Source organism: Glycomyces sp. YM15 (assembly GCF_016918015.1).
Classification (GTDB): Bacteria; Actinomycetota; Actinomycetes; order Mycobacteriales; family Micromonosporaceae; genus Glycomyces.
Map to the genome: position 1 here is coordinate 53,391 of NZ_JAERMK010000010.1, position 57,671 is coordinate 111,061.

Here is a 57,671-nt window from a genome sequence, read left to right on the forward strand (position 1 = left end):
CCTCACCGCGATCGCCGACTTGCAGCCCGGCGACACCGTCTTCGTCTCCGGTGCGGCCGGGGCTGTGGGCACCGCCGTGGGCCAGATCGCGAAGCTCCTCGGCGCGGGCCGCGTCATCGGCTCCGCGGGCAGCCCCGAGAAGGTGCGCCTCCTCACCGAGAAGTACGGGTACGACGCGGCCTTCAACTACAAGGACGCGCCTGTCCGAGAGCAGCTCAAGGCCTTCGCGCCCGACGGTGTGGACGTCTTCTTCGACAACGTCGGCGGCGACCACCTGGAAGCCGCCCTCGACGTCATGAACCGCGACGGCCGCATCGCCGTGTGCGGTGCGATCTCCCTGTACAACAGCACCGAGAAGACCCCCGGCCCGGACAACCTCGCCAAGATCATCCAGCAGAGCCTCACGCTCAAGGGATTCACCCTCGGCGGGTACCTGCACCTGCGCGAGGAGTTCGGCGCGCGCATGACCGAATGGTTCGGCCAGGGGAAGATCGCCTACGACGAGACCATCGTGGACGGTGTCGAGCACGCCGTCGACGCCTTCCTCGACATGATGCGCGGCAAGAACACCGGCAAGATGATCGTCCGGATCTGAGCGGCCGAACGAACGGGCCTTCGGGGAGGCGTCGTTTCGCAGGGATCTGCCCGGGTGGGGGCCAGCGGCTTTAGGTCTGGAGTGGGTTGCGCTTAAGGCGGGCAGCGACGGAGGGGTGGGTGGCGGGGCTGGCGGGGCGACGCGCCTCGGGTCGGATTCGGTTGGGACGCAGTCGATCAAGCCGGGCGTGGGGTGTGGGAACGTGAATGGTTTCGCATCGTGTGGGTGATGACAGTCGGGGGCTGTATGGGGGACAATTGAGGTACGTACAGGGACAGGAAACTGGTACAGGTGTCGGGGTAGGTGTAAGCAGACTACGACAAGCCTCTGGCCGATCCGACAAACCGACTTGTTTCGAGGCGACGACCCCGCAAGCCAGGGTGCTCCTCCTCCACTGGAGGCGTCCGATCTCACCCCCGTGCCATCGCCCGCAGCTGTCCGCGCCCCCGACGGGCCGTGACTGGGTGGACGATCCTAGTTGGGATCACCCCAACCAGCAGGCGATGCCGTACACGACGGCATACGCGATCCGAGCACGACCCGCCAGCGTCAGCGGCTATGCCACACCGAGCATTTAGAGGACTCGATACGGCGACGCCGCAAGCACGTCCATGGCGAGCACCACCCCGTCCTGGCAGCGCCGCGTCCCCAAGCCCGCGCGACTGCAGGACGGACCCGAAGAACGGCAAGCGATCCTCGGGAGGCGAACCCGCCACCGGCATCCACCGGGCAAGCCACCGGCATCCGCCGGGCGGCCGCACCACTTCCTCAGGGACGGCAGGCACCAGCACCTGTCCCTGGCAGGAACGGCGCGCGGCCAAGTGAAAGCCGAAGGGCCGGAACCGGAAGCCGAAGCAAGACCAGCAGGGCCAGCAGGGCCAGCGAGGGAAGCAAGCGGAGCAGCGGGAAGGAGGCGACAGGCACATGGGGACCACGACCATGCACACGGACACGGACACGAGCGCAGCCGAGCCGAGCTCGGCGGCTGACCGCTCCCGTGCCGCCGACCGCCCCGCCTCTGCGGCATCGGGACGGACCCACCCGGCCCGGCCGGAAGCGACCACCGGCCCCGCTTCGGCGACACACCGCCGGAGCCTCGCCTACCCTTCCCTCGCTGCCGGTTTGCACCTCGCTCCAAAGACGACCCCGGCCCCGGACACGCAGCCCGGTCCCAACCCCACCCGGCCCGACCGGAAGCGACCACCAGCCCTGGCCCGCACCACCAGCGCCACCCAGCCGCCGCCGCCACCGGCGTCGTGAGCGACACGAGCGCACCGCCCCAGCAACAGCAGCAGCAGGGGCAGGCTCGATTCCGGCCGGGGCCTCAAGCGCGGTGAGGGCCCCAGTGCGCCGCGAACCGCCGCCGGGGCCCTAACGCGGCCAGGACCCCAAGCCCCACGGGACCCGTATCCGGCCCGAGCCGCTGTCGCGGCGAGGGCCCCAACTCCTGCCAGGATCCCGAGTCCGGCCTCAGCGACGGCAACGCACCCGAATCCCGCCGCTCCAGTCGCTGATCGCATTGACCGCAACCAGCAACCAGCAACCAGCCCGCACGGCGGCATCACGCCCCCGACCCGATCCTCACCGCTCCGTCGCTGACCGCTCTGACCGCTCTGACCGCTCTGACCGCGATAACCGCGACCGACAGCCAGCCCGCACGGTGGCACCACATCCTGGATCTGATCTTCACCGTTCCGTCGCTGACCGCCTGAACCCGCAGCAGCACGGCCGCGTTGGTCAGGAGTCTCACCCCCAGCTCGGCTCGGTCCCGGTAACACGCCCCCCGCACCGCCCGCCTTTCACCGCGGACCGCCTGAACCCCAACCGAATCCGCGCGCTGGCCGGGCGGCGCGCCTGTGAACGGCAATGAACAGCGCTGGCCCTAGGAGCGTTCGCAGGCGTCGGCCGCGGCGGTCAGGAACCGCAGCGCCGACGCCGCGCCGTCCGCGCCGCGCGTTCGCAGGTGACCGGGATGCCAGCCGACCACCCAGTTCGCCCGCACCATCCATGAACGGTCAAGCGGTCCTTCACCATGCAGCGCCGCGAGCACCGCACCGGCCGAGACCGGATCGGCCGCCAGGACCGCTCGCCGCGATCCTGACGGGGTCGGCACCGGCAGGCACCCGGCATCGGGCTTGAACCACGCCGGAGACTCGCCCGCGACCAGCAGATCCGGGACCGCGCGCACCAGCCGCACCGCCGTGAACCGGTAAGGGGTGTTGCGGCGCTTGCGCTTGCTCCAGACCGGGTCCTCGAACCCGATCACGTGCCTGCCCTGGAAGGCACCCGCGAACGTGTCGGCCACCGGCTGCACGAACGGCACGCCCAGCATCTCGAGCTCGTCGAGCCACCCCGACACGCCGGCGTCCTCCGGGCGCTCCGCATGGAAGCCGAGCCCGAGCGAAGCGGCGAACGCCGCGGCCCGTCGCCGCCGCGCGCCCCGCGAAGCCTCGCCGAAGAGCAGCTCTACCAGGCCCTGGGCCAAAACCTCCATGCGCGGCTCCTACGCCAGCTCGTTGTACTTCGCCTCGAACTCAGCCGCCGCGACCTCGTCAGAGGAGCAGTACGCCGCCTTGCAGTCCCGCAGCAGCTGCCCGTGCCCGTTGAGGGACTCCGAGAGCTGCCCGGTCGACGAGACCGCCTCCTCGCAGGAGCCCTGGTACGACGAGGCGAAGAACAGCCCGGTCAGGCCCCAGGTCATGTCCTCCGAGGCGGCTCCGGACGCGACCGAGTTGATCGACTCGCCGTTGCCCGAGAGCCCTTCGAGCTGCGACGCGAGGGCGTCCAACTCGTCCAGATCCACGGTGAGCCCCACCGGGCTGCCCGCCGAGATCGAGGCCGTCTGCCCACCCGATCCGCCCGACAACTGCTGATAGCCCGTGGTGGCCGCCCCCAGGCCGCCGGTGATGGCGCCGGTGACCAACCCCTTCATCAGCACGGCCTTCCACAGCGGCTTGCCCGCGGGCAGGAAGAACTTCTGCAGCAGCGGCGCTATCTTCGCGAAGATCTTGCCCGCCTTCGCGAACTTGTCGATCGCCCGCTGGATCGCCGACATGGCCTTCACCATGCCGCTGAGCAGGAACTCCGCGAACGCCGCACCGAACGTGAACGAACTGGCCGCCAAAGCCACGAGCCCCCGCATGATGAGCCACGACACCAGCTCGGCGAGGATCGACTTGATCACGTCGTAGATCGTCTGCGCGACCACCTCGGCCCAGGCCAGGAGCTGCTTGATGCCGCCCGCCTCGTGCCCCATCGCGCCGATCGCGGCGGAGAGGCCGTACAGCTGGTTGTAGGCCGCGTCCGCCGCCGAACCGGACCAGTTCGGGATGCACGAGTCGACGGCCGTGCCGACCTCCTCGCCCAACGCGCCGAGCGCCTCCTGGACCTGGCCCCAGACCTCCTGCTGCTCCGCCATCTGGCCGGGGTCGCCCGAGACCATCTCGAGGAGGTCGTTCAGCGGCGTCACCAGCTCCAGGAGCATCGTCAAGCCCGCGTTCGCGAGCGCGTAGACGGGGTCCTTGATGAACATGAGGCCGCCCGCTGCGAGCATCCCGAGGTCGGCGGCGATGCCACCGGCCGCGTCCGCGAGGGACGTGTCGCCGTCGACGGCGTCGTTGATCTCCTGCGCGATCCCGTAGACCGGCTTGGCCAGAGGGATGTCGTTCGCGATGCGCTCTCCCGCGCCGGGACTCTCGACCGGGGCGTAGTGCGTGATGTCGGAACCGTACTGCTGCGCGTTGCTGGAATCGGACATGATGTCAGCCTTCTGCTCGCGTACCGCCGGGCGGGTTCCGGGGGATTCGAACAGGCCCCGTACGGTACTGCTCACGCGACTATAAGCAGCGAATGCCACTCAGCTGAAGAAGCCCATGCAGGCCACGACCAGTGTCGAGCCGCAGACGACGAGCCCGAGGCGGTAGTTGCGCTCGAGGCGCTTCTCCTCGTCGCCGATGCGAGGGCGGGCCGCGACCCCGATCGTCAACCAGCCCAACCCGAACGCGCCGAGCGGGCACCCGATGAGGACCGCCGCGAGCAGCACCGCGCCCAACGCGTCCTCCGCGCGCAGGTTGCGGAGCACGAACAGCTGGACCATGACGCAGACGAGCGCGAACAGACCGTAGATCAGCCCGTTGCGCTCGTCCGCCCTCCAGCGCGGCAGCAGCGGCGCCCGGTGCGCGAGGAAGCGGGCTTCCTCCAGCTCCGTCGCCGCCACCTGCAAGTCCGCTTCGGCCGCAGCGAGATCGGCGGCCGGGTCGCCGTGCAGCGGCGGCGGGGACGGGAGGCGCTGCGGCGGTGCGATGCGTGCGGCTCGCGCCAGGTCGTCGACGGCGGTGCGCTGCGCGGCGGCCTGCTCGGCGAGGCGGCCGGTGCGCTGGCCCAAGGATTCGGTCGCGGTGGCGGTGCGGGCGGCGGCCTCGTCGGCGGTGCGGCGGGCCTCGTCGAGGCGGCGCAGCTGCGCGAGGTAGTCGTCGAAGGCGCTCACGGGCGGGTCCTCTCGATCGGGGCGCTGCCGCCGCTGCGCTGCGGGCCGGGGGCCGTTTCGCGCTCTTCCATGCGGGAGAAGGGGACCACGAGCTTCCCGCCGCCGGTGTCGGCGTGGCGGTCGATGAGCAGCGCCCTGCCCGCCCGCGGGTTCCAGTGCTGGAACTGCGGCCCGAAGTGGCCCATGATCTCGCCGCCGGGGAGGTTGAGGACGAGCGCGCAGGCGACGTCTTCCCGGCCCGCGGTGCCGCCGATGTCGTCGGTGAAGCGGCGGAAGTTCCGCCACCAGCCGAGCAGGTGCACGTCCCGGGCGGGCCCGGTGCGCAGGAGTGCCCGCAGCGCCTGCTGCGCCTTCATGTCGAGGGCCGCGGCGTCGAGGCCCCACGCGGCGACCACGGTCCCGTCGGGGATCTCGGCGAGTGACGAGGCGAAGGCCTCGGGCGCGATCTGGTCAGTGGCCGCACGCAGGTCGGCGTTGCCGGTGAAGTCGACGGTGAGGACGCGGGTGCCGTTGCCCGCCAGGCACTCCACGGCCGCTTCGAGCGCTTCGCCGCCCACGGGTTCGGAGCCGAGCACGGCCAGGTGCCGCCCAGGGCGGCGGTCGAGGTCGATCCCGGCGGCGTCGAGGCGCAGCGAGACCTCGCGGCCGAGGAGCGCGCGTCCCGGTCGTCGTTCGCCCGGAAGGGTGTCGGCGAGGTGCACGGGCCGGTAGCCGTAGAACACGCGCGGCGCGCCGACTCCTGCGTGGGCCTCGTTGAGCTGCTGGCGCAGCCGGTGCATCACGTGCGCGTCGGTGTCGGGGAAGCGCGCGACCCGGTCGGCGCCGGCGGTGCCGCCCTCGGTGTTGACCACGACCTGCCCGAGCGAGATCCGCGACGCCGCATCGTTGTTCGGTGCCAGGACGGTGCGCGCGCCCGGCAGGGCGATGCGCATCGGGAACTGCCCGAAGATCGAGTCCTGCTTCGCCCACAGCGCCTCGATGCCGGAGATCGTCTGCGAGGCGAGCACCAGGTGCACCCCGTACGAGCGGCCCTTGCGGGCCAGGTTCTCCAGCAGCGCGACGGCTTCGGACGCCACCCGGTCGTTCCCGGCGAGGAGCACCTGGAACTCGTCGGCGACGCACACGATCCGCGGATACGACTCGTGCGCGCGCAGCCCCGCGAACGAGGCCACCCCGTGGCGCTTCATCACCGTGGAACGGCGCGTCATCTCCTCGCTCAGCGTCTTGAGCACGGCGAGGCCGTATTCGCGGTCGGACTCGACGCCCACGGCGCGCGCGTGCGGGATGAAGGTCTGATCGCGCTCGGTGGGGATGACCTCGGTGAACGAGACGCCTTCCTTGAAGTCGAGCAGGAACAGCGCCAGATCCGAAGGGGCGTAACGGGAAGCGAGCCCGTACAGGACGTCGAGGAGGAACACGGTCTTGCCGCCGCCAGTCCGCCCGCCCACGAGCCAGTGCGGCGTCGCGTCGTCGAACCGCAGCCGCACCTCCCCGGCAGCGTCCCGTCCGATGAGGACCTCAAGGCCCCTCGCCGGGTCGGCCGATTCGGGCAGGGCCGGAATGAGATCGGCGAACGTGAGGGTCGCGGCGGCCTTGGCGCGCTCCGCTAGCCGCTGCGCCTCGCCGGCCACGAACGACGGGTCGGGGGTCTCGGGCCAGTCGACCGGTGCGGCCAGATGCTCTCCGCGCCCGAACGGCGCCGCGGGCGGGTTCGTGATCGCCACGCGCCCGGCTTCGACGGCGTGCATGACGGCGGCCTGCGGCAGCTCGGGCAGGCCGCAGCCGAGGACGGTGACGCCGTGCGCCAGTCCCGACCGCGCCAAGGCGTCGATGCGCTCGATCAAGGTTCGCGGCGCTTCGCTCAGGGAGGCCACGACGAGCAGCATTCGGTCGGTACGGCGGCCCGCGATGTGTTCGGCCACTTGGGATTCGGCCAGGGCGACGGCATCGGCCGCGGCGCGCGCGTCCGTGGCGACCGCTTCGATCACGCCCGCGTCGGCGAGCGGGCGCAGCGGCGCGAACGAGGCCCCGAGCGTCGCGGTGTCGATCCCGACCACCCGCAGCCCGCCGGGCTCGCGGGTGCCCACGGCGTGGAGGATCGCGGTCCGCACCAGGTTCGCGACGCCCTCGACGCGGGCGTCGACCGAGGTCGCGAGGTGCCCGCGCTCGCCGAACGGCACGATGAGCGGCACGGTGCGTCCCTCGTGGAGGACGATGCGCCCGGCGTGGAGCAGGCCGGGGTCGGCGCGCAGTTGCCGCGCGGAGGCGGCGGCCGCGTCGGCGATCTGGCGTTCGGCGGCGAGGAGCTCGGGGTCCACAGGGGTCTGGAAGGCGGCGTCGCCGAGGCGCTGCGCCACCTGGGCGAGGCGGGCGGCGGCGGCGTCGCAGCCTGCGGCCGCGTTCGCCAGTGCGGCTTGGAAACCGGGCACCGGACCTCCTTGCACGATGTGAGGATGCACCGCCGACGAGCCGAAGGCGGTCGGCTGTTCGACCGGTCACACCATATCGCGGAGCGGCATGTCGAGCTTGCCGCAGTCGCCCCCGCGGGACCAGTCTCGGCGAAGCCTGCGCGCCGTCGGTTGGCAGATCGTCCGCTTTGCGCAACCTTCCCCGAAGCGGGCGCGTGCATTACCCTAGAAGCAGGCCCGATCTCGCTGACCCGGAGAGACCGCCCGAACGCCGACGCCCGCCCGACCGCGCGAAGCTCACGTGCGAGCGGCAGGCCTCCATACCGCACCGAAGACGCCCGCACCCGCGCCCGCGGGCCGCCCCTCGGATTCGCCAAGAAGGACCCGTGCCCCATGAGTGAGTTTCTGGATATCGCCCTATCCTTTCCACCGGTCGTCTTCTCGTTCGGCCTCGTCCTCGTGGTCGTCTACTGGCTCACCGTCATCATCGGCGCGATGGACGTCGACGTCGTGGACGTCGGCAGCGAGACCGAGTTCGACGCCGGGGGCGGCTTCTGGTCGGCCTTCGGGTTCGGCGCGGTCCCGTTCACCGTCGTGCTCTCGCTCTGGATCACCTTGGGCTGGATCGTGACCGTGCTCGGCACCACCTGGGTGCGCAGCGCGGACATGTTCATCCCCGCGACCCTCACCGGCACGGCCGTGCTCGTCGCCGGGATCGGCGTCGGGATGCTCGGCGCGAAACTGCTCACGAGGCCGCTCGCGAAGCTCTTCGAGGACGCGCCCGCGACAGGGCACGCCGATCTGGTGGGCAAGGTCTGCGTGGTCCGCACCGGCACCGTCTCGCTCGACGCCGGCCAGGCCGAGATCACCGACGACGAGGGCAGTGTGCTCCTCATCAACGTGCGCCGCTCCCCGCACGAACCCGAGGGCATCGACCCGGAGCTGTACTCGCGCCACTCGAAGGTCGTGGTCTTCGACTACGACGAGGTCGAGAAGGTGTTCCTGGTCGTTCCGGTGGCCCTGCCGCCGGACGTCGTCATCGAGGCCTGAGCCCGGATCACAGTAGACCGCGCCGCAATGCCGGGTTCCGCCTGGAATGCGGTCTCCCGGTTTCGTGCCTCGACCACCCTCGCGTACCCACAACCTGGCGCGCCTTGGTTAGGGTGTGGTCACGCCCGCCGCGGCGGCGCCCGCCACTCGCGCCGCCCGCAAGTCCCCGTTCCCCCGAAGCCTCGTTAGGAACCAACGCATGGACGCCAACTCGGCGACGCTGGCCACGTTCGTGGTCGTCGCGCTCATCGTCATCGGCTTTCTGGTCATGATCATCCGGCTGTACCGGAAGGTCGCCCCCGGTCAGGCCCTCGTCGTGACGAAGCTGCGCACCCGCAAAGTCTCCTTCACCTCCGCGCTGGTGCTGCCGATCATCCACCGCGCCGAGTACATGGACATCTCGGTCAAGACCATCGAGATCAACCGCGCGGGCAAGGACGGCCTGATCTGCCAGGACAACATCCGCGCCGACATCTCCATCACGTTCTTCGTGCGCGTCAACGCCACGGTCGAGGACGTCCTCAACGTCTCCGGCGCGATCGGCACCAAGCGCGCCTCCGACCAGGAGACGATGCAGGAGCTGTTCAACGCCAAGTTCGCCGAGGCCCTCAAGACCGTCGGCAAGCAGCTCGACTTCACCGACCTCTACACGAACCGCGACGAGTTCCGCGACCGCATCATCCACCTCATCGGCACCGACCTCAACGGCTACTCGCTCGAGGACGCGGCCATCGACTACCTCGAGCAGACCCCCCTGGACCAGCTCGACCCCAAGAACATCCTCGACGCGCAGGGCATCCGCAAGATCACCCAGCTCACCGCGATCGAAGCGGTCACCACCAACGAGCACCGCCGCACCGAGGAGAAGGAGATCAAGCGCCAGGACGTCGAGGCCAAGGAGGCCGTGCTCGAACTCGAGCGCCGCCAGACCGAGGCCGAGATCCGCCAGCAGCGCGAGATCGAGACCCTGCGGGCCCGCGAGTCCGCCGAAGTGCAGAAGGTCCAGGCCGAGGAGCGCCTCAAGAGCGAGACCGCGCGCATCAGGACCGAAGAGGCCACGGGCATCCAGCACGAGAACCGCCTCCGCGAGATCGCCGTCGCCGAGAAGAACCGCGAGCGCGTGATCGCCGTCGAGACCGAGCGCATCGAGAAGGACCGCATCCTCGAGGTCGTCGGCCGCGAACGCGAGGAAGAGCTGGCCCGCATCGCGGCCCAGAAGGAGCTCGAGGCGCAGAAGCGCGACATCGCCGACGTCGTCCGCGAGCGCATCGCCGTCGAGAAGACCGTCGCCGAGCAGGAAGAGGGCATCAAGCGCCTGCGCGCCACCGAAGAGGCCGAGCGCGAACGCCAGCGCGTCATCATCCTCGCCGAGGCCGAGGCCCAGGAGAGCCTGGTCAAGGACATCAAGCGCGCCGAAGCCGGCGAGGCCGCGTCCAAGCACCTCGCCCGCCAGCGCCTCACCGAGGCCGAGGCCGCCCAGCAGGCCGCCGAGCTCGAGGCCCGCGCCAAGATCCGCCAGGCCGAAGGGGACCAGGCCATCGCGGCCGCCCCGGGTCTGGCCGCCGTCCAGGTCCGCGAGGCCGAAGCCGACGCGATCGAGAAGGGCGGGCTCGCCGAGGCGAAGGCCGCCGAGGCCAAGGGCAAGGCCGAGGCCGAAGCCCAGGCCGCCATCGGCAAGGCCCAGGCGAGCGCCACCTCCGCGAAGGGCCTGGCGGAAGCCGAGGCCCAGGCCGCGCAGGGCACCGCCGAGGCGAACGCCCTGCGCGAGAAGCTCCTCGCCGAGTCGGTGGGTCTCACCGAGAAGGCCGCCGCGATGGACGCCCTCTCGGACGCCAGCCGCGGGCACGAGGAGTACCGCCTGCGCCTGGAGATGGAGAAGGAGCTGCGCGGCATGGAGATCGACGCCCGCCGTTCGATCGCCGAGCAGCAGGCCGGCGTCATCGCCGCGGGCCTCACCAGCGCCGACATCTCGATCGTCGGCGGCGACACCCAGTTCTTCGACCGGGTCGTCGGCGCGATCGGCTACGGCAAGGCCGTCGACGGCTTCGTCGCCAACTCCGATGTGGCGCAGTCCGTCGCGGCTTCGTGGGGCAACGGCTCCACGTCGTTCGCGGAGGACCTCAAGGGCGTCCTGAGCGGCGTCGGCAGCGAGGACGTCAAGAACCTCACGGTCTCGGCCGCGCTCGTCAAGCTCATGCAGGGCGGCGGCGACCACGACATGCTGTCGGGCCTCCTCGGCAAGGCCAAGGAACTCGGCGTCGCCGAGAAGCCCGCGCTGGAGATCGCCAAATAGTCGAACGGGGCGCGGGCCGCCAGGCCCGCGCCCCCATGACCAGCTGAAACAGCCGACTGTCGGACCCGTGTGGGACAGTCGTCCCATTTCTTCGGTTGGTCGGAGGTGGATGCGGGTGGGAAGGGGCACGCCCTATGCCCGCCCGCAGCGCACCCGAAAGCCCACAAACGAACGCCACCAGGGGAATCCATGGCCGAAGAGCAGTCCGCCACTGAAGCGCCCGCCGCTGCCACCCTCGACGCCGGCACTTACGAGGTCCTCTCGTCGCGCCTCGCCGACTTCGCCGACGAGCTCGCGGGCCGGGCCGAAGCGCTCAACACCGCCCGCACCGACGCCTTCGGCTCCACCGGGCTCACCCTCCTGGGCACCACCCGCATCCGCACGGTCAACAACTGCGTGCCCCGCGACATCGCCCGCGTCGGCGACCGCCTCCTCTTCGGCTACAACGTCCACATGGGACTCAAGTCGCAGACCGGCGTCGGCGACGTCTTCACCCTCCACGACTTCAAACGTGAAGGCGGCGAATTCTCCTTCACCGAGGTCACCGAGCCAGGGCACCTCCTCGACCAGCCCAAGTTCACCGCCGACTTCACCGAGATGTACCGGTACTACCGGTCCACCGAACTCCTCCAGATGCGCGAGGTCGACGGCCGCCTCCTCGCCGTCTTCAAGATCGGCGAGCAGCTCACCGACCAGCGGGTCCTGCGCTGGCAGCTTGCCGCCGGCAAGGAACCGGCCTATATGGACGCCCGCGGCGACGCGGACGCCGTCTGGCCCGGCCCCTACGACTTCGAGTGGACCCCCACCGGCCGCGAGCACCACGTCACCGGCCGCCACCCGCACGTCTCGATCGAGGACGAGATCTTCGTCGAGTGCCTGAACGGCGACCTCACCGTCAAGATCGAGGACAACACCGAGTCCGGCGAGGGCATCTACAGCGAGCCCGTCGCCGAACCCCTCCAGTCCCTCGCCGACGCCGACATCGCCTACGCCCGCATCGGCCCCCTCATCCTGCTGAAGATCCTCCCCTACAAGGAGACCGTCACCCGGTACCTGATCTTCAACTCCCGCACCGGCACCATCGTGCGCGCCGACGCGATCGGCCAGGCCTGCCGCCGCCTCCCCGAGGACCACGGCCTCATCTTCCCGGGCGGCTACTACCTCAACGAGGGCAAGCTCAAGACCTTCGACCACGACGTCACGGACCTCCGCTTCAAGCGCGTGATCCGCTCGCCCAACGGCGAAGACGTCCTCTTTGTCTTCTACCACGAGGCCGAGGGGCGCTCACTCCTCTTGCCGTACAACGTCATCCGCAAGGAAGTGGCCGCGCCGATGAGCGTCCACGGCTACGCGGTGTTCGACGACGGCACCCTCGCGGCCTTCCGCTTCACCGGCGAAGAGGCCACCCGCGTCCACACGCTGCAGATCTGGGCGACGCCGTTCTGCAGCGAGGCGCACGCCGCCGCGGCGGAGTCCGGCGACACCCCCGTGCACCGCATCGGCAACGCCGAGGCCGTGCGCGCCGTCTCCGACGCGCTCTCCGTGGCCCGCATGGTCCGCGAGATGCAGCCCGCCCAGGCGGTCTTCGAAGCGCTCATCGCCGCCGCCACCCGCTGCCTCGACGACTACCCGTGGCTCGGCGACGACGGCCTCCACGACCTCGACGAGAGCCTCGCGAAGGTCCGCGACACGGCCGAGTCCGTGCTCGACGAGTACGCCACGGTCGCCGAGCTCACCGCCGAAGCCAAGAAGGCCCTCGAACTCGCCCAGACGGACACGGTCAAGCTCCTGCGCCGCGCCCGCGGCGAGGCCCCCAAGTCCGCCGGGGACTGGGTCGCGCTCCTCGCCGAGCTGCGCGGCGCCGGCGGCCACCTCGTCACCCTCCGCGAGACCCGCTACATCGACCTCGCGGGCCTCGACAAGCTCGCCGCCGAGGTCACCGAGACGCTCGACGGCACCGGCAGGCGCGCCGTGGCGTTCCTCGAACGGGAGGACGCGTTCACCGCGTACTTCGAGCAGGTGGCCGACCTCGAACGCAAGGCCGAGGGCATCGGCTCCGTCGCCGAATCGGACCCGCTCCTGGCCGACCTCGACGAGCGCCAGCGGGGCCTCGAGACCCTCACCGAGGTCGTCGCGACCCTGGAGATCGGCGACGCCGTGGTGCGCACCGCGATCCTCGGGCGCGTCTCCGAAGTGCTCGCCGCAGTCAACCGCGCCCGAGCCACCCTCGCCGCGCGCCGCCGCGAACTCGCCGTGGGCGAGGGGAAAGCGGAGTTCGCTGCCGAGTTCGCACTGCTCGGCCAGTCCGTGACGGCCGCGATCGCCGCCGCCGACACGCCCGCCGCGTGCGACGAGCAGCTGGGCCGCCTCCTGCTCACCGTCGAGAACCTCGAGACCCGCTTCTCGGACTTCGACGAGTTCCTGCAGCAGCTCGCGGACAAGCGCACCGACGTCTACGAGGCGTTCTCCTCCCGCAAGCAGCACCTCCTCGACGAGGCCGCCCGCCGCGCCGAGCAGCTGGCGCAGTCTGCCGACCGCATCCTCGAAGCCGTGGCCCGCCGCACCGCCACACTGTCCTCACTGGATGAGGTCAACACGTACTTCGCGACCGACCCGATGGTCGAGCGCCTCCGCAAGGTCATCACCGAGCTGCGCGGCCTCGACGACACCGTCCGCGCCGAGGAGATCGAGGGCCGCATCAGCGCCGCCCGCGCCGAGGCCGGGCGCGCGCTCAGCGACCGCCTCGACCTCTTCGACGGCGACGCCGTCAAATTCGGCGAGCACCGCATCCCCGTCAACACGCAGCCGCTCGACCTCACCCTCGTGCCCTCCGGAGACGCGCTCGCCTTCTCGCTCACCGGCACCGACTACCGCCACGTCGTCACCGACCCCGGCTTCGCCGACACGAAACCGTACTGGCACCAGTTCCTGCCCTCGGAGAACAACGAGGTCTACCGCGCCGAGCACCTCGCCGCCGCGCTCCTCGCCGAGCACGGCCCCGCGAAGCTCCTCGCCGAAGACCTCCCCGCGTTCACCTCCGCCGCCGCGGCCGAACGCTACGACGAGGGCTACGAGCGCGGGGTCCACGACGCCGACGCCGCCGCGATCCTCGCCGAGGCCCTGCGCCTCTACGCCGCGTCCGGGCTGCTGCGCTACCGCTCCGCCGAACGCGCCGCCGCCCAGCTCTACTGGGGGCACGGCGTCCCCAAGGAGGAGCGGATCGCGATCCGCACCCAGGCCCGCTCGCTCGCGCGCGCCCGCGCCGTCTTCGGCCGCGCCGACGCCCTCGCCGACCTCGGCGCGGACCTCGGCGAAGCCGTCAACCACTACCTCGACAACACGCTCCTCCCGCTCGAGGTCGACCCCGACCTCGCGGGGGAGTACCTGGTCGAGGAGCTCGCCGACCCCAGCGGCGGCTTCGCCGTCTCGCAGCGGGCGCGCTCGCTCCTGGCCGCGTTCGAACGCCAGATCGGCCCCGGTGCCAAGGCGGACTTCGAATCCGATCTGCGCGCACTCGAAGGCGACATGACCTCCAAATGGGAGCTCGCCGCCGTCTGGCTCGAATCGTTCCTGCGCCAGGCCGAACCCGACGGCTTCGACGAGGCCGACCTCCCCGAGGCGCTCGCGGTGATCCTCGCCGAGGTCGACACGTACGACGTCTCGGCCGAACTCTCCAGCCGGGTCACCGGCCTGCTCGGCACCCACCCGCGCATCGACGGCCGCGTCCTGCCGCTGCGCCTCGACGAGTTCCTGGCGCGCACCGGGCGGTTCCGCCGCACCGTGCTCCCCGGCTACCGCGCCTACCAGCGCCGCCGCGGCGACCTCATCGAAGGCCACCGCCGCAGGCTCCGCGTCGAGGAGTTCAAGCCCAAGACGATGGCCGGGTTCGTGCGCAACCAGCTCATCGACGACGTGTACCTGCCGCTGATCGGCTCGAACCTCGCCAAGCAGATCGGCGCGGGCTCGGGCGAGGGCCGCCGCACCGACCAGTCGGGGATGCTCATGCTCATCTCCCCGCCCGGCTACGGCAAGACCACCCTCATGGAGTACGTCGCCGACCGGCTCGGGATGCTCCTGGTCAAGGTCAACGGGCCCGCGCTCGGGCACGAGACGGTCTCCGTCGACCCCGAGGACGCACCGAACGCGACCGCCCGCGCCGAGGTCGAGAAGATCAACTTCGCGCTCGAATGCGGCAACAACGTGCTGCTCTACCTCGACGACATCCAGCACACCAACCCCGAGCTGCTGCAGAAGTTCATCTCGCTGTGCGACGCGCAGCGCAAGATGGAGGGCGTCTGGAACGGCCGGACCCGCACGTACGACCTGCGCGGGAAGCGGTTCGCGGTGTGCATGGCCGGCAACCCGTACACCGAGGCCGGCCAGAAGTTCCGCATCCCGGACATGCTCGCCAACCGCGCCGACGTGTGGAACCTGGGCGACGTCCTCTCCGGACGCGACCAGGTGTTCGCCCAGTCCTACATCGAGAACGCGCTCACCTCGAACAAGGTCACCGCGCCCCTCGCCGGACGCGACCGCGCCGACACCGCGATCCTCATCCGCCTCGCAGGCGGCGACCCGACCGCGGCGCCCGAAGCGCTCAAGCACCCCTACAGCGCGGGCGAGCTCGACCAGCTGCTCTCCGTGCTGCGCAAACTCGTGCGCATCCAGAAGACCGTGCTCGGCAACAACCTCGCGTACATCGCTTCGGCCGCGATGGACGACAGCGCCCGCACCGAGCCGCCGTTCCTCCTGCAGGGCTCCTACCGGAACATGAACCGCCTCGCCGAACGGGTGGTCCCGGTGATGAACGACGACGAACTCGAAGCGGTGATCGACGACCACTACGCCGGCGAGGCGCAGACCCTCGCGTCCGGCGCGGAGGCCAACCTCCTCAAACTCGCCGACCTGCGCGGCCGCCTCACCCCCGAGCGCGCCGCCCGCTGGGAGGCCGTGAAGGAGGCCTACCGCCGCGAGCAGACCCTCGGCGGCGCGAGCGACGATCCAATGTCGAGAGCGGTCGGCGCCATCACCTTGCTCTCCGACCGCGTCAAGGGCATCGAAACGGCCCTGCAGCAAAGGAGCACCTTCGAGCGCGAATAAGTCCTCTCCGCTGGCCCGATGCGAGCTGGGCACCCGGTACGCTCTTGAGCAAAAGCTTAAGGCGCAAAGCCCGTAGTGCCCCTGCAGCCGCAAACCACCGAATAAGGGAGGTCCCCCGTGCCGACGAAGACGGGAGATAAGGTCCGGATCATCGTCTTGGGCACCGGCCCCGACGCCGAAACTGCCCGCGCGATCGCCGAGTCCGACGCTGATGTCGCGCTCGCGAAACAGTTCACCAAGACCGTGACCCACTTGGTCATCGACGACACCGTGAAGACCACCGAAGCCCGCCTGAAGAAGGCCGAGGAGGCCGGCGTGCCGGTCCTCACGGTCGCCGAGTTCCGGGCGCTGCTGGTCGCGGGCCCCGAGGACGAGGTCGAGGAGGTCGTGGAGGCCGAACTCGAAGAGGCCCCCGCCGAGACCCCCGCGGCCGTCGTGGACCCCGAGCCCGCCGCCGAGGCCGAGCCGGAGCCCGAACCGGAACCCGTCGCCGAGGCGGTCGAGCCCGAACCGGTGCGGGTCGAGGAGCCTGAGCCGGTCGTCGAGGCCGAGCCGGAGCCCGAGCCCGTCGCCGAGGCCGAGCCCGAGCCCGAGCCGGCCGAGTCCAAGGCCGACACCGCCGTCGTCGAGCCGGCCGCCGAGCCGGCCGCCGAGGCGATCGACGAGCCGGAGGAAGCCGCGGACGACCCTGAGAAGGCGGTCCCGTCCCAGGCGGAGGCGCCCGCCATCGAGAACGACGAGAAGTCGGCGAAGCCGTCGCTTCTCAACAAGATCAAGTCGATCTTCGGACTCAGCGCCGCCAAGAAGTAGCGCAGGAGACGCTGCGCGGGAAGCCCTGGGACCCACCGGCCCAGGGCTTCCCGCGTATCTCCGGCCGGGACGTCCCCGGTCTCGGCGCACTGCGCCCCGCTGCGGAATCGGCCGGGATCGTCCCCGAAACCCCCGGTGGCGAGCACGCGGGGATTTACGCTGACGGCGAACCGCGTCAAGTCGACCCCTGAAAGTTGAGTCGGATACACTCAACTCCGGGTGCGCACCGCCCGGAACCAGTCAGCGAGAAGGAGTCAGGAGACCGTGGACGTCAACCGTTTGACCACCAAGAGCCGAGAAGTGATCTCCCAGGCCGCGCGCACCGCGGCCGCCGGAGGGAACCCGGCCGTCGAACCCTGGCACCTCCTGGACGCGCTCCTCACCGTCGACGGCTCCACCGCGCCCGGGCTGCTCCAGCTCGTGGGTGTCACCCCCGGCACCGTCTCGGCCGAGACCGAGCGGCGCATCGACGAGCTCCCGTCGGCCTCCGGGCCGTCCGTCTCCGAGCCGTCCATGGCCCGCGAATCCCTGCGCGCCATCAACGCCGCGGACAAGCTCGCCACCGACTACGGCGACGAGTACGTCTCCACCGAGCACCTCATCACCGGCCTGGTCCAGGCCGGCGGTGACGTCGCCGCCTTCCTGGCAGAGCACGGCGCCACCGACAAGAAGCTCATCAGCGCCTTCCCGACCCTGCGCGGCGGCGATCGCAAGATCTCCACCGCCGACCCCGAGCAGGGCTACAAGGCCCTCGAGAAGTACGCCGTCGACCTCACCGAAACCGCCCGTTCGGGCAAAGTGGACCCCGTGATCGGCCGCGACACCGAGATCCGCCGCGTCATCCAGGTCCTCTCCCGCCGCACCAAGAACAACCCGGTCCTCATCGGCGAGCCCGGCGTCGGCAAGACCGCGATCGTCGAAGGCCTCGCCCAGCGCATCGTCGCCGGGGACGTGCCCGAGTCGCTGCGCGACCGCCGCGTCATGCTCCTCGACCTCGCCAGCATGATCGCCGGAGCGCAGTACCGCGGCCAGTTCGAGGAGCGCTTCAAGTCCGTCCTGGAGGAGATCAAATCCTCCGACGGGGAGATCATCCCGTTCATCGACGAGCTGCACACCATGGTTGGCGCCGGCAAGTCCGAAGGCTCCATGGACGCCGGGAACATGCTCAAGCCCGCCCTCGCCCGCGGCGAACTCCACATGATCGGCGCGACCACCCTCAACGAGTACCGCGAGCACATCGAGAAGGACGCCGCCCTCGAACGCCGCTTCCAGCAGGTGTACGTCGGCGAACCGTCCGTCGAGGACACCGTCGCGATCCTCCGGGGCCTCAAGGAGCGCTACGAGGTCCACCACGGCGTGCGCATCACCGACTCCGCGCTCGTCGCCGCCGCGCAGCTCTCGGACCGCTACCTCCAGGACCGGAAACTCCCGGACAAGGCCATCGACCTCGTCGACGAGGCCGCCAGCCGCCTCCGCATCGAGATCGACTCGCGCCCCGAGGAGATCGACACGATCGAGCGCGCCGTCCGCCGCCTGGAGATCGAGGAGACCGCCCTCCAGAACGAGACGGACGACCCCGCCTCCGCCGAGCGGCTCGCGTTCCTCCAGCGCGAACTCGCCGACGAACGCGAGAAGCTCGCGGCCCTCTCCCGCCAATGGGAGTCCGAGAAGAGCCGCATCGGCAAGGTCTCCGAGCTGAAAGAGGAACTCGACGACCTCCGCACCCAGGCCGAACGCGCCGAACGCGAATACGACCTCGAGAAGGCCGCGCAGCTGCGCTACGGCCGCATCCCCGAACTCGAGCAGCAGCTCACCGCCGCGGAAGCGGAACTCGCCAGCGCCGACACGGACCCGGCCCACCAGCCGATGCTGAAGGAGGAGATCGACGCCGACGAGATCGCCGACGTCGTCAGCGCCTGGACCGGCATCCCCGCGGGCCGGCTCCAGGAGAGCGAGACCCACAAGCTCCTCCATGCCGAGGAGGTCCTGGGTGAACGCGTGGTCGGCCAGCTCGACGCGGTCACGGTCGTGTCCGACGCCCTCCGCCGCGCCCGTGCGGGCCTGTCCGACCCGAACCGCCCGACAGGCTCGTTCATCTTCGCGGGACCGACCGGCGTCGGCAAGACCGAGCTTGCAAAAGCTCTGGCGCAGTTCATGTTCGACGACGACCGCGCCATGATCCGCATCGACATGGGCGAGTACACCGAGCAGCATTCGGTGGCCCGTCTGATCGGCGCCCCGCCCGGATACGTGGGCTACGAGGAAGGCGGGCAGCTCACCGAGCCCGTGCGCCGCCGCCCGTATTCCGTCGTCCTCCTGGACGAGGTCGAGAAGGCCCACCCGAGGGTCTTCGACACGCTGCTCCAAGTCCTGGACGACGGCCGCCTCACCGACGGCCAGGGCCGCACCGTGGACTTCCGCAACGTCATCCTCATCATGACCTCGAACCTCGGCTCCCAGGTGCTCATGGATCCGCTGCTCGAGGACGCGGCGAAACGCGACCAGGTCATGGCCGCGATCCGCAGCCACTTCAAGCCCGAGTTCCTCAACCGCCTCGACGACATCGTCATCTTCCACGCGCTCGAGCACGACCACCTCAAGTCGATCGTGGACGTCCAACTGCGGTTCCTGGAGCAGCGCATGGAGACCCGCCGCCTCAAGCTCGCGGTGGACGACTCGGCGAAGTCCTGGCTCGCCGACCGCGGCTTCGACCCGGTCTACGGCGCCCGCCCGCTGCGCCGCCTCATCCAGTCCTCCATCGGAGACCCGCTCTCGCGGGAACTCCTGGAAGGCAAGATCATCGACGGCGACACGGTCAAGGTCGGCGTGAGCGACCAGGGCGACAAGCTCACGGTTGCCAAGGGCTGATCGAGCTCACCGTCAACAAGGTCTGATCGAGTCCGGGCGGGGCGGCGAAGCGCGTCGCTCCGCCCGGCGTTTTCGGCTGCACCGTGCCGCTCGCGCGGCGGACGAGGCTTCCCCTGGGTTTTGTCCGGGCGGCTTCCGGTGTGGAATGGGTTGCGCTCAAACCGGGCAGCGACGGAGGACGGTGTGGGCGGTCGGGGCTCGTGCCCGGACTGAGGGCCGCGGAGGCTGGGGGCCGTTGCGGCGGGCATTGTTGTGGCGGTGACACTCCCGGGCGCGGGGTGCGAAGGCGCGGTTCAGTTGCGGCCCAGTCGATCAGGCTGGGTGTGGGGTGGGGGAACATGAGGAGGTTCTCCACCTGTGGGTGATGACAGTCGGGGGTTGTATGGGGGACAATTGAGGTACGTACAGGGACAGGAAACTGGTACAGGTGTCGGGGTAGGTGTAAGCAGACTACGACAAGCCTCTGGCCGATCCGACAAACCGACTTGTTTCGAGGCGACGACCCCGCAAGCCAGGGTGCTCCTCCACTGGAGGCGTCCGATCTCACCCCCGTGCCATCGCCCGCAGCTGTCCGCGCCCCCGATGGGCCGTGACTGGGTGGACGATCCTAGTTGGGATCACCCCAACCAGAAGGCAATGCCCCACACGGGGGCACTCGCGATTCGAGCACGACCCGCCAGCGTCAGCGGCGAAGCCACACCGAGCGAATAGAGGACTCGGTACGGCGACACCGCAAGCACGTCCATGGCGAGCACCACCTCCGCCCCGGCGCCGGCATGCCCCCCTAAGGGCCCCAGCATTCCAGGGCGGACCCCAGGCAACAGCCACGAACCGCAAGGACCGCAAGGACGGACCGCAAGGACCGGGAGGCCGCACCACTCACCGGGCGATCCGCTCGGGGAGCTGCCGGGCGGTCGCACCATTCCGGTAGGGACGGCGAGCGCCGGCATCCGCCCTCGCGGGACGGTGTGTGCAGGCGGAAGCCGAAGGGCTCGAAGCGGAAGCCGAAGGGCCGGAAGCAGAAGCCGCAGCGCGGTGAGCAGGGTGAGTGGGGCCGGTGAGGGAGGCAAGTCGAGCAGCGGGAAGGAGGCGGCAGGCGCATGAGGACCACGACCATGTACACGAGCACCGGCCTGGCCGGGCCGATGCGGACCGCTGGTTGCGCCCGCGTCGCCGGCCGGTCCGGGATCGGGACCGCCTTGGGAATCGCCTGCCGAGGCAGGCGCTTGGTAAGACGGCGTCTTACTTAGATGAGATCTAAGTCAGAAATATTCATGCCTGTTTGTCTATTTATTGGATGGTTCTGGAGTTCGTTCCAGAGCCGTTCGAAGTCACATGCAGCGGTCTCTGCCGTTTTGGTGATCACGACGAGGAACGTCTGACACTGGATCTCGGTGCGGGCGGCGGCCATGACGAAAGTCCACTCCAATTCCCTTTTGATCCAAGGGCCATCGGGGACGTCCATCGCCGCAGCAAATCGCGGGTGCCCGTTCTCTCGCGGAACATGAGCACTTGGCCGATCCTATGGCTGTCGTCGAACCATGCGTTGGTGTATTCGGGCAGGTCCTTTCCCCCTTCTGTTCAGGACCGCCTTGTTGCGGCCGGGCACTGGTGACGAGTGGCGCGCGTGGATCCTGAAGGGCGCCCGCGCGCTCATCACCGAGCCGGGCGACTGAACTTCCCGCGACGCGCAGCTCCAGACCGTGTCGCGGGCTCCTCGGGGCCGGTCGTTGAGGTGGGGTTGACCGGCCCCGCTCCGATCGTCAGACCTGGCCCGGCACACCCTGCCGCAGCGGCCGGGCTCTGCCGTTTCCTCAGTCCTAGTTGTAGGCGGTCGAGTACAGGCGGGCCTTGTAGAACCAGGCCCCGCTGCGAGTCCGGTTCGTCGACTGCGAGAAGACGACGGTTTCGCTGGCCCAGTTGTGCGAGCCCGAACCGCCCTTGCCGCGGACGTAGAAGTGCTCGCCGGACGAGTGCTTCACGTACGACTTGACACGGGTGGTGTCATGCAGCCTGGTCTTCGTCTGCGTGCCCTTGTTGAACGAGTACACGCCATGGGTGTCGGTGACCAGCATCCGACCGCTGTTGGAGTAGTCGGGCTGGAGGTCGTGGCCCAGGCCGGACAGCGTCACCGACTTGCCGGTGTAAGACAGCCGGGTGCTCCGTTTGGAGCCGGTGACCTTGTAGGCCTTGACGATCTTGTTCCCGCAGGCCCACAGCCACTTGAGCCCCGGGTCCCACAGCACCCCGTGCGCGCCGGGCAGATCGAGCTCCTGCACTCGGGCCAGGGTGCCCGGCTTGCTCACGTCCGAGGGCGCCCAGAGGGTGAGGAAGCCGTCGGAACTCGCCGAGACGTACGCCCCGATGTTGGGGATGCGCTCGAACGCGTGCGGATTGCCGCCAGGGCGAGCTTCCCAGAGCAGGTCGGTCGAGGAGTGGACCTTCTTGCTCTTGACGTCCCAGATGCCGACCGCACCGCCCGAAGCGGCCAGCAGCCCGACAGTGCCGTGCGAGGCGGTGGAGCGGATGCGGACGTCCGAGAGGTCGGCCCAGTAAGGGTTGGCCGCCTTGTAGATCTTCTCGGCGTTGGCGTCGGTGAAGGCCTTGTTCTTGGGGAAGACCATCGCATAGTTCTTCTTCTGCTCGGCCACGATGACCTTGTAGTTCGCGGCCTGGGCCTCCTGCGCGGCCGCCGGGGCGGCGGCGAATCCGGCCGCCGCGGCGGCCGGCAGCAGCAGCCCGGCACCTCGCAGTAGTGCGCGCCTGTCCATGCAGTCCTCCTCGATGCATCGGCTAGGGCTCTTATCGCCCCGCACCGGACCAGTCGGGCCCGGTCGGACCTACAGACGCGCCCGGGTCCCCGAACGGTTGCAGTGAACGGCAGATGCATGCACAACGACCTCAGTAGACCACTGCCTTCACTCCTTCTGCCCCATGCCACTGAGGAATGAAAATCGGCGGTTCCCCGGAATAACCCGGCATTGTTGGTCATAGTGCACTCATGGCCGTTCCCGAATCACTGGGCCTGACACGCCGCACCGTCCTCACCGGAGCGGCCGCCCTCCTTGCCGCCGGAACCGCGGGCCTCACCGCCCCGCGGCCCGCTCGCGCGGAAGGTCTGCCGCAGGTCCGGGCCGCAGCAGCGGGCTGGGCCGGTAGCAATGGCGAGCTCCTCGTGCTCACCGCCGATCCCGCGACCGAGGCCGACTACGCCCTCCGGCTGCTCGCGGCCACTGAGGACCCCGACGCCGGCGCCGAACTCGGATCGTCGCTGCCGCTGCCGCTGCCTGAGGGCTTCCATCCGCATTCGATGGCCGCGCTCGGCGACGTCCTCTGGGTGACCGGTGCCGTCGAGCTCGCGCCCGACCGGGTCCGGCCCGCGCTCGTCCGCGTCCACGAGTCCACTGCCGCCCATGCCGAACTTCCCGTCCCGAAGGCGATCCGATCCGGCATCGCCACCGCCATCACGCCCATCGGCGACCGTGGCCTCGCCGTCGTCCTCGAAGGCTGCCCTGATCCGCATCTCACCGCCATCTCCCGCAGCCACCTCGCCGTCAGCAAGGACCACGGTCGCACCTGGACCGGTCGGCCCCTCGCCTCCGGGCTCGGCGAGGGCTACGGCACCGTCCTGACCGAAAGCGACCACGGCCTCTTCATCGCCGTCGTCGACGGTGACGGCACCCAAACCGTCCACACCACCGCGAAGACCGGCGTCCTCAGGCAAGCCGCCAGGCTCCCCGATGCCGGCCGCCCGATGGCCGCGGTCGCGACGGACGACCATGTCCGCGTCTTCTCCGACCGGGACGGCACCGTCGCCCAGACCCGCTTCACCGCCAAAGGCGACATCCTCGAATCCTCGCCCGATTGCGGCTGCAGCGGCGAGATCCTCGCCGTCCCCGGCCGCCGCGGCACATGGCTGGAGACCGACGGCAGCACCATCCACATCCGAAGCACCGACCAGAGGTGAACCCTGAAGGAGGATCGATGACCTTCCCCAGCAGCAGCATTGCGTTCGCACGCTCGACCTGCGAGTACCCCGACATCACTCGCAACTGGTTCTACGACAGCGGCTGGAAGATGCGCTACCGCACCGGGTACGACCGCAACGGCTTCGGCGTCCACCCCAACGTCACCTCCTTCACCATGCACGAGGAGGCCCACTCCCAAGCCGGCAAGGTCATCCGCGACCTGCACTCCCTCGGCAAGTACCACGGGTACGCCGGCATCTCGCGCCCGTACCAGTGGACCGGTCTCGCAGGAGCGAAGGTCTGCAAGCCCGGCTACCACCGGTACGGCGCCGCCATCGACTTCACCAGGTTCGACTGGGGTTCCGACTGCTTCGTCGACACCGCCGTCCACGGCAGGGCCCGCCGATACCTGCGCCGCCGCTACCTCGCCGTGATCGCCACCTGCCGCAAGCACTTCGGGATCGTCCTGCACCGGCACAACGACCCCGACGGCTCCCACTGGAACCACATCCACGTCGACCGCGGGCGCAAGGCAGTCGCCATGAGCTGGGGCTACACGACCGACACGACCATCATCCAATGGGCCGCACGGGATCTGGCCGGAGTCACGGACCTGGCGATCGACGGCGACTTCGGACCCAAGACCACTGCGGCCTTCAAGACCCTCCGAAGTCGCTTCGGCGCTGAAGACTTCGATCCGACCGCGTCCAACACCAACACCATGCTCTGGCTCAACCTCATCGGCTGGCACGGCATGGCCGACCAGGACGCCGGCACCTACCAGGTCAAGGACATCGAGCGACACGAGGCCGCCGCAAGCGATTGACCGCGACCGGCCCGCACCCGAGCCCAGTAAGGAGCACGTCTTGGACGACCCGCACAGGATCATCACCGCCAGGAAGCACTTCGCCGTCGTCGCGGTGCTCGCACTCGCGGGCGCGACGAGTGCCTGCGACATGGCCGCCATATCGAACGGCGAGGGCGCCGGCACGTTCTACGCCCTCGGCGACGACCACCGGCTCTACCGCTGGGGCCCGGCCGCCGAAAACCAGCCCGACGCCTCCGCCGAGACCGCGGCGGGCATCGAGCCGGTCCTCGACCTCAGCGGCGTCTGGGACGAAGAGGGCGACGTCGGCACCGTCCTCCGCTCGTCCCTCAGCCTCGATCCGGTCGAGCGGCACGCCGCGTGGATCGCCGGAGCGAGCCCCAGCGCGGCGCTCATGTTCGGCGACCTCGGCACCGGCGAGATCACCACCGGCGTCGAATACCCGCTCGATCACGCCTGCATCGACCCCTCCTGGCTCCCCGACGGCTCCGCGGTCCTCGCCCACCGGGCCCCGGTCTGGGGCACCGAGGCCGACGTGGACACGGGTGACGACATCCCGTTCCCGGTCAAGTCCTGGGGCGCCACCGAATGGCACTCGCCCGACGCCGGGCAGCTTCCCACCACCGTGGAACTCGACCCGGAGGGCTGCCGACTGCGCTGGTACACCGCCGAAGACGGCACCGCCCAGGCGCTCTACCACGACCTCGGGCTCAACTACCTCTACCGCATCGACGCGGACGGCCGAGTGCTGGAGACGACCCCGGTCTCGAGCCTCGAAGGCAGCGACCCGGTCACCATCGGCCTCGTCAACGTGGACCCGGCCGGCCGATACGCCTGCTTCGTCGAGGACTACGAGACCAACGGCGCGGTCAAGGGCGGGTTCACCGTCCGCGCCGAATCCGGCACCCGCGTCGTCGACCTCATTTCAGGCGAGGCCGTCGGCCCCGACGAGCCCGGCTGCACGAGCCTCCACGAGGACGGCTTCGTCTCCCGCGACGGCGCCTCCGTCGCGTTCATCGGCTACGACGGCGAGCAGCGTTGGGCCACCGAGCTTCCCGCCACGATCGCCGAGTCGCCGGTCCTCTACTTCTTCCCCGACGAGTCGTGACGCGTGCGGCATAGGATCGCCGACGTGAACCGCGTCCTCGGCATCCGCCGTCACCCGCTCAAATCGGCCGCCGCCGAACACGTCCGCGAAGCCTTCGTCGGCAAACACGGTCTCGACGGCGACCGCACCTGGACCTGCCTCGACGCCGACGGCACGATCGGCAGCGCCAAACAGCCGCGCCTGTGGGGCGGCCTGCTCGCCGTGAGCGCCGCCTTCGACCCGGCGAGCGGCGACGTCCGCATCGCCGCCCCGGGCCGGTCGCCCGCCCCCGCAGGCAGTCCCGAAGCCGACGCCGCCGTCTCGGACGTGCTCGGCCGCCCCGTCCACCTCACCCGCACCGCGCCCCAGCAGCTGAAACGCCACCACTGGTGGCCCGATGAGCCCGGCATGATCCCCGACTGGGCCGCCGACGTCGAACCCGGCGGCGACGACCTCGTGAACGTCCGCTCCAGCGCGGCCGACGGCCGTTTCTTCGACTACGGCGCGCTCCACCTCGTCACCACCGGCGCCCTGGCACGTCTCGGCGCCGAACACGGCAGCACGGTCGACGCGACCCGGTTCCGCCCCAACCTGATCCTCGACCTGCCGGGCGATCCGCGTCCAGGACAGCGGATCACGATCGGCCCCGACCTCGTCGTGCAGGTCTCGGTGCCCACGCCGCGCTGCGTCATCCCGTCCCTCGCCCACGGCGACGCCCCCGCCGACCGCGGGCTCCTCAAGACCCTCGCCGCGCACCACCGCGTCGACGTCCCCGCCTTCGGTCGCGCCACCTGCTTCGGCTTCTACGCCGACATCCTCGCGGTCGGCACCGTCAGCACCGGCGATCGGGCGACGGTCGCCGACTGAGGCGAAGCGGCCCCCGCAGGAGAGCGGGGGCCGCTTCGGTCCTGGCCGCCTAGCAGGCGGGGACGGTCTTCGCGCTCTCGATCCAGTCGTTGAAATCCCATGAGCCGCTGAGGTTGCTCACCCGCTGGCCCGGGTCGATGCACCGGGATTCGCCGGAGTAGTCGTCATTGTCGTAGACGCGGATCTTGTACCTGGTGTTATTGATGAACGAAGTGATCTCGTTGTCGCCGTTCCAGCCGTCGAGCTGGTACTTCTGATTGGTTCCGGTCGGTGCCCAGTTGGCGTACCTGCTGCCCGAGTAGCTCGAGTCCTCCCACATGCAGAATCGACCGCCGGAGCAGGTGCCCGCCTGGATCTCGATCTCGCCGTTCTCCTCTGCGTGCGCCGGAGCGACGCTGAGGACGACGGCCGCCGTCGTCGCGGCGAGCCCGTACGCCGCGCCGCGGAGGGCCCGGCCCAGCATCGTCTTCATCGTGGCGTCTGCCATCTCGTTCTCCCCATCTTGTGCATTCGGCACCGGAAGTGCCTGCGCCGCGTGTCCGCGCGGTCTCGGCGAACCCGTCGAGCTCACCGGCCGCAGCGGTCCGAATGAGGCGAGCCGGGCACTGTAATCGGATGCGCGGCATGGCAAAGGCCACAACATCCCCGGGTTTGCGCAGGCCCTAGTTGTACGCGGTCGTGTAGTACCGGGCCTTGTAGAACTCCGCTCCCGAACGCGTCCGGGCCGCCACGAACGCCCCCACGTTCGGGATGCGTTCCAGTGCATGGGGATTCCCGCCGGGGGCGGCGCTCCACAGGACGTCGTTGAGTTCCTGGTCGAGCTCACTGGTGATGTTCCAGATCCCGACCTTCCCGCCCGACGCCGCGGCCAACCCGATCGCCCCGAACCGCGCCGTGTCCCGGATGCGGCAGTCCGACAGGTTCGACCAGCCGCCCGTGCCGGGGCTCCACGTCTTGTAGGCGTTGGCGTTGCTGAAGGACTTGTTCTTGTCGAACACGAACACCTTGTTGGCGACCTGCTCGGTCACCATGATCTTGAAGTTCGCCTTGTCGGCCGACGCGACGCCGACACCGACCGCCCCGGCCGCGGCCAAGGGCGCCCCGACGGCGACCGCTCGAAGAAGGTTCCGCCTTTTCATCGCTGCTCCTCATGGGGGTGGGAAAGCGTCCGCACCCGGTCCGGGCCGCGAACCACCCAACAGTGTGCGACAAGGGAACCAATCGCGGCGAGTGGCGCATCGGGTACACCGTCGTACCACCTGGCCCGAACTCGGCCGAAACGCTCGCCCTGCAGCTCACTGGCGGCAACCGCCGGATGCACGTGAGCGCCCGCCGAACACGAACGGGCGAGTGGGTTCGGAGCGAGCACACACCTCGACATATCCTGCGGAAGCAGCCGTCAGAAGGTGACCGAGGTGAGGGACGTCGAAGACCGTCTAACGCAGATCGAAGTGGCGTTCGCGCCGTCGGACCCACCGCGCGGCGGGCTCGTCGCGCTCTACCGGCTCGACGGCGGCCCGCTGCCCGAGGCACCCGGCGACCCGGGACGCATCAGCGTCGTCACCGACGCCACCGGGGCGGTCAGTGACGTGCCGGCGGTGAAGCTCCGGCCCGAGCGGGCCTGCGAATACCTGCTCACCACACCCGCCCACACCGGCTCCGCCCGCGCGTGGGCCCTGGCCGCCCGCAAGGCTCTCGAACTCATCGCATCAGGCTGTGTCGCACCGGGCTTGGACGCCGGCGGCGCCGGCGCTTGGCGGATCGCCGGCATCGACGGCGAGGACGCCGAGTGGCTCCACCGCCTCGCGGACGCCATGCCTCCGGCCGCATACGCCGTCGCGGTCAACGGCCGCCTGCCCGACCCGTACCGGCTCCTGCGCGCCTTCCTCGACGCCGTCGCCGACGCCTGGACCCGCAGCCCCGCCGTCACCGCGCTTCTCGGCGAGCACGCGCTGACCGCCGCGCACCCGATCGAGGCACCCGAGTTCGCCCGCGGGGCCGCCCGTCTTGCGAACGGCCGCGACCGCGGATTCGGACCCGCGCTCGCCATCGATCCGAGCGAGCGGAACGTGCGGATGCGCGCCCTCCTGTTCGACCGCGCCGATCCCGCGGTCCTCCGCCCCCCTGAGCCCGGTGACGAAGCCGAACTGCAGGTGGCGTTCGCGCATCTCGCCGGCGAAACCGGGTGGAGGCGGCTGCGGCAGTTCAGCCGCACCGCCGACGGTCTCTCCACCGTCCTGAACCACGACGACCTCGCCTATCTCTTCTTGGAGGACGGCCTCTTCGATCTGCGCGAACTCGGTGTCGAAGTCCGCGCGGACACCCTCGTCAAGACCGGACCGAGCCTCTCGCTGGCCATCGAAGGGCCCGAGGCCGAAGGCGGCCTGTTCTCGCTCGACCGGCTCCTGGGCTTCAAATGGCAGGCCGCACTCGGCGACCGTGAACTCACCGCCGCCGAACTCGACCGCATCGCCGATTCGCACAGCCCGCTCGTCCAGGTCGGCGACCGCTGGATCCTGGTCGATGACGCGATGCGGGCGAAGCTCGCCCGCCGCCTCGACGCACCCGCGCCGCTCGAAGCGCTTCGCGCGGTGCTCACGGGCACCGTCGATGTCGACGGCGACCAGGTCCCCGTGACCTCATCCGGTCCATTGCAGACCTTGCGGGAGCGACTCCACTCCAACGCGAGTGACACCACCATCCCACAACCTGAAGCGCTGCGAGGCCACCTGCGCGACTACCAGCTGCGCGGCCTGAACTGGCTCACCGGCCTGGCCGAACTCGGCCTCGGCGCCTGCCTCGCCGACGACATGGGCCTGGGCAAGACCATCACGCTCCTCGCCCACCACCTGCACCGCCAGAACGACCCGGCTACCGCCGGGCCCGCCCTCGTCGTCTGCCCCGCGTCCCTCATGGCCAACTGGGCCGCCGAGGCCGCCCGCTTCGCCCCGGGTCTGACGGTGCGCCGCTTCCACGGACCGGGCCGCACCCTCGACGACCTCGGCCCCGCCGAGCTCGTGCTGACCACCTACGCGACCATGCGGCTCGACGCCGAAGCCATCGCCGCGGTCGCTTGGAGTCTGGTGTGCGCCGACGAGGCCCAGCATGCCAAGAACCCCGCTTCGGCCACCGCGAAGGCCTTGCGCGGCATCAAATCCGGCGCCCGAGTCGCCCTCACCGGCACGCCCGTGGAGAACAACCTCACCGACCTGTGGTCCATTCTCGACTGGACCACCCCGGGACTCCTCGGCAGCCGCGAGGGCTTCCGCGCCGCCTACGGGCGCGCCGCCGAGAAAGGCGACCCCGAGACGGCCGCCCGGCTCGGCGAACTCGTGCGCCCGTTCATGCTGCGCCGCCTCAAGACCGACCCCGGCATCGCCCCCGAACTGCCCGCGAAGACGCTCACCGACCAGCACGTGCGGCTCAGCAAAGACCAAGTGGCCCTGTACAAGCGCGTCGTCGACGACACCATGGCCGAGATCCGCGCGGCCGCCGGGATCGAACGCCGCGGCCTCGTCCTGGCCCTCCTCACCCGCCTCAAACAGGTCTGCAACCACCCCGCCCACTACTCCGGCGGCACCGACCCAGCGAAAGGCAAGTCCGGGAAGCTCGAACTCGTCGATGAACTGCTCGACACGATCCTCGCCGAAGGCGAGCACACCCTGGTCTTCACCCAGTACACGGCCATGGGCGACCTCCTCCTCAAGCACCTGGGCAGACGCGGGGTCAAAGCAGCCTTCCTCAGCGGGAAGACCCCGGTGAAGAAGCGCGAGGCGATGGTGAACGCCTTCCAGAACGGCGAGACCCCGGTCCTCCTCCTCTCCCTCAAAGCCGCCGGGGTCGGCCTCAACCTCACCCGCGCCACCCACGTCATCCACTACGACCGCTGGTGGAACCCCGCCGCCGAAGACCAGGCCACCGATCGCGCCTACCGCATCGGCCAGACCCGGCCCGTCCAGGTCCACCGCCTCATCTGCGAAGGGACCCTTGAAGAACGCATCGCGCAGCTCCTCGAACAAAAACGCGAACTCGCCGAAGCCGTCGTCGGCTCCGGCGAGGCGGCCCTCACCGAGCTGAGCGACGACCAGCTCCTCGAACTCGTGCGCCTGGAGGAACGATGAGACGCCGACTCCTCGCCGACGAGAGCCAGACCGCGCTCGCGAACGCCTTCGCGGCCGCCCTCGACCCGATCCTGCGCGAGGCCGACTCCGGCCGCATCCAGCGCGGCCTCGGCATGGGGCGCAGCCCCGGCTGGGTCGACGGCCTCGACATCGCACCGGGCACCGTCCAGACCGTTGTCGCCGGCTCCCGCTCCGGCCGCTACCGAGTGCAGGTCCGCATCCGCGAGTTCGAACGAGCCGAGCGGACCGCTTGGGATGTGGTCGTAGGACATATGGGCTTCGGCCCCGATGTCGAACAGGGCCGGTTCGGCCGCGACCTCATCGAATGCGCCGCCGAGGTCGGATGCCCGATCGTGCCCGATCCCGATGAGATCGAGGCCGACTGCGACTGCCCTGATCCTCAATGGACGTGCAAGCACATCGTCGCCGTCCTCGCGACCCTCGTCACCGAGGTCGACCGCTCAGGTGCGGTCCTGTTGCGCTTGAGAGGCATCGACGCCGCCGACGCGATGAGCGCCCCCGCCGACCTGGAAACCGGCCGGACGCTCTGGGCCAAGACCGCCTATGAGAGTGGACCGACCGCCGCCGAAGCGTTCGCCCGCGAATGCGGCCCACTGCCCGATGCCCCTGAGGTCCCGGGCGAACCAGTACTGCAGTGCTACCACGAGAACCCGTACGACCCGGGCCGGTTCACCGCCGACCTGAACGCCGACGCACTCGACCTCCAAGCCGCGATCGCCGCCACCACCGCGCTCCTCGCGATCGACCTCCCACTCCGACCCCGGCCCGATGCGCTGGCATTGGACGTCGTGCGCATCGCCATTGGAGCGAACGAGGCGATCCCGCGCCTCGCCGAGATCGCCGGATGCAGCCCGTTCGAACTCCAAGAACGCACGTACGCCTGGCTCTTCGGCGGCGAAGCGGGCGTCAACGCCCTCACCGACCAGTTCCGGCCCGACCCTGAAACCCGCCAGAGCGCCGACGCGATCCTCAAGGCCCGCTTCGGTACCGTCACCCGCCGCCAGAACCGTTGGACCATCGCCTCCGAGGATCTCCAACTCCGCCTCGGCCGAGACGGCCTCTGGTACCCGTACACCAAGGAAGCCGGAAGATGGCTCCCCGACGGCCTGCCCGCAGCCGACCCCGCCGAAGCCGCGACGGGTGCCATGTCACCGGAAGAAGATCTGACGGCGACCGGGTAACATCGCCGAGCCGGCCCCTTCGCCACCCAGACCGCGCAGCGAGGTCGACCCGATACGAGAAGGGAACCGGTCATGTCTCCGGTGTCGAGGAAGCGCAAGCCGAAGAAACCAAAGCGGACGGCAAAGCCCCAGGCTCTGCCCGGCGCGGTGGTCGGGACGCCGCCCCGTCATCGGACCGGCGCGTTCGCGGTGTTCAACCCCACGCCGTTCCACGAACCGTGGTTCGACGCCGAGAGCAAGGCACTGGTAGAGAGTGCCGAGCAGGAGTGGGAGTCCTGGTACGACGAGGATCTGCCCGGTCTCGAAGACCGGGCCTCCAGGGCGGTCGGCACGGTCCTGCTGCGGCACTGGAAAGCCGACCACTCCTCCGGCAACACCTTCAACCCCTGGCTGGGGCACCTGGCGAAGGCGGCCGCGAACCGCGCGATCGCGCTGATCCGCGCCGGAGACGACACCTGGCGGGGCCCGGCGTGCCTGTTGCTCGGGCTCGGAGCGAACCGGCCGAGCGGTCTCAAGGCCCAGGCCGACACCGCGGTGTCCAAGCTGCGCAAGGCCCTTGACGGCCACGGCTGGCCGGAAGCCTTCTCGAGACTGGCCGCGGAGCGCACCGAGGCGACCGGCAAGGCCTGGATCGCGGTCGACGGCTACGGCGACCGGTTCGGCCTGGTGATCCAGACCGCCACCGGGATCGACGAGGAGGAGCACTACTACCTGGTCGCCGTCGAGATGGCCTCCGACAACACGGCGACGTTCGCCGGCTCGTACTCCTCGCTCGACGTCGCCTTCGCACGCTGGCGGGAGCACGTCGGCCTCAGCGCCGCGCGCGCCGAACCGAAACCAGTGACCTCCGGCCGCGACCTCTGGTTCCTCATGTACCTGACCGATCCGGGCGACATCACCTACGACCTGAACATGGGGCCCGTCCTCCTGGAGTACTTCCGGGCGCAGCGCCGCCTGGAGGACCTGGTCGCGCTCTTCCGCGGACGCGGCCTGGAGATCCCTGCGCCCGTCGGCCTGTACCGGCAGGACCTCGAACCGGACTTCGAGCCGTTCATGGACTGGCTGACCGAACGCGGCTGGGACGAGGACGCCGTCGGCGATCGCGTCTTCACGCTCATGAACGAGTGGTACGACGGCACCCCGCCGGAGACGGTGCACGCGATCTCCCCGCTGCGCGTCGCGGCCCGCAGCCTGACGACGCTCGACGTGTACGACATGGGTGAGGACTTCAAGGCGCTCATGACTGAATGGATCCGCTACTGCGCGGCCCGGACCGGTCTCGACGGCACCCTGACGGAGGCGGCGGTCGCCGCGGTCCCAGCGGACCGCGACGAGGCCAAGAAGGTGGACAGGAGCTTCGAACCACCCGAGGAGGACTGAGCCCGGAGCTGACTTCCCCGGCTGTTCCAACGTTGAGACCGGGTCAGCCGTGCAAAGGTCAGGACCCCGCTCGATGATGACTCGACCCCTCTGGAGCAGCGGATCATCGTGGTCGAGCGGACCCGACTCGGCCCCCGATGACCGCGCTCTCAGTTGCAGCGTCGGTCGGGCCTACGCGGTGGTGTAGGCGACCTCCGTGTAGGGCGTGCCGCACGGGGTGCAGGACGAGGGCAGGGAGAACTCGTACACTCTGCCGTCGTTGATGAGCTGGTCTTCGACGTCGGTGACGCGGATCTGGAAGTCCGTGCCGGCATCGAGGGTCGGTTCGAGGATGTAGGACTGCCCCATGTCGCCGTTCATCTCGGCCTGGTGCCAGGCGCCGTCGGCGAAGTACTCCACGCCGTGGATGCCGTTGGCGAGCTGCGAGATCGACACGGCTCCCCAGTACTTCTGCGCGCCTTGGAGGAAGCCGATCTTGATGTCGCCGCTGTAGTCCGGCGCGGGGATGAACGACCAGGACACCTCGCGGTTGTTCCAGTGGTCGAGCAGGCCGCCGGCCGGTTCGCCGTCGAGCTGGAACCGGTTGACGGAGGAGGTGACCAGGTCGAGGTGGTAGGGGTCGTCGCGACACCAGGCGTTCGCGTCACCGCAGCTGTCGGCGACGATCATGTCGAGGGTGGCGCCGTTGTACTCGTCGGCGGTCCAGGACCCGTTGCGGCAGAACGGCTGGTTCTGCGCGCCGTCATTGATGCCGGTGCAGTAGTCGCCGATGCTCACGCGCACCCACCTGCCGCAGTTGCGCCCGTTGTCCCAAAGCCCGATCTTGTCGGCCAGGTCGGGCGGGATCGGTCTCGGGTAGAAGTCGTAGTCGCCCGGGGTGTCGTAGACGTTGAGCGCGACGAAGTCCTGCGTCTCCAGTTCGGACTGCGGCAGTCCGCAGCCGCCGTAGGGTGATCCGAGACCGCTGAAGTGGGTCGCGTTCCCCGTCTCGCCTTCGCCGGTCGGCGGCGGCGTGGTCTCCTCCGGCGGGGTGGTGGCACCGGTGGGGGAGTCGGTCGCTTCGACCTCGCCGCAGGCGATGCCGTTCACGGTGAACGACTCCGGCGCCGATGCGGGCCCGTTGACGATGAGCCCGAACAGCTCTCTGGTCTGCCCGGCCGAAACGGCGGCGTTCCAACCGGCATCCGAGCCGGTGAACGCGGTCCCGGACTGGGTCCAGTCGACGTTCCAGGCGCTCTGGACCGTACCGGGCAGGTCGAACTCGATCGTCCAGCCGCCGATGCCCTCGGCGCCGGCCGTGAGCGACACGTTCGCCTGGTGTCCGCCGTTCCAGCTGCTGACGACGTTGTACTGCACGGATGCGCACGCGGCGGCGTGTGCCGGGTTCGCCGCCACGAACGCCGCCGTCGCGGCGATCAGCGCTCCGGACGCCGCAGCGACTGCGATGAGCCGCCTGCGCCGTTGCGCTCCTTGGGTTTCCATCGATCGGCCTCCTTCGACTCTGGTGCGCCCGGGATCGCGGATGCGGGGCTCCACCTTGACAGATGTATCTAGATCTATCAATATGTAGGGACGATACTCTTGGGATCGCTCCCAGTCCAGCCTCGCGTCAGGAGCACCGGCATGCCGCACGTGCGCAGAATCCGCCAATTCCGCAGAGCCGCAACAGCAGCACTGCTCAGCGCGCTCGCCGTGTTCGTCGCGGCCGGCCTCTTCGTGCTGGGGCTCCCCTCGGCGCCCGCCAGCGCCCAGACGCAAGGAACCGGCAGCGGCTACCTCAGCACCGACGGCAGCCGCATCGTCGACGCGACCGGTGCTGAGGTGCGCCTCACCGGGATCAACTGGTTCGGGATGGAGACCGACAACCACACCTTCCACGGCCTGTGGGCCAACGCCCCGGCGACCTGGCGGGGCCAGCTCGACCGGATGGCCGAGCTCGGGTTCAACACCCTGCGCATCCCCTACACCGGGGACTCGCTGCGCCCGGACGCCGAGGCCACGAGCATCAACGACTACACCAATCCCGACCTGGTCGGCCTGCACCCCTTGGAGATCCTCGACCTCGTCATCGAGCACGCCGGCGACCTCGGCATGCGGGTCATCCTCGACCGGCACCGGCCGAGCGCCGCCGGACAGACACCCCTCTGGTACACCCCGCAGGTCTCCGAGCAGAGCATCATCGACGACTGGACCATGCTCGCCGAGCGGTACGCGGGGAATCCCACCGTGGTCGGCGCGGACCTGTTCAACGAGCCGCACGCCGAAGGGACCCTGCCGAACGCGACCGGCGCGTGCTGGGGCTGCGGGGACCAGGCCCGGGACTGGCGTCTGGCGGCCGAACGGATCGGCAACGCGATCCTCGACGTCAACCCCGACTGGCTGATCCTCGTCGAAGGCGTCAGCACGGTCTCGGGAGGGCTCACGAACGAATGGGACGACGACCCCTCCACCGACGACGAGAGCACCTGGTGGGGCGGCAACCTGAGTGCCGCGTTCGAGTTCCCTGTCCGCCTGGACGTGCCGGACAAGCTGGTGTACTCCGCCCACGACTACGCGATCTCGGTCTACGACCGGCAGCCGTGGTTCGAGGACCCGGACTTCCCGAACAACCTGCCCGAGGTCTGGGACCACTTCTGGGGCGACCTCCACAAGCAGGACGTGGCGCCGGTCCTGATCGGCGAGTTCGGCAGCACGCTGGCGAACCCGCTGGACCGGCAGTGGCTGGAAACCCTCATGGACTACATGACCGACAACGGGATGTCGTTCACGTTCTGGGCGTGGAACCCGAACTCGGGTGACACCGGCGGCCTCGTCGGCAACGACTGGTGGACCCCGAACCAGGAGAAGTACGACATCCTCGCGCCGCACCTGGTGCCGCCGGTCGGCAACGGCGAAGGCAGCGAGACCTCTTCCCCGCCAACGGAACCCGGTGGCGACTGCGAGGCGACGTACGAGATCACCGGCGGGTGGCCGGGGAACTTCCAGGCGAACGTGACCGTCGAGAACACCGGATCGACGGCACTGAGCGGCTGGTCCGTGAACTGGACGTACGCGGGGGACGAGGCGGTCTACAACTCGTGGGGCGCCCAGTTGACCCAGTCCGGCGAGAACGTGACCGCCGTCGGACCTGCCCAGAACGGGAGCCTCGCGGCCGGCCAGAGCGTCGTCTTCGGCCTCCAGGGAACCGTCACCGGCACCGCCACACCACCGGAAGCCACCTGCACGGCCTGAGCCCGTGAATCCTCAAGAGACGAGAGAAGCCGGGTCGACGACCCGGCTTCTCTCTCTATGGTGCGCCGCGAGGGATTCGAACCCCCAACCTTCTGATCCGTAGTCAGATGCTCTATCCGTTGAGCTAGCGGCGCAGGTCGGCTTGATCGTTTCGATCAGGACCGGGCATAACCTTACCTGGGGCGAAAACCGATCTGCAACCGGGTATGCGGATGTGCGCTGTGTCATTGCACATGGTCCGAGGCCCTCCGGGACGGATTCGAACCGCCAACCGCCTGATCCGAAGTCAGGAAGCTCAGCTGTCAGCAGTTGTCGAGGACGGTCTTCGCCAGTGCCCGCCAAGCCGCGGGCAGCGCCTCGGCACGCTCCGGGAGCGGGGCTCCCGCCGCGGCCCACACGGCCGCCTCGGCCTCCGACACCTCGTCACCCAGCACGTAGCGCTCGACGAACGCCGCGCGGTGCTCATGGCCCGGAAAGAAGTACCCGCCCGCCGCGAACAGCGCCACATAGGCGCGGTGCAGGCCCTCCGTGAGCGTCTCCGCGAGTTCCCAAGGGTCCGCCGCGTCGCCCAGTCGCTTCGCGAGCGCCTCGACCTCCCCGGCCACCGCCTCGCGCGACGCGTCGGCCAGCGCCTGCGGAAACTCGGTGACCTCCGCGCGGGCCCGCGAGCCCAGCTCCGAGTCGTCGGCGAGGAGCGTCCCCTCGGCGAACCGCGCGATCACATGCAGCGCCTCGTCGCCGGGCCGCTCCCAGCCCTCCCCGCGGTCGAGGGCCTCCATGTGGGCCTGGAACCGCGCCACCGTGAGGTGCACGGCCTCGACGCTGGCCTCGGCGGGGACCGTGTCGGTCTCCCACACGCAGACCAGTTCGGCCTCCTCCCCGAATCCGGACAGAGCGGGGCCGTGCGCGTAGGCGAACGCGAGGCGCTCGTCGTCGTTGATCTCGGCGAGGACGTCGGTGGAGAGCCTGAGGACCGCGTTGGGAAGGGACATGCCGCAATTGTGGCCGTTGTTCGCAACCGCGTCCACCCGCATGTTTATATCCGCGGCCGGTGATTCGGGCCATGCGCCGCCGCGGCCGGACACGCTGATCTGCGGAGCGCTCATGTCGCATGGGGCGGTTAGCATGTCCAGATGGCTACACCCACCGGCCGACTCGGCACGGATCTCGAGGCGGGCGCGGTCGCCGCCTGGCGGGCCCACTCGCAGCGGCTCTGGGGCGAGCGCTTCGCCACACCCCTCGAAGCGTTCAGGTATCTGGGCGCGGTCCAGTCCCAGGAGTACCAGCCTTCGAAGCTCACTCCTGCGATGCGCACGCGCCCCGACGCGGAGGGTCTGCCGTTCGGGGCCGTCGACTCGGTCGACGCACTCATCGAGCAGGGCGCGGTGCTGCGGACGCACGTGCTGCGCCCGACCTGGCACACCGTTCCGGTCGAGGACCTGCGGATGATGCTCGCGGCCACCGCCGACCGGGTCCTCCAGGTGGCCGGCACGCAGTTCCGCAGCCTCGGGCTCGGCGAGGACGAGCTGCTGCTCGGGGACGAGGTGCTCGCGGCGGCCACCGCCGGCGGACGGCACCTGCTGCGCGAGGAGGCGTCCGAGGCGCTGGCGGCCGCCGGGATCACCGACCCGACCGGGCTGCGCCTGATCCACCTGCTGTTCCACGCCGAGCTGGTGTCGGCGATCTGCTCGGGGACGCCGAAGGGCGGCAAGCAGACCTACGCGAACTTCGACGAGCGCGTTCCGGCCGGGCCGATCGCGCAGGACGAGGCGGTCCGGGCGCTGGCGCTGCGGTTCTTCACCTCGCGCGGGCCTGCGACGGTCAAGGACTTCACGCGGTGGGCGACGTTGAAAGTGGCCGATGCGAAGGCGGCGATCGACGGGCTCGGGCTGGGGGAGCTGCGGGTCGGCGAGCGGGTGCTCTACTACGTGCAGGAGCCGCCGGCCGAGCGCGATCCAGGCCCGGTGGTGGACTTCGTGCAGGGCTTCGACGAGATGATGTGCTCGTACACGGACACGAAGGAGTTCGTGACACACCACTCGGTACCGCCGTCGCGGTTCCCGGGGCGGGCGCGGTACACGTCGGTGATCCTGCTGGACGGCCAGGTCATCGGCAGTTGGAAGGCGACGCTGAAGCGCGAGAGCGTGCTGCTCGAGACGTGGCGGGTCCGTGGATTCACGGCGGCGGAGATCGCGGCGCTGCGCCGCGGCGCTGACCGGTTGCGGGCCTGGTACGGCAAGCCGGAGATGGAGCTGGTGCTCGACCACGAGGCCTGACGGCGCCACCGTCCGAGCAGGGAGATCCGGGATGACGGATATGTTCTGAACGAAGCGCCCCCGTTCGACAGCCTGCACCTCGCGGGTGCGACAACCTGTGTAGACGTGAAACAGCCTCACTCGCGCATTGCGCGGGCGAGGCCGTTCTGTCGGTTGACAGGTATTGCTAGAGCCGGCCGAGGGCTTCGGCGAACGGGGCGAGGCCCATCGAGCCGAGGTTCAGCGCGTCGGTGTGGAACTGCTTGAGACTGAAGTCCGCGCCCTTGCGCGCCTTGTAGTCGTCGCGGGCCTGCATCCACAGGCGCTCGCCGACCTTGTACGACGGGGCCTGGCCGGCCCAGCCGAGGTAGCGGTTGCGCTCGAAGCTGAGCATGTCGTCTTCGATGGTGCGGGTGTGGGCGCGCATGAACTCGTACATCTTCTCGCCGTCCCAGGTCTCGCCCGGCCGCCAGCCGAACGGGTTGTCCTCGGGGATCGCGAACTCGCAGTGAAGGCCGATGTCGACGACGACGCGGGCGGCGCGGAAGGCCTGCGCGTCGAGCATGCCGAGGCGCCCGGCCGGGTCGTCGTCGTAGTAGCCGAGCTCGTCCATGAGCCGCTCGGAGTAGAGCGCCCAGCCCTCGCCGTGGCCCGAGCACCACATCATCTGGCGCTGGAAGCGGTTGAGCAGCTCGATGCGGGCCATGGTCTGGCCGACCTGGAGGTGGTGGCCCGGCACGCCCTCGTGGTACACAGTGGACTTCTCGCGCCATTTTCCGAACAGCTTCTGGCCCTCCGGCACGGACCACCACATGGCGCCCGGCCGGGAGAAGTCCTCGCTCGGACCGGTGTAGTAGATCGCCCCGTCCTCGGTCGGCGCGATCTTGCAGTCGATGGTGCGGATCTGCTCGGGGATGTCGAAGTGCTTGTCCGCGAGGTCGGCGATCGTCGAGTCGGCGAGGTCCTGCATCCAGTCGCGGAACACGGCCTTGTCGGTCATGTTCTGGTCGGGGTCCTGGTCGAGGAACGCCACGACCTCTTCGATCGAAGCGCCCGGCTTGATCTTCGCGGCGGTCGCCCGCATGTCGGCCTCGATGCGCGCCAGCTCCTGCCAGCCCCACGCGTAGGTCTCCTCGAGGTCGATCGCGGCGCCGATGAAGTACCGGGACGCGCGCGAGTACCGGTCGCGGCCGACCGCGTCCGTCTCCGGCGCCTGCTGGGCCAGCTCCTCGCGCAGGAACCGCGCGAAGTTGTCCGTCGCCCTGCGCGCCTCGGTCGCGCCGTTGCTCAACGCGATCCGCATCGGCCCGCTCGTGATCGGCTTGCCGTCGATCGTCACCGACTTGTTCAGGGCCATCCAGAAATCGGTGTCGGGGCCCTTGGCGCCGTTCCAGTTGTCGCAGTGGGTGGCCACTTCGAGGACCTGCCGTTTCGCGGCCACGCGGCCCTCGGCGGCCTCGGCGCGCAGCGTCTCGGTGTACTGCGCGAACGCGTCCGGGATGGCCGTGAGGCGGGCCGCGATGTTCTTCGCCGCCTCCTCGCCGTCCTTGGGCATGAGGTCGAAGATCTGGCGCACGCCGTGCACGGGGGAGGCGAGGACGTTGAGGCTCAGGTAGGTGTCGCCCGCTTCGTGGCGTTCCATCTGGAGGCGCAGTCGTTCCAGGATGGCGTCCTTGGCGACGCGCTCGCGCTCGTCGACCGGCTCGGCGGCCTCGAGGTCGGCGATCGCCTTGCGGGTCAGGGCGGCTTCGGCCTCGAGCCCGGCGGGCGAGAGGTCGTCGATCTCGTGGTCGTGTCCGGGGACGCCCATGCTCGTGGCCGTGAGGGGGCTCAGGGCGATGACGTCCTCTACGTACTGGTCGGCGATGCGATCGATGCTTCTCATGAAGTGGACTTTACGCGAGGGCGCCGGGCGAGCGCGACCTCGCTTTCGACCGATTCGAGCCAGCCGCCGGCCGCGCCGAGTTCCGCGAGCGCGACCCGGTTCAGCGGGATACGTTGGGCTGCAAGGGGTTCCGGAGGCCAGTCCGCGCGGCGGACGCGGGCCTCCTCGAACCATTCACTGATTGGCTTCGGCCGATCAGTGTAGGCGTCGAGGTCCTGCCGCGCCGCGTCGAGCTCGCCGCGGAGGTCGTCGAGGGCCGCGACGATCTCGTCCCGGTTGCCTTCGACCATGCCCGTGAAGAGCGCGGTCGGACTGGCCGCGACGCGGGTGCCGTCGCGGAACGAGCCGGCCGCGAGCGTGCGGGCCAGCGGCTCGTCGGCGACGCGCACGAGCGCGGCGGCGACCAGGTGCTCCAGGTGCGAGATCCGGGCGGCGGCCCGGTCGTGGTCGGCGGCGGTGGCGGGCACGACGTGCGCGCCGATCGACGTCCACAGCGCGGCGAGGGAGGTCCAGTCGGCCAGGTCCGTGTCCGCTTCGAGGCACAGCACCCATTTGCGGCCCTGGAAGAGGCCCGGTTCGGCGGCGGCGAACCCGCTGGTCTCCTTGCCCGCCATGGGATGCCCGCCCACGAACCGATGGCGTGCGAAGCGCCGCGCGGGCTCGGCCTTGACGGAGGAGACGTCGGTGACCAGGCCCGTGTAGCCGCCGAGGGTCTCGGAGGCGACGGCGGCGAGGTGCCGGAACGGGGCGGCCACGACCGCGAGGTCGGTGCCGGCGAGCGCGGCCGGGTCGCCGGTGACCGGGACGTGCGCGGCGGCGGCGTCGCGGGTCGCCGGGTCGGGGTCGAAACCGAGCACCTCGTGCCCGGCCTCGGCGAGCGCGAGGGCGACGGAGCCGCCGATGAGGCCGAGCCCGACGACCGCGACGCGCATCAGAGGTAGAGCCCCGTGCCGTCGTTGTCGACGCGCTTGGCGGCGACCGCGTGGATGTCCCGCTCGCGCAGGAGGATGAAGGTGCGGCCCTGCATCTCGACCTCGGCCTTGTCCTCGGGGTCGAACAGGACGCGGTCACCTGAGACGACGGAGCGCACGAGCGGGCCGACGCCGACGGCTTCGGCCCAGTGCAGGCGGCGGCCCATGGCGGCCGTGGCGGGGATGACGATCCCGGCGGCGGAGCGGCGCTCGGAGTCCGCGTCCTCGCGCACGAGGAGGCGGTCGTGCAGGAGCCGAACCGGCAGCCCGGTCGTGGAGTCCAACGGTGTATCGGTCACAACGAGCAAGGTTACCGGCTGCGCGGCCGGGGATGCAGCGCGAGCGGGGGAGTCCCACTCCACTCTCAGGCGCGGGGGAATTGCCGAGGTCGAGAACCGGAGTCGGTCCCGGAACGCCCCGCCGCGACCGGCCCCTCCCCGGGGTGCCGGTCGGCACTCGGTACAGCCTGCTGTATCGGAAGAGTCGCACCGAACCGGTACGGTACGTGTTGACGTTGCACCCACCTCCTTTCGGAGGAACCGTCCTTGGAGAGACCGTGAGCCGATTCCGCCGCACCACCGCCCGGGCACGTCAGTTGTGGATCGGCATGCGCCTCAACCCGGTCGCCGAGCGGGCCCTCTCCGGACGGCCCGAACCGGACCCCGACGAGCCCGAGATCCCAGTCGGCGGCGACATACCGCCCGAACTCGACCAGTCCGGCGACGGCGAGCACCCCGAGCGCCGCTTCGTCCCGACCGGCCTCGCCGTCGGCGCGGCCTGGTCTTGGCGGATCCTCATCATCGGCGTCACCGTCTCGGTGGTCCTCTACCTGCTCAGCCACGTCACCATGGTCGTCATCCCCGTCGCGATCTCCTTCCTCCTCGCCGCCATGCTCCAGCCGCCCGCGGCCTGGCTGATGCGCCACGGCTGGAACAAGTCCCTCGCCTCGATCCTCATGCTCGTCGCCGGCCTCGCCGCGGTCGGAGCGATCATGACGTTCGTCGTCCAGCAGTTCATAGCGGGTATCCCCGACTTCTACGACTCGATCGTCACCGGCCTCAAAGACGCCCAGACCTGGCTCGAATCCGGCCCCTGGGGACTCGACGGCGCGCAGGTCGCAGGGATCGTCGAAGACATCCAGGACAACATCACCGACTGGTACAACGAGAACCAGCAGACCATCGTCCAAACCGGACTCGACGTCGCCGGCTCCACCGCCTCCGGCCTCGGCAACTTCGTCACCGGCCTGTTCCTGGTCCTGTTCACCACCTACTTCTTCATCCGCGACGGCCGCAAGATCTGGACCTTCCTCACCGGGATGCTCCCGCGCCCCGCCTCCGAGCCGCTCCGCTACGCCGGCGGCGTCGGCTGGTCGACGCTCGTGCAGTACATGCGCACCATCGTGGTCGTCGCCGCCGTCGACGCGATCTTCATCGGCCTCGGCCTGTGGCTCCTCAACGTCCCGCTGTGGCTGCCGCTGACCACGCTGATCTTCCTCGGCGCGTTCGTCCCGATCATCGGTGCCACGATCTCCGGCATCGTCGCCGTCGTCGTCGCCCTCGTCGGCACCCCCAACGGGCTCGTCACCGCCCTCATCGTGCTCGGCATCGTGCTCGCCGTGCAGCAGCTCGAATCGAACCTGCTGCAGCCCTTCCTCATGAGCCGCGCCGTCAAACTCCACCCGCTCGCGATCGTCCTCGCCGTCACCGCGGGCGGCTTCGTGTGGGGCATCATCGGCGCGCTCGTCGCCGTCCCGCTCCTCGCGATCATCAACGGCACCGTGCGCGCCCTCGGCCGCTACCGCCAGGCCCGCCGCGAAGCCCAGGCCCGCGGCCTCGAAGGCGAGGACGCCACCGCCGAAGCGGTCAGAGTCAGCGCCGGAGGCGGCGCCGCGGACGACGGCACCGACGTCGGCGAGCAGGCGGCGCAGGAGGCATGAGCACCAACGCAACCGTCACCGAACCCGCCGCCAAGCCCGCTGCGAAAGCCGCCACCAAAGCCGAACGCGACGCCCTCGCGATCCTCGACGCCGCCGTCGCCGCCACCCCCCACGGCCAGGCCCGCGAAGGGCAGCGCGAGATGTGCGCGGCCGTCGCCGCCGCCATCGACACCGACAAGCACCTGCTCGTCCAGGCGGGCACCGGCACGGGCAAGTCCCTCGCCTACCTGTGCGCCGCGCTCGCGGCCGGGAAGCCCGTGGTCGTCTCGACCGCGACGCTCGCGCTCCAGCACCAGCTCGTCGCCGTCGACCTGCCTCGCCTCGTCGAAGCGGTCGCGCCCGTCCTCGGCCGCAAACCGACCTTCGCGCTCCTCAAAGGCCGCCACAACTACATCTGCAAGCGCAAGATCGCCGGCGAGGAAGACGAGGACGACGGCGCGATCGAGGGCACCGAGACCCTGAAATGGGCCGGGCAGCAGGCGTCCTTCGCGAAGCAGGTGCAGCGCCTCTTCGACTGGGCGAACGACACCGACACCGGCGACCGCGACGACCTCGACCCGGGCGTGTCCGACCGCGCCTGGAAGCAGGCCTCCACCTCCTCCGCCGAATGCCCCGGCGCGAAGGACTGCGCCCAAGGCCAGGACTGCTTCGCCGAGTGGGCCCGCGCCAAAGCCCACGAGGCCGACATCGTCGTCACCAACCACGCCCTGCTCTCGATCGACATGATGAACGAGCGCAGCGTCCTCCCCGAGCACGCCGTGCTCATCGTGGACGAGGCGCACGAGCTCGTCGACCGCGTCACCTCCGCCGCCCGCGCCGAACTCCACCCGGCGCGGCTGCGATGGCTCGCGCAGCGCGGGCGCCGCCTCATCGATCCGGATGTGGCCGACCAGGTCCGGGAGGCCGCGGACGCGCTCGAGGGCGCGCTGAACGCCGCCGGGGAGCGCCGGTTCTCCGGCGAGCTGCCCCCGCCGCTCGTGGAGGCGCTCAACCTCATCAACGGCGCGTGCGTCAAGGCCACCACCCACCTGGGCTCGCTCGACGCGGAGACGAAGAAGCAGTTGAGCGCCCAGCAGCTCAAGGCGGGGCTGGTCGAGACGATCGAGACGGCCGGGCGCTGCGTCGGCCCGGCCGGGGACGACGTGATCTGGTCCGAGCCGAACGGCCCGCAGCTGGTCGCCGCGCCGCTCTCGGTGGGCGGGCTGCTCTCGGCGATGCTCTATGAGGACCGCACGGTGATCGCGGCGTCCGCGACGCTGACGCTGGGCGGACGGTTCGACATCGTGGCCCGCAACCTCGGCCTCCCCGCGGACGGGCACGGCTGGTCGTCGCTGGACGTCGGTTCCCCGTTCGATTACCGCAAGCAGGGCATCCTCTACGTCGCGGCGTCGCTGCCGCGCCCGACCGCCTCGGGCCTGTCCGAGGAGTCGGGCAAGGAGCTGCTGCGCCTGGTCGAGGCGAGCCGCGGGGCGACGCTCGGTCTGTTCTCGTCGAAGAGGGCCGCTGAGGCGGCGGCCGAGCTGCTCCGAGCCCAGACCGACTACAGCATCCTCCTGCAGGGCGAGGAGACCCTCGGAAGCCTCGTGAAGCGCTTCAAGGAGGAGGAGTCGACGTGCCTGCTCGGGGTGATGAGCCTCTGGCAGGGCGTCGACGTGCCGGGCATGACCTGCAGGCTCGTGGTCGTGGACCGGATCCCGTTCCCGCGCCCGACCGAGCCGCTGACGGCGGCGCGGTCGGAGGCGGCGGACGCGGCGGGTCGCTCGGGGTTCACCGAGGTGTCGGTCCCGGCCGCGGCGATCCGGCTCGCGCAAGGTGCGGGCCGGCTCATCCGTCGCACGTCGGACCGCGGCGTGGTCGCGATCCTCGACTCGCGGCTGGAGACGAGCCGCTCGTACGGGAAGTTCCTGCGGGATTCCCTGCCGCCGTTCTGGTACACGACGAAGTCCGATTCGGTCGTGGGCGCGCTGGGGCGCCTCGCCGAGACCGCGAACGACTGATTAAACGCGACCCGCGCGGGGAACCCGTCTTGCCGACCCGGCAAGAGGGCCGCAGTGCGGTGCTTTGCGGGCGTCCCCGAAGCCGAAGGTGAACACAAGATGAATTCAAGTGAAATCTTTGCATAACCCCAGCTTGGAGCGCTTTCGTGGAGTCTCACACAGGAGACTTCGCGAACTTGTGTCGCGTTCACCTGGATGTTAACTTCGCGAAGACGAATTCCACCCGTCCCCTGAGCCGATCGGTACAGTGAGGACAGTCAAAACGACCGAAAGCAGGGGTGCCCAGTGCGGTTCTCGCTGAAGCCTCAGGACGACACGTTCTACGCCTTCTTCAACGATGCGGCGGACAACATCCGCCGAGGCGTGTCGATCCTGGCCGAACTGGGGGACGAGTCGGCCGACTACCAGAAGATCTCCGAGCGTCTCGTCGACGTCGAGCACGACAACGACCAGCTGACCCACCGGCTGTTCAACAAGATCAACTCGACGTTCGTCACCCCGATGGACCGCACGGACATGTACCACCTGGCCGGCAAGCTCGACGACATCCTCGACCACATCGAGGCCGCCGCGAACCTCGTCTACCTCTACGGCCTCTCCGAGCTGCCCACGCTGCCGCGCGAGATGATCGAGCAGGTCACCGTCCTCGGCGCGCAGGCCGACCTCCTCGCGGAGTACATGCCCAAGCTCAAGGGCCTCAACGCGACCATGAAGGAGTTCTGGGTCGAGTGCAACCGCCTCGAGAACGACGGCGACCGCGCTTACCGCATGCTCCTGGTGCGCCTGTACTCCGGCGAGTACCCGGCGCTGACGGTCATGAAGCTCAAAGAGGTCGCCGACGAGCTCGAAGCCGCCTGCGACTCCTTCGAGTCGGTCTCCAACGTCGTCGAGTCGGTCTACGTCAAGGAATCCTGAACGTGGACAGTGTGTTCATCGCGGTCTCGATCTGTATCGCCGCGGCCCTGCTCTTCGGTTACACCAACGGCTTCCACGACTCCGCGAACGCCATCGCCACCTCGATCTCGACCCGGGCGCTCAAGCCCCGCGTCGCGCTCGGCATGGCCGCGCTCGGCAACTTCGTCGGCGCCCACCTCGGCGGCAAGGTCGCCGCGACCGTGGCGAAGGGCCTGGTCGAGCTCCCCGACGGCCTCGAAGGCATCCTGATCGTCATCGCCGGCCTCTTCGGCGCGATCGCCTGGAACTTCACCACCTGGTACTTCGGTCTGCCTACCTCGTCCTCGCACGCGCTGTTCGGCGGCATGGTCGGCGCGACCATGGCCGGCGGCGCGGTCGTCCTGTGGGGCGGCATCGTCGACAAGATCGTGCTGCCGACGATCATCTCCCCGCTCGTCGGCTTCGCCCTCGGCTTCCTCGTGATGATCGCCGTCTACTGGCTCTTCAAGCACGGCCGCCCCGACAAGCTCAACCGCGGCTTCCGCCACGCCCAGACCGCCTCCGCGGCCGCGATGGCCATCGGCCACGGCATGCAGGACGCCGCCAAGGTCATGGGCATCATCATCCTGGCCCTGTCGGTCGGCGGGTATTACAACGCCGCCGAGCCGATCCCCGAATGGGTCTACCTCGCCAGCGCCGCCGTCATGGCCGCCGGCACGTACGCGGGCGGCTGGCGCATCATCAAGACCATGGGCCGCAAGATCATCGACCTCGGCCCGCCCCAGGGCTTCGCGGCCGAGACGGTCGCCAGCGCCGTGCTCTACGCGAACACGTTCCTGCTGGGCGCGCCGATCTCGACCACGCACACGATCACCTCGGCGATCATGGGCGTCGGCTCGACCGGCGGCAAGCGCGCCGTCAGGTGGGGCGTGGCCCGCTCGATCGTGATCGCGTGGATCATCACGTTCCCGATCGCGGCGCTCGTGGGCGCCTTGTTCTACCTGCCGATCCAGTTCATCGGCTAGCGAGCGGCAACGAGGGCGGCCCGGCTTCGGCCGGGCCGCCCTCGTTTCGGCCGTTGCGCGCTGGAAACGCGCGTTCTTGGGCTAGCGTGATGGCATGTCCATCCAGCGCTTCGGGAAATGGGACTTCAGAGCGGTCGACTCGACGTCGGCCGCTCGTGCGCTCGCCCGCCTCCGAAAGCAGGGCGCCCCCGCCGAGCCCGAGCGCGCGGCCGCCGTCGTGCTGCTGCGCGAGGCGCCGCTGCGGGTGTTCCTGCTGCGGCACGCGGCGAAGGAGCCGTTCGGACTCCCCTCGATCGACCGCGCCGAGACGCTCCAGGTGCGCGAGCGGTGGGCGCACCTCGACGTCGACGGCTACGAGAACGCCATGAACGGGCCCCGAGGCGCCCAGTACGGCTTCCCCGGCGGCCGGCACAAGCCGGACGACCCCGACGTGGCGATGACCGGTCTGCGGGCCGTGGAGGAGGAGACCGGCGCGATGGTCGCGCTCCAGCGCGCTTGGGCACGTTGGGTGACGCCCGAGTACGAGCCGGTGCGGTTCGACTCGTGGATCTATGTGGCGACGCTGGCCGAGGGCTTCCAGCCGCGGATCAGGGTCCGCGAGCCGGAGTACGCGACGTGGATCGGGCCTGAGCAGGCGGTATGCCAGTACGGCGGCCAGATGTCGATCCCGGAGGCGACGACGCTCGCCGAGCTGGCGCGGTATTCGACGGTGGGCGAGGTGTTCGCCGCGGCGGAGCAGCGCGACATGTCGCCGATCCTGCCGCGGGTCGCGGTCGAGGGCGAGGACGCCCGCCTGGTGCTGCCGGGTGAAGAGGGCTATCCGACGGACGCGCTCGCTTCGGCTTGACCGGCGTTCCTTCTCAGCGCAGTCGCTTCGCCCATTGCACGTCGGTGCGCACGATCGCGAAGCCCTGCGAGCGGTACAGCTTGACCGCCTTGGTGTTCGATTCGTCCGCGTAGAGGTCGACCTGCTGGATGCCATGTGCCGCAAGGTGGGCGAGCCCGGCGAGGGTGAGGGTCCGGCCGAGGCCGGTGCCCTGGGCGCGGGGGTCGACGCCGAGGACGTAGACCTCGCCGATGCCGTCCTCCACTTTCGTCCAGTGGAAGCCGAGCAGGCCCGCTTCGTCCTCCGCCACCAGCAGCCCGTCGGGGTCGAACCAGGTCTCCTCCTCGCGTGCCGCGAGATCCGCTGCGGTCCAGCGCCCCTGCTCGGGGTGCGTGGCGAACGCCCCCGCGTTCACCCGCAGCCACTCGGCCTCGTCACTCCCGACCCTGAAGGGTCGCAGGCGCACTCCTTCGGGGAGTGTCGCGGCCGGGCCGTCGCCGACCGGCCAGTTCCGCCCGATGCCCTCCGGCCATGCCGAAGGCCAGGCGAATCCGTCGAGTTCGCGGGAGAACTGGTAGAGCACCCGGTCCCGCGTGAAGCCGTGTTTCTCTGCGAAGTGTTGTGAAACGGGCAGATCGCCGTGCGCCCAGACCCGCAATTCAGTGATGTCCGCCTCAATCCAATCCAAGACGCTGGCGAGCAATCTGCGGCCGACCCCCTTGCCCCGGTGCGCCGGATCGACCGCCAGCTCCGCCTCGGCGGTCGGCCCGACCTTCTCCGCGCCCGCGTACGCGATGACCGCATCGCCAAGGCGCACAACGAAATGCCTGCGATGCTTCTCGGGGTGGCGAGACAGCGCGAGCGTCGTCTGCTCGTTGAACGGGGCGATGCCGTCGGCCTCCTCGCAGCGGTGCGCCATCGTAACGATTCTGTGAATATCCCGACCCGGAAGTGAAGCATGTTGCGCCATGGGGTTACCCTAATCGTGGACTCAGCACCGTGCCGGGGTGCTGAGTCCTTTTTCATGTCCCGGGCACGGGAAGACCCCAGGCGCACAGCAGTGGCGAGGGGCAGTGCGAACGGGATTCGGGTGCATTGCGCCATTCGCCGGAAATGACATGCAGTCAAAGCCGCGATTCGAGCCGAACACCACGGCTACCAGTTCGTTCGTGACGTCCCTCGACATCAGGCCGCCTCGGTCTGCTTCCGGTTCGGCTTCGCGGCTCGGCGGGTGCTCGGTGTGCATGCGTGCCCACCTTCACGGCGAACATCCGCACCGAAGCCGAGCGAGCGCAGCGCCAAGCCCGCCCGCGACAGTCCACAAGTGGCGTTCAGCGAATGAAACCGCTGGCAGCATGCCATGCTCGGGCGCCTCTTCGTCGGGCCGAAGGGCGCAGTCCCGACGCCGGAGACCTACTCCCGGGTCTGGAGCGACGCCCGCCGGGCTGCGCTCACCGCCGAGGAGTTGGAACGCGGCCTCGCTGCGGTCCCCTACAACCTGCGGCACGCCTGCGTCTCCGGTTGGCTTGCTGCGGTTGGGGATCCCGCCCAGGTCGCCGAACGGGCGGGCCACAGTATCGACACCCTGTCGGGCACCTACGCCAAGTGCCTCGACGGCAGTGCCAAACGGGAACTCAAGCTGATCCTCGATTCAATGCCCGCCCAGGACCCTGACGACGCCAATGAGCAGGGCGGAGATGACGACGAAGGCGGTGAGGAATTCTGACCGTATTCTGACTGGTGGGCCGGAATCAGCCGTTCCGGGCCGGACCTAGCCGGACTTCCCGCGTCAGTACACAAGTGGCCTTCGACCAAGGAATTTCCTGGTCGGAGGCCATTCTTGCTGCGGAGAGGGTGGGATTCGAACCCACGGTGAGCTTTGACACCCACGGCGGTTTTCAAGACCGCTGCACTAGTCCACTATGCGACCCCTCCAGGGCCCGTTGAGGCAAGCGCCAATCTACCAAACGACCGTCAGGGCCGGTCGGACTGGACGCAGCAGGTGGAGCAGGTGCGGTTGCCCTCGATCGTGAGCGCCAGGCAGCAGGTGCGCCGCCGGTAGACCAGGCGGCCGTCCCCGTCAGTGCTGACATCGACCAGGTCGCTGACGTCGAACGCCTCCAGGAAGGTCTTGGCGAGCACGTCGTCCTGTTCCGGCACGACCTGCGCGATCGCCGCGACCCCGTAGGCGATCCCCGAGGCGACCGAACCCATGAGCGTCCGCCGCCCGACCCTCGCCCGCGCGAGGAACGCGTCCAGCACCGGCAGCAGGTGGCCCTCGAACACGCTGGCGCGCAAGCGGTCCAGCAGCACCGCCTCGTTCGCGACCACCTCCACGCCGGGATGCGACGCGCACGGGTCGTGCGGCAGTGCGAGGAAACGGGGCCGGAGCTGGCGCACCGAGAACATCGGGGCTTCCGCAGCGACGCGGAAGACCGCGTTCGAGGCGTCCAAGACCGGGACGCGGCGGGCGGCCACATAGCCGAGCACGACCGGTGCGAGCGTCCAGTAGCAGTAGGTCTTCCAGGCGAGCGCCGCATTCGCGTGAGCGGAACCGCCCCACAGCGCGGCGGCCGTGCCCATGAGCTCCTCGACCCGCTCACCAGCGGCCAGTTCGTCGCCACGGAACTCGATGCCGTCCCGCGCGGGTTCGCCGTCCAGCCAAGCGCGGACGCCCGCGAGCGGATGGACCCCGACAGCGCGGTCGACCCGATCGGCGGTGGTGCGAAGCGCGTCGATCGGCTGGGGGAGTCGCGGCTCGGCGAGCGAACCGCCGCGCAGCGCCGAGAAGGGACGGCGTCCGAGTGCGGTGGTGCTCAAGACGCGAGCCTCCGCAGTCGCGAGCCGCATAGCGTACCCCTCTCAGGTAAGGACTGGCTAACCTTACCTGATCTGCATCGTCGAGTGTCAAGAAACCGACAGACATCGGGCGGCCACGGGGTGTAGGAAAGCGAGGTGCCGTGAGCGGTGAGCGTCGCCGAGTGGGATGAGATTCACAGCACCTCGCCTCGCATGATGATCATGCCCCCGGCGAGTACCGGCACGTCGCACACGCGGTGCGACCCCGCCGAAACCGCTCCGAATTCCGCCCGGCCCCGGCGTGTCGCCCGGCAGATGCACCCGCTCCGCGGTTCTGGCAGGCTGGAACGCATGTCGAACCGCCCCGAGACCGCACTCGCCGACGAACCGGCGACCGAGCCGCTGCTCGCACCCCGAGTCATCCGGCGCGAGATCTGGATCGTCCTCGCCCTCTCCCTCGGTGCGTCCGCGATCTGGTCGATCGTCGACATCATCGGCACCCTCACCGGGCCCGGGCTCGACGACACCGTCCAGACCATGAACTCGGCCAAGGCCGAAGCCGAACGGCCGTGGTACGACCTCACCCGCCAGCTCGTCAGCCTCGCCCTCGCCATGGCCCCCGTCGCACTCGCCCTGCACTTCCTCAGCCTCGACCGCGGCAACCCCTTCCGCGCCATCGGCCTCGACACTCGGCGCCCCGGGTTCGACCTGCTCAGCGGCGCCGGACTCGCCGCGTGCATCGGGATCCCCGGCCTCGGCCTCTACTTCACCGCCCGCGCGCTCGGGTTGAACGCCGAGATCGCCGCCGCGAACCTCAACGACGTGTGGTGGGCCGTCCCGATCCTCGTCCTCGCCGCGCTCAAGAACGCGATCATCGAAGAGGTCGTCGGCCTCGGCTACCTCGTCACCCGCCTGCGCCGGCTCGCCTGGAGGACGCCCGCGATCATCGCCGCCCACGCCCTCCTCCGCGGCACGTACCACCTCTACCAGGGCTTCGGCGGCTTCATCGGCAACATGGTCATGGGCGCCGTCTTCGCGTTCTTCTACCTTCGCTGGAGGCGCACAGGCCCGCTCATCGTGGCCCACACCCTCCTGGACATCGCGGCCTTCGTCGGATACCTCCTGGTCGCACCCCGCGTGACCTGGCTCTGACTAACCCCAAACCCGCTTGGGCGAACCGAGACCGGCCCGGTATGCTCTGTGCTTGGTACGCGCTCCGGCGCGTCCTGGAGGATTCGCATAGTGGCCTAGTGCGCCCGCCTGCTAAGCGGGTTTCGGGTGATACCCGATCATGGGTTCAAATCCCATATCCTCCGCCAATGAGCCCCGCTGACCTGCGGTTACGCAGGACCGGCGGGGCTATTTGCGTTCCGATCTTCGAATCTTGGCGCATGTGTTCGACAATGACCGCCTTCAGGCTGCCGAACTGGGAAAACTCCCTGTATCCGGTTCTGCGGGTCCGATTGTGTCCAGCTCCATCCAGCTGCCGTCAGCCAGTTCCCCGCCAAAGCTAGGCGCCGAAGCGACTGAGACTCGCGCTGTGTCGTCCCGCAGCCGGGCGATGACCGGATGGCACTGGTCGAGCCGGTCGCGGACCGCGACTGGCGGGAGCATCGCCGCGCGATCGAGGGACCTGCTCAGTGCGGTGTTGGTGTCCCGAGTGTGCTGCCTCGGCGGTCAGGGTGTCTCGGCCGCCGAGGCCTCACGGATCACGGTCAGGGAAGCACTGACCTACCTCTGACCGTTCCAACTGCCCAACCGAACAGCATGCTGAGTCGCTGGTTTAACCGGGCACGCATCCGGAGAAGTGCGGCGAGAGCGTGTGGACAGAGGGCACTAGAGCGAACGACCCTACCTGGACCCGATCACGCAGCAGCACCTTCAGCACGAAATTCGTTGCAAGACAAAGAGATCACGCCTAGATACAACGAGCTCTCTGACCGTAGGACTTCCCGGATCCATGAAAGGTCGAAACCGAACCCTTAGGTGTCCTGCGGGGGCACTGCCACTTTGGACAGTGTCCCCGCGGTCGTCTCCCCGCCTTCGGCGACATGTACGAAGCGACCGGCAGCTCAGATCTTTCACCTCATTGGGGTGGAGCGGGATGGCCGCACCGACCCGACCGCTAGTCGCCGCGGTGGCGGCCCATGTGCTCCCACAGCTCGGGCGACCGCTTGCGAAGACGCTCGGCTCCGATGACGCCGATCACCGCGGCGACCGGGATCAGTGCCGGGAGCGCCCAGCCCAGGGGGCTGGTGGTGTCGCCGATGAGGAGGCCGAACTGCGAGGTGGCGTAGACAGCCACGGCCGCCATCATGACTCCGCCCAGAAGCGGCGCGATCCGGGTGCGCCAGACGTTGGCGTCGAGTCCGCCGTTGCGGGAGAAGAATGCGAGCACCGCGAAGGACGCCAGCGCCATCAGCGCCAGGATTGCGAGGGTGCCGAGCTGGGTGAGCCAGGTGAAGAAGGTGAGCACGGGGTCGGCGCCCCTGACGGCGAAGACCGCGATGACGAGGACGGCGAGCGCGCTCTGGATGACCGATCCGGCGTGCGGGCTGGAGTGGGCGGCGTGCGTGCGGCCGAGCCGTTCGGTGACGAGGCCTTCGCGACCGAGGGCGAAGAGGTAGCGGGCGACCGCGTTGTGGAAGGCCAGCAGCGCGGCGAAGACACTGGTGATGAGCAGGACCGACATTGTCATGGTCAGCGTGCCGCCGATATAGGTGCCGCCCAGGACGAACAGGAACGCGGTCGGGTCGGGTTCGAGGACCGCCAGGAAGTCCACCAGGGATCCGGCGCCCTGGGCGTTGACCATGAGCCAGGTGGTGATCGAGTAGAAGGCGCCGATGGTCAGCACGGCCGCGTAGGTCGCGCGCGGCACGGTGCGTTTGGCGTCCTTGGCCTCCTCGCTGTAGATGGTGGTCGCTTCGAAGCCGATGAACGAGGCGGCGCCGAACAGCAGGGCGATGCCGAGCGAGCCCGAGGTCAGCGCGGCGGGCGTGAACGGCTCCAGCGTGAACGAGCCGCCGCCGCCTTCGCCGCCCTTGATCGCGATGGCCGCGTCGAGGACGAGGACCACCAGGAATTCGAGCGCGACGAGGATGCCGAGGACCTTCACCGAGAGGTCGACCCTGCGGTACCCGAGTACGGCGATGATGGCCAGGGCGGCCAGCGCCGAGGCCCACCACGGGACGTCGAGACCGAACTCCTCGGCCAGGAAGCCCGAGGTGACCGCGCCGAACAGGCCGTAGAGACCGATCTGCATGGCGTTGTATCCGAGCAGGGCCATCCAGGCGGCGGCGCCGCCCAAGTGCCGGCTCAGGCCGCGTGCGACGTAGCTGTAGAAGGCGCCGGTGCTGGTGTGGTGCCTGGCCATCGCCGTGTAGCCGACGGAGAACACCAGGAGCATGACGGTGACCAGGACGTAGGCGGCGGGGATGCCAGGGCCGTTGCCCATGAGCATGGCGACCGGCGCGCCGCCGGCCATCGCCGTCAGCGGTGCGGCTGCCGAGACCACGAAGAATGCGATGGGGAGGACTCCCAGACGGCCCCCGCCGAGATTATGGGAGTCGCGCTGCTCGAGGGAAGTGCGCCCGGGTTGCTCGCTCATGACCAAACCTTTCCACGCCGCTGTGGCGTTGATCGTCGGCATCAATGTGATGCCAGTCTCATGAATGTTAGGATCCGAATGATTTCAAGGCAAGGGCCTGCGACTACTTGACGGTTACGATTTGATCAAATACGTTTGTACCCGAACGATCTCTCGGCTTCCCGTAGAGCCGAGCCGTCCTCGACGCGGAGGAGCTCCATGGAACAGGCCCAACACATCGCGATCGTCGACGGCGTGCCCGTCGACACCCGGCACTGGATCGGCGGCCGCAGGGTCACCTCGCGGTCGACCTTCACCGACCGCTCGCCGATCGACGAGACCCCCGTCGCGGAGGTGAGCGCGGGCGGCGCCGCCGAGGTCGACAAGGCCGTGGCCGCGGCGCGCGCGGCCTTCCCGGCATGGGCGGCCCTGCCCGTGTCGGAGCGATCGGCGATCCTGCGCCGCCTCGCCGACGGCATCGAAGCCCGGGTCGAGGACCTGTCCAGGGTCGAGACCCGGGACAACGGCTCGCTGATCCGCAGCCACCGCCGCGGTGTCATGCCGCGCTCGGCCGCGAACTTTCGCTACTTCGCCGATTTCGCCGAGAAGGAGCTCGGGCACCCCGACATGGAGGTGCGCGGCCACCGCGAGCGGATCGGCTACGACCCCGCGGGCGTGGTCGCGGTCATCACCCCCTGGAACGCCCCGCTGATGCTGGCGACCTGGCGGATCGGCCCGGCGCTGGCCGCGGGGAACACGGTCGTGCTCAAGCCGCCGGAATGGGCGCCGCTCACCGCCTCGCTGCTCGCCGACATCGCGCACGAGGCCGGTCTCCCGGCCGGGGTGCTCAACGTCGTCCAGGGCACGGGCCGGCAGGCGGGCGCCCCGCTGACCGCGCACCCGGGAATCGACCGCCTCGCGTTCACCGGCTCGGTCCCCACTGCGGGGGTCGTCGCCGCTGCGGCCGCGTCGAACATCGTCCCGCTGTCCTTCGAGCTGGGCGGCAAGTCGCCGCTGGTCGTCTTCGCCGACGCCGACCTCGACCTCGCCGTCGACCTGGCCGTCGAGCAGTTCGACAACGCCGGGCAGGTCTGCCTGGGCGCCTTCAGGATTCTGGTCGAGGAGACGATCGCGCAGGACTTCACCGAGCGGGTGCTCGAACGCGCCCGCCAGTTGCGGCAAGGCGATCCGCGCGACGAGGACACCGATATCAGCGCGCTCATCAGCCGCCCGCACTTCGAACGCGTCCAAGGGTTCGTGGACCGGGCGATCGCGGACGGCGCGCGCGCCGTGCTCGGCGGCGGCCCGAACCCCGATCTCGGCGGCCTGTACTTCGCTCCCACGATCCTGCTCGATGCCGCCCCCGGCAGCGAGATCGTCACCGAGGAGGTGTTCGGCCCGGTCCTCACCGTGCAGACCTTCTCAAGCGAGGAGCAGGCCGTTGCGATGGCCAACGCCACGCGGTTCGGGCTGGCGGCGACGCTGGTGACCGGCGACCGCGAACGCGCCGACCGCATCAGCGCGCGGCTGCGCGCGGGCACGGTCTGGGTCAACTGCTTCTTCGTGCGCGACCTTGGCGCGCCTTTCGGGGGCAGCGGCAAGTCGGGCATCGGCCGCGAGGGCGGCATCTGGTCCTTCGACTTCTACACCGACATCAAGAACACGGTCATCGCCCCCAGCGGCTGGACCGGTGGACAGGAGCGTGCGAACCATGGGTGAAATCGTCGGCGCCGGCCTGCTGGCGCACGTCCCGACCATCGCCCTGCCGGAGGCGACTCGGCGGGAGCTCAACCACGGAGCGGACACCACTCTGGTCTCCGGGCTGGAGCGGCTGCGAGCGGACGTCTTCGAAACGGCCGACTACGACACGGTCGTCGTCCTGGACTCCCACTGGGCCACCACCGTCGAGTTCGTCGTCACCGCACACGACCGCCGCAGCGGACTGTTCACTTCGGAGGAGCTGCCCCGCGGCATGTCCCGCCGCCCCTACGACTTCCCGGGCGACCCCGAGCTGGCCCACCTCATCGCCGCGCGCGGTGAGGCCAACGGCACCTGGATCACCGCCATCGACGACCACTCCCTGCCGATCTTCTACGCCACCACCAACCTGTGGGAATTCCTCGGCAAGGGCCTGCCGGACAAGCGGTGGATCTCCATCGGCGTCTGCCAGACCGCCGACACCGAGGACAACCTGCGGCTCGGCCGCGCGCTCGGCCAGGCGATCGCCGAATCCGACCGCAAGGTGCTCCTGATCGCCTCCGGGGCGCTCTCGCACACCTTCTGGCCGCTGCGGCAACTGCGCGACCACGAGGCCGCGGGCGTCGAACACATCTTCACCCCCGAGGCCGCCGCGGCCGACTTCGAACGGATCGCCTGGTTCAAGGCCGGCGACCACGCGAAGGTGCTCGACACGATGCCGGAGTTCTACAAGTTCAAACCCGAGGCCAGGTTCGGCCACTACCTGATGATGATCGGGGCGCTCGGCGAAGCCGACTGCACCGCTGCAGCCCGCCAGTACGGCGAGTACGAGAACTCGGTCGGCACCGGCCAGGTGCACCTGTGGTTCGACCGCCCCGAGACCGGCTTCCCCGCCGCCCGCCCCACCGCCCTGGAGGTCGACCGACCATGAGCACCGTCCGCGAATACCGCCGCATCCTGCTGGACGGCAACGCCGTCGACGTGATCCGCGCCGATGACGAGCTCGTCGCCGGCGACGGCCGCCGCGTCGCCATCGCCGACGCCGTCCACCTCCCGCCGGTGACGCCCTCGAAGATCGTGTGCGTGCACCTGAACTACCGCAGCCGAGTCGAGGAAATGATGACCACGCTGCCGCCCGCGCCCACCTACTTCCACAAGCCGATCTCGGCGCTCAACGCGCACGAGTCGGCAGTGGTGCGCCCCGCGGGCTGCAACTGGCTCAACTACGAGGGCGAGATCGCCATCGTCATCGGCCGCACCTGCCGCAACGTCGCCCCCGCCGAGGCCGGCGACTACATCCGCGGCTACACCATCGCCAACGACTACGGCCTGCACGACTTCCGCGACACCGACGCCGGGTCGATGCTGCGCGTCAAGGGCGCCGACACGCTCTGCCCGGTCGGGCCGGGGATCGTCGAAGGCTGGGACTTCCGCGGCAAGCGCATCCGCACCCTGGTCGACGGGAAGGTCCGCCAGGACGCCACCACCGACGAGATGGAGTGGG

General features: G+C 69.7%; 41 protein-coding genes and 3 tRNA genes (2 of these 44 cut by a window edge). 26 read left to right on the forward strand and 18 right to left on the reverse strand.

Translation table 11 applies throughout. From position 1 onward, the window contains the following. Positions 1-595 carry the 3' portion of an NADP-dependent oxidoreductase gene (locus JHY01_RS12760; RefSeq protein WP_205326035.1) on the forward strand. 416 nt of this gene lie to the left of the window's left edge, so the window shows 595 of its 1,011 coding nt (coding positions 417-1,011); its start codon lies beyond the left edge, outside the window; the stop codon is at positions 593-595. Between the two features lie 1,882 nt (positions 596-2,477). Here JHY01_RS12760 and JHY01_RS12765 read toward each other — a convergent pair. From JHY01_RS12765 to JHY01_RS12780, 4 genes are all read right to left on the reverse strand, one after another. Next, a complete protein-coding gene (locus tag JHY01_RS12765) occupies positions 2,478-3,089 on the reverse strand; it encodes a hypothetical protein (RefSeq protein ID WP_205326036.1) in 612 nt (203 codons plus the stop codon). A 9-nt stretch (positions 3,090-3,098) separates the two neighbouring features. Further along, positions 3,099-4,352 (reverse strand): hypothetical protein, encoded by a 1,254-nt coding sequence (locus JHY01_RS12770; RefSeq protein WP_205326037.1) that lies wholly within the window; start codon positions 4,350-4,352, stop codon positions 3,099-3,101. 99 nt (positions 4,353-4,451) lie between these two features. Continuing rightward, positions 4,452-5,081 (reverse strand): hypothetical protein, encoded by a 630-nt coding sequence (locus tag JHY01_RS12775; RefSeq protein ID WP_205326038.1) that lies wholly within the window; start codon positions 5,079-5,081, stop codon positions 4,452-4,454. Continuing rightward, on the reverse strand, positions 5,078-7,510 hold the full coding sequence (locus JHY01_RS12780) for an FtsK/SpoIIIE domain-containing protein (protein WP_205326039.1): 2,433 nt from the start codon (positions 7,508-7,510) through the stop codon (positions 5,078-5,080). Before JHY01_RS12780 ends, JHY01_RS12775 begins: the two co-directional genes overlap by 4 nt. Before the next feature lie 372 nt (positions 7,511-7,882). Here JHY01_RS12780 and JHY01_RS12785 point away from each other — a divergent pair, with 372 nt between their 5' ends. From JHY01_RS12785 to clpB, 5 genes are all read left to right on the forward strand, one after another. Continuing rightward, positions 7,883-8,539: a hypothetical protein gene (locus JHY01_RS12785; protein WP_205326040.1), complete on the forward strand. Its 657-nt coding sequence runs from the start codon at positions 7,883-7,885 to the stop codon at positions 8,537-8,539. Positions 8,540-8,738: 199 nt separating this feature from the next. Further along, a complete protein-coding gene (locus tag JHY01_RS12790) occupies positions 8,739-10,832 on the forward strand; it encodes an SPFH domain-containing protein (protein ID WP_205326041.1) in 2,094 nt (697 codons plus the stop codon). A gap of 189 nt (positions 10,833-11,021) precedes the next feature. Then, positions 11,022-15,932, forward strand: a complete 4,911-nt coding sequence (locus JHY01_RS12795; protein ID WP_205326042.1) for a DNA repair ATPase — start codon at positions 11,022-11,024, stop codon at positions 15,930-15,932. 117 nt (positions 15,933-16,049) lie between these two features. Beyond that, a complete protein-coding gene (locus JHY01_RS12800; RefSeq protein ID WP_205326043.1) occupies positions 16,050-16,742 on the forward strand; it encodes a hypothetical protein in 693 nt (230 codons plus the stop codon). Positions 16,743-17,006: 264 nt separating this feature from the next. Then, positions 17,007-19,610 carry an ATP-dependent chaperone ClpB gene (gene clpB / locus JHY01_RS12805; protein WP_205326044.1) on the forward strand — a complete coding sequence of 868 codons (2,604 nt, stop codon included), beginning with the start codon at positions 17,007-17,009 and terminating at the stop codon, positions 19,608-19,610. 1,246 nt (positions 19,611-20,856) lie between these two features. On the opposite strand, the gene JHY01_RS12810 is transcribed toward clpB, so the two are convergent. Next, a complete protein-coding gene (locus tag JHY01_RS12810) occupies positions 20,857-21,075 on the reverse strand; it encodes a hypothetical protein (RefSeq protein WP_205326045.1) in 219 nt (72 codons plus the stop codon). A gap of 355 nt (positions 21,076-21,430) precedes the next feature. After that, positions 21,431-22,381 (reverse strand): DUF6528 family protein, encoded by a 951-nt coding sequence (locus JHY01_RS12815; protein WP_205326046.1) that lies wholly within the window; start codon positions 22,379-22,381, stop codon positions 21,431-21,433. Between the two features lie 230 nt (positions 22,382-22,611). Between JHY01_RS12815 and JHY01_RS12820 the strand changes: the two genes are divergently transcribed. Genes JHY01_RS12820 through JHY01_RS27750 form a run of 4 tightly spaced genes read left to right on the forward strand, consistent with a single transcriptional unit; the run spans position 22,612 to position 26,358 of the window. Further along, positions 22,612-23,577 carry a hypothetical protein gene (locus tag JHY01_RS12820; RefSeq protein ID WP_205326047.1) on the forward strand — a complete coding sequence of 322 codons (966 nt, stop codon included), beginning with the start codon at positions 22,612-22,614 and terminating at the stop codon, positions 23,575-23,577. A gap of 17 nt (positions 23,578-23,594) precedes the next feature. After that, complete coding sequence (locus JHY01_RS12825; protein ID WP_205326048.1) at positions 23,595-24,404, forward strand: hypothetical protein; 810 nt, start codon at positions 23,595-23,597, stop codon at positions 24,402-24,404. A 40-nt stretch (positions 24,405-24,444) separates the two neighbouring features. Next, complete coding sequence (locus JHY01_RS12830) at positions 24,445-25,512, forward strand: hypothetical protein (RefSeq protein WP_205326049.1); 1,068 nt, start codon at positions 24,445-24,447, stop codon at positions 25,510-25,512. A gap of 24 nt (positions 25,513-25,536) precedes the next feature. Further along, complete coding sequence (locus tag JHY01_RS27750) at positions 25,537-26,358, forward strand: MOSC domain-containing protein (protein WP_205326050.1); 822 nt, start codon at positions 25,537-25,539, stop codon at positions 26,356-26,358. Between the two features lie 49 nt (positions 26,359-26,407). On the opposite strand, the gene JHY01_RS12840 is transcribed toward JHY01_RS27750, so the two are convergent. Both JHY01_RS12840 and JHY01_RS12845 read right to left on the reverse strand, forming a co-directional pair. Further along, positions 26,408-26,845 (reverse strand): peptidase inhibitor family I36 protein, encoded by a 438-nt coding sequence (locus tag JHY01_RS12840; RefSeq protein ID WP_205326051.1) that lies wholly within the window; start codon positions 26,843-26,845, stop codon positions 26,408-26,410. Positions 26,846-27,020: 175 nt separating this feature from the next. Then, complete coding sequence (locus JHY01_RS12845) at positions 27,021-27,497, reverse strand: hypothetical protein (protein ID WP_205326052.1); 477 nt, start codon at positions 27,495-27,497, stop codon at positions 27,021-27,023. A 276-nt stretch (positions 27,498-27,773) separates the two neighbouring features. Between JHY01_RS12845 and JHY01_RS12850 the strand changes: the two genes are divergently transcribed. The 3 genes from JHY01_RS12850 to JHY01_RS12860 all read left to right on the forward strand — a co-directional run bounded on the left by JHY01_RS12850 (position 27,774) and on the right by JHY01_RS12860 (position 33,061). Further along, positions 27,774-30,479, forward strand: a complete 2,706-nt coding sequence (locus JHY01_RS12850) for a DEAD/DEAH box helicase (RefSeq protein WP_205326053.1) — start codon at positions 27,774-27,776, stop codon at positions 30,477-30,479. Beyond that, positions 30,476-31,681, forward strand: coding sequence for an SWIM zinc finger family protein (locus JHY01_RS12855; protein ID WP_205326054.1), 1,206 nt, complete (start codon positions 30,476-30,478; stop codon positions 31,679-31,681). The genes JHY01_RS12850 and JHY01_RS12855 overlap by 4 nt, the downstream gene beginning before the upstream one ends. 72 nt (positions 31,682-31,753) lie before the next feature. Continuing rightward, positions 31,754-33,061 carry a hypothetical protein gene (locus JHY01_RS12860; protein WP_205326055.1) on the forward strand — a complete coding sequence of 436 codons (1,308 nt, stop codon included), beginning with the start codon at positions 31,754-31,756 and terminating at the stop codon, positions 33,059-33,061. Positions 33,062-33,232: 171 nt separating this feature from the next. On the opposite strand, the gene JHY01_RS12865 is transcribed toward JHY01_RS12860, so the two are convergent. After that, positions 33,233-34,543 carry a cellulose binding domain-containing protein gene (locus JHY01_RS12865; protein WP_205326056.1) on the reverse strand — a complete coding sequence of 437 codons (1,311 nt, stop codon included), beginning with the start codon at positions 34,541-34,543 and terminating at the stop codon, positions 33,233-33,235. 141 nt (positions 34,544-34,684) lie between these two features. Here JHY01_RS12865 and JHY01_RS12870 point away from each other — a divergent pair, with 141 nt between their 5' ends. Continuing rightward, entirely contained in the window at positions 34,685-36,292 is a 1,608-nt protein-coding gene (locus JHY01_RS12870) for a cellulase family glycosylhydrolase (RefSeq protein WP_205326057.1), read from the forward strand. A 58-nt stretch (positions 36,293-36,350) separates the two neighbouring features. Here JHY01_RS12870 and JHY01_RS12875 read toward each other — a convergent pair. Both JHY01_RS12875 and JHY01_RS12880 read right to left on the reverse strand, forming a co-directional pair. Continuing rightward, positions 36,351-36,426, reverse strand: a tRNA-Arg gene (locus tag JHY01_RS12875). Between the two features lie 168 nt (positions 36,427-36,594). Further along, positions 36,595-37,284: a hypothetical protein gene (locus JHY01_RS12880; protein ID WP_205326058.1), complete on the reverse strand. Its 690-nt coding sequence runs from the start codon at positions 37,282-37,284 to the stop codon at positions 36,595-36,597. Positions 37,285-37,425: 141 nt separating this feature from the next. Between JHY01_RS12880 and JHY01_RS12885 the strand changes: the two genes are divergently transcribed. Next, on the forward strand, positions 37,426-38,568 hold the full coding sequence (locus JHY01_RS12885) for a winged helix DNA-binding domain-containing protein (RefSeq protein ID WP_205326059.1): 1,143 nt from the start codon (positions 37,426-37,428) through the stop codon (positions 38,566-38,568). A gap of 166 nt (positions 38,569-38,734) precedes the next feature. On the opposite strand, the gene JHY01_RS12890 is transcribed toward JHY01_RS12885, so the two are convergent. From JHY01_RS12890 to JHY01_RS12900, 3 genes are read right to left on the reverse strand one after another with little or no spacing between them, the layout of a single operon-like run. Continuing rightward, entirely contained in the window at positions 38,735-40,432 is a 1,698-nt protein-coding gene (locus JHY01_RS12890) for a DUF885 domain-containing protein (protein ID WP_205326060.1), read from the reverse strand. Continuing rightward, positions 40,429-41,364, reverse strand: coding sequence for a prephenate dehydrogenase/arogenate dehydrogenase family protein (locus JHY01_RS12895; RefSeq protein ID WP_205326061.1), 936 nt, complete (start codon positions 41,362-41,364; stop codon positions 40,429-40,431). The genes JHY01_RS12890 and JHY01_RS12895 overlap by 4 nt, the downstream gene beginning before the upstream one ends. Next, on the reverse strand, positions 41,364-41,702 hold the full coding sequence (locus JHY01_RS12900; RefSeq protein ID WP_205326062.1) for a co-chaperone GroES: 339 nt from the start codon (positions 41,700-41,702) through the stop codon (positions 41,364-41,366). Before JHY01_RS12900 ends, JHY01_RS12895 begins: the two co-directional genes overlap by 1 nt. Positions 41,703-41,959: 257 nt before the next feature. Here JHY01_RS12900 and JHY01_RS12905 point away from each other — a divergent pair, with 257 nt between their 5' ends. The 5 genes from JHY01_RS12905 to JHY01_RS12925 all read left to right on the forward strand — a co-directional run bounded on the left by JHY01_RS12905 (position 41,960) and on the right by JHY01_RS12925 (position 48,105). After that, a complete protein-coding gene (locus JHY01_RS12905; protein ID WP_205326063.1) occupies positions 41,960-43,342 on the forward strand; it encodes an AI-2E family transporter in 1,383 nt (460 codons plus the stop codon). Next, the gene (locus JHY01_RS12910) at positions 43,339-45,339 is read left to right on the forward strand and encodes an ATP-dependent DNA helicase (RefSeq protein ID WP_205326064.1); all 2,001 of its coding nucleotides are present in this window, start codon (positions 43,339-43,341) and stop codon (positions 45,337-45,339) included. The genes JHY01_RS12905 and JHY01_RS12910 overlap by 4 nt, the downstream gene beginning before the upstream one ends. A 285-nt stretch (positions 45,340-45,624) precedes the next feature. Next, complete coding sequence (locus JHY01_RS12915; protein WP_205326065.1) at positions 45,625-46,254, forward strand: DUF47 domain-containing protein; 630 nt, start codon at positions 45,625-45,627, stop codon at positions 46,252-46,254. Positions 46,255-46,256: 2 nt separating this feature from the next. After that, positions 46,257-47,258: an inorganic phosphate transporter gene (locus JHY01_RS12920; protein ID WP_205326066.1), complete on the forward strand. Its 1,002-nt coding sequence runs from the start codon at positions 46,257-46,259 to the stop codon at positions 47,256-47,258. A gap of 94 nt (positions 47,259-47,352) precedes the next feature. Continuing rightward, on the forward strand, positions 47,353-48,105 hold the full coding sequence (locus tag JHY01_RS12925) for a hypothetical protein (RefSeq protein ID WP_205326067.1): 753 nt from the start codon (positions 47,353-47,355) through the stop codon (positions 48,103-48,105). Between the two features lie 13 nt (positions 48,106-48,118). Here the strand turns inward: JHY01_RS12925 and mshD are convergent, their stop codons facing one another. Continuing rightward, positions 48,119-49,054, reverse strand: coding sequence for a mycothiol synthase (gene mshD / locus JHY01_RS12930; RefSeq protein ID WP_275889768.1), 936 nt, complete (start codon positions 49,052-49,054; stop codon positions 48,119-48,121). Between the two features lie 390 nt (positions 49,055-49,444). Between mshD and JHY01_RS12935 the strand changes: the two genes are divergently transcribed. Next, on the forward strand, positions 49,445-49,810 hold the full coding sequence (locus JHY01_RS12935; RefSeq protein WP_205326069.1) for a hypothetical protein: 366 nt from the start codon (positions 49,445-49,447) through the stop codon (positions 49,808-49,810). 120 nt (positions 49,811-49,930) lie between these two features. Here the strand turns inward: JHY01_RS12935 and JHY01_RS12940 are convergent. Both JHY01_RS12940 and JHY01_RS12945 read right to left on the reverse strand, forming a co-directional pair. Beyond that, positions 49,931-50,019 (reverse strand) — tRNA-Ser (locus JHY01_RS12940). Between the two features lie 39 nt (positions 50,020-50,058). Next, positions 50,059-50,904 carry a hypothetical protein gene (locus JHY01_RS12945; RefSeq protein ID WP_205326070.1) on the reverse strand — a complete coding sequence of 282 codons (846 nt, stop codon included), beginning with the start codon at positions 50,902-50,904 and terminating at the stop codon, positions 50,059-50,061. Positions 50,905-51,234: 330 nt separating this feature from the next. On the opposite strand from JHY01_RS12945, the gene JHY01_RS12950 reads away from it, so the two are divergent. Then, positions 51,235-52,035, forward strand: a complete 801-nt coding sequence (locus tag JHY01_RS12950; RefSeq protein WP_205326071.1) for a CPBP family intramembrane glutamic endopeptidase — start codon at positions 51,235-51,237, stop codon at positions 52,033-52,035. Between the two features lie 76 nt (positions 52,036-52,111). Beyond that, positions 52,112-52,202: transfer RNA gene (locus JHY01_RS12955), tRNA-Ser, on the forward strand. 806 nt (positions 52,203-53,008) lie between these two features. On the opposite strand, the gene JHY01_RS12960 is transcribed toward JHY01_RS12955, so the two are convergent. Beyond that, positions 53,009-54,490 (reverse strand): APC family permease, encoded by a 1,482-nt coding sequence (locus JHY01_RS12960; protein ID WP_205326072.1) that lies wholly within the window; start codon positions 54,488-54,490, stop codon positions 53,009-53,011. A 198-nt stretch (positions 54,491-54,688) separates the two neighbouring features. Between JHY01_RS12960 and JHY01_RS12965 the strand changes: the two genes are divergently transcribed. The 3 genes in view from JHY01_RS12965 to JHY01_RS12975 are tightly spaced (each overlapping or abutting the next) and all read left to right on the forward strand, a layout consistent with a single transcriptional unit that may run on beyond the window. Next, a complete protein-coding gene (locus JHY01_RS12965; protein ID WP_205326073.1) occupies positions 54,689-56,188 on the forward strand; it encodes an aldehyde dehydrogenase in 1,500 nt (499 codons plus the stop codon). Then, the gene (locus JHY01_RS12970) at positions 56,181-57,098 is read left to right on the forward strand and encodes a hypothetical protein (RefSeq protein WP_205326074.1); all 918 of its coding nucleotides are present in this window, start codon (positions 56,181-56,183) and stop codon (positions 57,096-57,098) included. The genes JHY01_RS12965 and JHY01_RS12970 overlap by 8 nt, the downstream gene beginning before the upstream one ends. Next, positions 57,095-57,671, forward strand: the 5' portion of a protein-coding gene (locus JHY01_RS12975) for a fumarylacetoacetate hydrolase family protein (RefSeq protein ID WP_205326075.1). Its footprint extends 290 nt past the window's final position; only the first 577 of its 867 coding nucleotides appear in the window; it begins with the start codon at positions 57,095-57,097; the stop codon falls past the right edge of the window. Before JHY01_RS12970 ends, JHY01_RS12975 begins: the two co-directional genes overlap by 4 nt.

Bases quoted from the DNA above. Each gene is read 5' to 3' on its own strand.
- JHY01_RS12765 (WP_205326036.1), bottom strand. From the start codon at position 3,089: ATGGAGGTTTTGGCCCAGGGCCTGGTAGAGCTGCTCTTCGGCGAGGCT.
- JHY01_RS12770 (WP_205326037.1), bottom strand. From the start codon at position 4,352: ATGTCCGATTCCAGCAACGCGCAGCAGTACGGTTCCGACATCACGCAC.
- JHY01_RS12785 (WP_205326040.1), top strand. From the start codon at position 7,883: ATGAGTGAGTTTCTGGATATCGCCCTATCCTTTCCACCGGTCGTCTTC.
- JHY01_RS12790 (WP_205326041.1), top strand. From the start codon at position 8,739: ATGGACGCCAACTCGGCGACGCTGGCCACGTTCGTGGTCGTCGCGCTC.
- JHY01_RS12795 (WP_205326042.1), top strand. From the start codon at position 11,022: ATGGCCGAAGAGCAGTCCGCCACTGAAGCGCCCGCCGCTGCCACCCTC.
- JHY01_RS12810 (WP_205326045.1), bottom strand. From the start codon at position 21,075: ATGGACGTCCCCGATGGCCCTTGGATCAAAAGGGAATTGGAGTGGACT.
- JHY01_RS12815 (WP_205326046.1), bottom strand. From the start codon at position 22,381: ATGGACAGGCGCGCACTACTGCGAGGTGCCGGGCTGCTGCTGCCGGCC.
- JHY01_RS12820 (WP_205326047.1), top strand. From the start codon at position 22,612: ATGGCCGTTCCCGAATCACTGGGCCTGACACGCCGCACCGTCCTCACC.
- JHY01_RS12825 (WP_205326048.1), top strand. From the start codon at position 23,595: ATGACCTTCCCCAGCAGCAGCATTGCGTTCGCACGCTCGACCTGCGAG.
- JHY01_RS12840 (WP_205326051.1), bottom strand. From the start codon at position 26,845: ATGGCAGACGCCACGATGAAGACGATGCTGGGCCGGGCCCTCCGCGGC.
- JHY01_RS12845 (WP_205326052.1), bottom strand. From the start codon at position 27,497: ATGAAAAGGCGGAACCTTCTTCGAGCGGTCGCCGTCGGGGCGCCCTTG.
- JHY01_RS12855 (WP_205326054.1), top strand. From the start codon at position 30,476: ATGAGACGCCGACTCCTCGCCGACGAGAGCCAGACCGCGCTCGCGAAC.
- JHY01_RS12860 (WP_205326055.1), top strand. From the start codon at position 31,754: ATGTCTCCGGTGTCGAGGAAGCGCAAGCCGAAGAAACCAAAGCGGACG.
- JHY01_RS12865 (WP_205326056.1), bottom strand. From the start codon at position 34,543: ATGGAAACCCAAGGAGCGCAACGGCGCAGGCGGCTCATCGCAGTCGCT.
- JHY01_RS12870 (WP_205326057.1), top strand. From the start codon at position 34,685: ATGCCGCACGTGCGCAGAATCCGCCAATTCCGCAGAGCCGCAACAGCA.
- JHY01_RS12880 (WP_205326058.1), bottom strand. From the start codon at position 37,284: ATGTCCCTTCCCAACGCGGTCCTCAGGCTCTCCACCGACGTCCTCGCC.
- JHY01_RS12885 (WP_205326059.1), top strand. From the start codon at position 37,426: ATGGCTACACCCACCGGCCGACTCGGCACGGATCTCGAGGCGGGCGCG.
- JHY01_RS12890 (WP_205326060.1), bottom strand. From the start codon at position 40,432: ATGAGAAGCATCGATCGCATCGCCGACCAGTACGTAGAGGACGTCATC.
- JHY01_RS12895 (WP_205326061.1), bottom strand. From the start codon at position 41,364: ATGCGCGTCGCGGTCGTCGGGCTCGGCCTCATCGGCGGCTCCGTCGCC.
- JHY01_RS12910 (WP_205326064.1), top strand. From the start codon at position 43,339: ATGAGCACCAACGCAACCGTCACCGAACCCGCCGCCAAGCCCGCTGCG.
- JHY01_RS12925 (WP_205326067.1), top strand. From the start codon at position 47,353: ATGTCCATCCAGCGCTTCGGGAAATGGGACTTCAGAGCGGTCGACTCG.
- mshD (WP_275889768.1), bottom strand. From the start codon at position 49,054: ATGGCGCAACATGCTTCACTTCCGGGTCGGGATATTCACAGAATCGTT.
- JHY01_RS12935 (WP_205326069.1), top strand. From the start codon at position 49,445: ATGCTCGGGCGCCTCTTCGTCGGGCCGAAGGGCGCAGTCCCGACGCCG.
- JHY01_RS12950 (WP_205326071.1), top strand. From the start codon at position 51,235: ATGTCGAACCGCCCCGAGACCGCACTCGCCGACGAACCGGCGACCGAG.
- JHY01_RS12960 (WP_205326072.1), bottom strand. From the start codon at position 54,490: ATGAGCGAGCAACCCGGGCGCACTTCCCTCGAGCAGCGCGACTCCCAT.
- JHY01_RS12965 (WP_205326073.1), top strand. From the start codon at position 54,689: ATGGAACAGGCCCAACACATCGCGATCGTCGACGGCGTGCCCGTCGAC.
- JHY01_RS12970 (WP_205326074.1), top strand. From the start codon at position 56,181: ATGGGTGAAATCGTCGGCGCCGGCCTGCTGGCGCACGTCCCGACCATC.